This window comes from Acinetobacter sp. GW821-FHT01E09, from assembly GCF_059422385.1.
In genome coordinates, this window is the sequence record NZ_JBWKWU010000001.1 from 230687 (window position 1) to 288357 (window position 57671).

Annotated in this window: 52 protein-coding genes and 1 tRNA gene (2 of these 53 running past the window's edge); 35 read left to right on the forward strand and 18 right to left on the reverse strand. The window is 36.3% G+C overall.

The features are described 5' to 3' along the window. The 9 genes from AC07U8_RS01060 to AC07U8_RS01100 all read left to right on the forward strand — a co-directional run. Positions 1 to 891, forward strand: the 3' portion of a protein-coding gene (locus AC07U8_RS01060) for a restriction endonuclease subunit S (protein ID WP_494737139.1). The gene continues 408 nt to the left of window position 1, outside the view; only the last 891 of its 1299 coding nucleotides appear in the window; its start codon lies off the left edge, out of view; its stop codon occupies positions 889 to 891. Then, positions 888 to 4145, forward strand: coding sequence for a type I restriction endonuclease subunit R (locus AC07U8_RS01065; RefSeq protein ID WP_494737140.1), 3258 nt, complete (start codon positions 888 to 890; stop codon positions 4143 to 4145). The genes AC07U8_RS01060 and AC07U8_RS01065 overlap by 4 nt, the downstream gene beginning before the upstream one ends. 45 nt (positions 4146 to 4190) lie before the next feature. Further along, a complete protein-coding gene (locus AC07U8_RS01070) occupies positions 4191 to 6863 on the forward strand; it encodes a DUF8426 domain-containing protein (RefSeq protein ID WP_494737141.1) in 2673 nt (890 codons plus the stop codon). Next, complete coding sequence (locus AC07U8_RS01075; RefSeq protein ID WP_494737142.1) at positions 6863 to 8155, forward strand: McrC family protein; 1293 nt, start codon at positions 6863 to 6865, stop codon at positions 8153 to 8155. The genes AC07U8_RS01070 and AC07U8_RS01075 overlap by 1 nt, the downstream gene beginning before the upstream one ends. A gap of 97 nt (positions 8156 to 8252) precedes the next feature. Continuing rightward, positions 8253 to 9980 (forward strand): AAA family ATPase, encoded by a 1728-nt coding sequence (locus AC07U8_RS01080; RefSeq protein WP_494737143.1) that lies wholly within the window; start codon positions 8253 to 8255, stop codon positions 9978 to 9980. After that, positions 9977 to 11842 (forward strand): N-6 DNA methylase, encoded by a 1866-nt coding sequence (locus AC07U8_RS01085; RefSeq protein WP_494737144.1) that lies wholly within the window; start codon positions 9977 to 9979, stop codon positions 11840 to 11842. The genes AC07U8_RS01080 and AC07U8_RS01085 overlap by 4 nt, the downstream gene beginning before the upstream one ends. Before the next feature lie 577 nt (positions 11843 to 12419). After that, complete coding sequence (locus AC07U8_RS01090) at positions 12420 to 14882, forward strand: hypothetical protein (protein WP_494737145.1); 2463 nt, start codon at positions 12420 to 12422, stop codon at positions 14880 to 14882. Between the two features lie 391 nt (positions 14883 to 15273). Further along, positions 15274 to 16245: a YagK/YfjJ domain-containing protein gene (locus AC07U8_RS01095; protein ID WP_494737146.1), complete on the forward strand. Its 972-nt coding sequence runs from the start codon at positions 15274 to 15276 to the stop codon at positions 16243 to 16245. Positions 16246 to 16781: 536 nt separating this feature from the next. Continuing rightward, positions 16782 to 18266, forward strand: coding sequence for a P-loop ATPase, Sll1717 family (locus AC07U8_RS01100; protein ID WP_494737147.1), 1485 nt, complete (start codon positions 16782 to 16784; stop codon positions 18264 to 18266). Positions 18267 to 18528: 262 nt separating this feature from the next. On the opposite strand, the gene AC07U8_RS01105 is transcribed toward AC07U8_RS01100, so the two are convergent. The 5 genes from AC07U8_RS01105 to AC07U8_RS01125 all read right to left on the reverse strand — a co-directional run bounded on the left by AC07U8_RS01105 (position 18529) and on the right by AC07U8_RS01125 (position 20360). Then, positions 18529 to 19074 (reverse strand): hypothetical protein, encoded by a 546-nt coding sequence (locus tag AC07U8_RS01105; RefSeq protein ID WP_494737148.1) that lies wholly within the window; start codon positions 19072 to 19074, stop codon positions 18529 to 18531. A 175-nt stretch (positions 19075 to 19249) separates the two neighbouring features. Then, positions 19250 to 19669, reverse strand: coding sequence for a hypothetical protein (locus tag AC07U8_RS01110; RefSeq protein ID WP_494737149.1), 420 nt, complete (start codon positions 19667 to 19669; stop codon positions 19250 to 19252). Positions 19670 to 19719: 50 nt separating this feature from the next. Further along, entirely contained in the window at positions 19720 to 19869 is a 150-nt protein-coding gene (locus AC07U8_RS01115; RefSeq protein ID WP_494737150.1) for a hypothetical protein, read from the reverse strand. A 10-nt stretch (positions 19870 to 19879) separates the two neighbouring features. Then, the gene (locus AC07U8_RS01120; protein WP_262780811.1) at positions 19880 to 20158 is read right to left on the reverse strand and encodes a hypothetical protein; all 279 of its coding nucleotides are present in this window, start codon (positions 20156 to 20158) and stop codon (positions 19880 to 19882) included. Positions 20159 to 20219: 61 nt separating this feature from the next. Then, positions 20220 to 20360 carry a hypothetical protein gene (locus AC07U8_RS01125; RefSeq protein WP_171252555.1) on the reverse strand — a complete coding sequence of 47 codons (141 nt, stop codon included), beginning with the start codon at positions 20358 to 20360 and terminating at the stop codon, positions 20220 to 20222. A gap of 520 nt (positions 20361 to 20880) precedes the next feature. Here AC07U8_RS01125 and AC07U8_RS01130 point away from each other — a divergent pair. From AC07U8_RS01130 to AC07U8_RS01160, 7 genes are all read left to right on the forward strand, one after another. Beyond that, on the forward strand, positions 20881 to 21120 hold the full coding sequence (locus tag AC07U8_RS01130) for a hypothetical protein (protein WP_004818460.1): 240 nt from the start codon (positions 20881 to 20883) through the stop codon (positions 21118 to 21120). Positions 21121 to 21209: 89 nt separating this feature from the next. Continuing rightward, a complete protein-coding gene (locus AC07U8_RS01135; protein ID WP_494737151.1) occupies positions 21210 to 22241 on the forward strand; it encodes a DUF932 domain-containing protein in 1032 nt (343 codons plus the stop codon). Positions 22242 to 22374: 133 nt separating this feature from the next. Then, positions 22375 to 23436: a YqaJ viral recombinase family nuclease gene (locus tag AC07U8_RS01140; protein WP_494737152.1), complete on the forward strand. Its 1062-nt coding sequence runs from the start codon at positions 22375 to 22377 to the stop codon at positions 23434 to 23436. A 196-nt stretch (positions 23437 to 23632) separates the two neighbouring features. Beyond that, on the forward strand, positions 23633 to 24568 hold the full coding sequence (locus tag AC07U8_RS01145; RefSeq protein ID WP_494737153.1) for a recombination directionality factor: 936 nt from the start codon (positions 23633 to 23635) through the stop codon (positions 24566 to 24568). An 88-nt stretch (positions 24569 to 24656) separates the two neighbouring features. Further along, positions 24657 to 24884 (forward strand): helix-turn-helix transcriptional regulator, encoded by a 228-nt coding sequence (locus AC07U8_RS01150; RefSeq protein WP_494737154.1) that lies wholly within the window; start codon positions 24657 to 24659, stop codon positions 24882 to 24884. Between the two features lie 75 nt (positions 24885 to 24959). After that, on the forward strand, positions 24960 to 25544 hold the full coding sequence (locus tag AC07U8_RS01155) for a class I SAM-dependent methyltransferase (RefSeq protein WP_494737155.1): 585 nt from the start codon (positions 24960 to 24962) through the stop codon (positions 25542 to 25544). A 7-nt stretch (positions 25545 to 25551) separates the two neighbouring features. Continuing rightward, positions 25552 to 26577, forward strand: coding sequence for an HNH endonuclease (locus tag AC07U8_RS01160; protein ID WP_494737156.1), 1026 nt, complete (start codon positions 25552 to 25554; stop codon positions 26575 to 26577). Here the strand turns inward: AC07U8_RS01160 and AC07U8_RS01165 are convergent. Next, positions 26570 to 28480, reverse strand: a complete 1911-nt coding sequence (locus tag AC07U8_RS01165) for a hypothetical protein (RefSeq protein ID WP_494737157.1) — start codon at positions 28478 to 28480, stop codon at positions 26570 to 26572. The genes AC07U8_RS01160 and AC07U8_RS01165 overlap by 8 nt on opposite strands. A 210-nt stretch (positions 28481 to 28690) precedes the next feature. Here AC07U8_RS01165 and AC07U8_RS01170 point away from each other — a divergent pair, with 210 nt between their 5' ends. Together AC07U8_RS01170 and AC07U8_RS01175 are read left to right on the forward strand one after the other, a co-directional pair. After that, on the forward strand, positions 28691 to 29377 hold the full coding sequence (locus AC07U8_RS01170; RefSeq protein WP_494737158.1) for a DNA adenine methylase: 687 nt from the start codon (positions 28691 to 28693) through the stop codon (positions 29375 to 29377). Beyond that, the gene (locus AC07U8_RS01175) at positions 29368 to 30189 is read left to right on the forward strand and encodes an 8-oxoguanine DNA glycosylase (RefSeq protein ID WP_494737159.1); all 822 of its coding nucleotides are present in this window, start codon (positions 29368 to 29370) and stop codon (positions 30187 to 30189) included. Before AC07U8_RS01170 ends, AC07U8_RS01175 begins: the two co-directional genes overlap by 10 nt. 2 nt (positions 30190 to 30191) lie before the next feature. Here AC07U8_RS01175 and AC07U8_RS01180 read toward each other — a convergent pair whose 3' ends face one another. The 8 genes from AC07U8_RS01180 to AC07U8_RS01215 all read right to left on the reverse strand — a co-directional run bounded on the left by AC07U8_RS01180 (position 30192) and on the right by AC07U8_RS01215 (position 36816). After that, complete coding sequence (locus AC07U8_RS01180; RefSeq protein WP_494737160.1) at positions 30192 to 30866, reverse strand: nitroreductase family protein; 675 nt, start codon at positions 30864 to 30866, stop codon at positions 30192 to 30194. Further along, positions 30844 to 31449 carry a 7-cyano-7-deazaguanine synthase gene (locus AC07U8_RS01185; RefSeq protein ID WP_494737161.1) on the reverse strand — a complete coding sequence of 202 codons (606 nt, stop codon included), beginning with the start codon at positions 31447 to 31449 and terminating at the stop codon, positions 30844 to 30846. Before AC07U8_RS01185 ends, AC07U8_RS01180 begins: the two co-directional genes overlap by 23 nt. Beyond that, positions 31449 to 32654, reverse strand: coding sequence for a PfkB family carbohydrate kinase (locus tag AC07U8_RS01190; protein ID WP_494737162.1), 1206 nt, complete (start codon positions 32652 to 32654; stop codon positions 31449 to 31451). The genes AC07U8_RS01185 and AC07U8_RS01190 overlap by 1 nt, the downstream gene beginning before the upstream one ends. A gap of 14 nt (positions 32655 to 32668) precedes the next feature. Further along, the gene (locus tag AC07U8_RS01195) at positions 32669 to 32992 is read right to left on the reverse strand and encodes a hypothetical protein (protein ID WP_494737163.1); all 324 of its coding nucleotides are present in this window, start codon (positions 32990 to 32992) and stop codon (positions 32669 to 32671) included. A gap of 183 nt (positions 32993 to 33175) precedes the next feature. Further along, a complete protein-coding gene (locus tag AC07U8_RS01200; protein WP_270958272.1) occupies positions 33176 to 33748 on the reverse strand; it encodes a primase 1D-like protein in 573 nt (190 codons plus the stop codon). Next, a complete protein-coding gene (dgt, locus tag AC07U8_RS01205; protein ID WP_494737164.1) occupies positions 33745 to 35181 on the reverse strand; it encodes a dGTP triphosphohydrolase in 1437 nt (478 codons plus the stop codon). Before dgt ends, AC07U8_RS01200 begins: the two co-directional genes overlap by 4 nt. A 166-nt stretch (positions 35182 to 35347) precedes the next feature. After that, positions 35348 to 36544: a tyrosine-type recombinase/integrase gene (locus tag AC07U8_RS01210; RefSeq protein WP_494737165.1), complete on the reverse strand. Its 1197-nt coding sequence runs from the start codon at positions 36542 to 36544 to the stop codon at positions 35348 to 35350. 181 nt (positions 36545 to 36725) lie between these two features. Beyond that, positions 36726 to 36816: transfer RNA gene (locus AC07U8_RS01215), tRNA-Ser, on the reverse strand. Between the two features lie 121 nt (positions 36817 to 36937). Here AC07U8_RS01215 and AC07U8_RS01220 point away from each other — a divergent pair. The 3 genes from AC07U8_RS01220 to AC07U8_RS01230 all read left to right on the forward strand — a co-directional run bounded on the left by AC07U8_RS01220 (position 36938) and on the right by AC07U8_RS01230 (position 40762). Next, positions 36938 to 38818 carry a potassium transporter Kup gene (locus AC07U8_RS01220; protein WP_004718533.1) on the forward strand — a complete coding sequence of 627 codons (1881 nt, stop codon included), beginning with the start codon at positions 36938 to 36940 and terminating at the stop codon, positions 38816 to 38818. Between the two features lie 596 nt (positions 38819 to 39414). Beyond that, the gene (locus AC07U8_RS01225; RefSeq protein ID WP_494738570.1) at positions 39415 to 40437 is read left to right on the forward strand and encodes a DNA/RNA non-specific endonuclease; all 1023 of its coding nucleotides are present in this window, start codon (positions 39415 to 39417) and stop codon (positions 40435 to 40437) included. A gap of 79 nt (positions 40438 to 40516) precedes the next feature. Further along, entirely contained in the window at positions 40517 to 40762 is a 246-nt protein-coding gene (locus AC07U8_RS01230; protein ID WP_494737166.1) for a hypothetical protein, read from the forward strand. A gap of 108 nt (positions 40763 to 40870) precedes the next feature. On the opposite strand, the gene aqpZ is transcribed toward AC07U8_RS01230, so the two are convergent. Then, positions 40871 to 41563, reverse strand: coding sequence for an aquaporin Z (aqpZ, locus tag AC07U8_RS01235; protein WP_004718527.1), 693 nt, complete (start codon positions 41561 to 41563; stop codon positions 40871 to 40873). A gap of 276 nt (positions 41564 to 41839) precedes the next feature. Further along, the gene (locus AC07U8_RS01240) at positions 41840 to 42847 is read right to left on the reverse strand and encodes an AraC family transcriptional regulator (RefSeq protein ID WP_494737167.1); all 1008 of its coding nucleotides are present in this window, start codon (positions 42845 to 42847) and stop codon (positions 41840 to 41842) included. 152 nt (positions 42848 to 42999) lie between these two features. On the opposite strand from AC07U8_RS01240, the gene AC07U8_RS01245 reads away from it, so the two are divergent. Beyond that, positions 43000 to 43638, forward strand: coding sequence for a sterol desaturase family protein (locus AC07U8_RS01245; protein ID WP_494737168.1), 639 nt, complete (start codon positions 43000 to 43002; stop codon positions 43636 to 43638). Positions 43639 to 44018: 380 nt separating this feature from the next. On the opposite strand, the gene AC07U8_RS01250 is transcribed toward AC07U8_RS01245, so the two are convergent. After that, positions 44019 to 44288: an oxidative damage protection protein gene (locus AC07U8_RS01250; RefSeq protein ID WP_004818487.1), complete on the reverse strand. Its 270-nt coding sequence runs from the start codon at positions 44286 to 44288 to the stop codon at positions 44019 to 44021. An 11-nt stretch (positions 44289 to 44299) separates the two neighbouring features. Continuing rightward, positions 44300 to 45730, reverse strand: a complete 1431-nt coding sequence (gene argH / locus AC07U8_RS01255; protein ID WP_004718519.1) for an argininosuccinate lyase — start codon at positions 45728 to 45730, stop codon at positions 44300 to 44302. On the opposite strand from argH, the gene AC07U8_RS01260 reads away from it, so the two are divergent. The 13 genes from AC07U8_RS01260 to AC07U8_RS01320 form a co-directional block, all read left to right on the forward strand. Next, positions 45721 to 46881 (forward strand): sensor histidine kinase, encoded by a 1161-nt coding sequence (locus AC07U8_RS01260; RefSeq protein ID WP_494737169.1) that lies wholly within the window; start codon positions 45721 to 45723, stop codon positions 46879 to 46881. The two genes, argH and AC07U8_RS01260, sit on opposite strands and share 10 nt — an antisense overlap. Before the next feature lie 49 nt (positions 46882 to 46930). After that, positions 46931 to 47668, forward strand: coding sequence for a LytR/AlgR family response regulator transcription factor (locus tag AC07U8_RS01265; protein ID WP_004818489.1), 738 nt, complete (start codon positions 46931 to 46933; stop codon positions 47666 to 47668). A 96-nt stretch (positions 47669 to 47764) separates the two neighbouring features. Further along, positions 47765 to 48688, forward strand: a complete 924-nt coding sequence (gene hemC / locus AC07U8_RS01270; protein ID WP_056517319.1) for a hydroxymethylbilane synthase — start codon at positions 47765 to 47767, stop codon at positions 48686 to 48688. 13 nt (positions 48689 to 48701) lie between these two features. Further along, on the forward strand, positions 48702 to 49484 hold the full coding sequence (locus tag AC07U8_RS01275; RefSeq protein ID WP_494737170.1) for a uroporphyrinogen-III synthase: 783 nt from the start codon (positions 48702 to 48704) through the stop codon (positions 49482 to 49484). Beyond that, the gene (locus AC07U8_RS01280) at positions 49481 to 50311 is read left to right on the forward strand and encodes a hypothetical protein (protein ID WP_494737171.1); all 831 of its coding nucleotides are present in this window, start codon (positions 49481 to 49483) and stop codon (positions 50309 to 50311) included. Before AC07U8_RS01275 ends, AC07U8_RS01280 begins: the two co-directional genes overlap by 4 nt. Positions 50312 to 50315: 4 nt before the next feature. Continuing rightward, positions 50316 to 51509: a tetratricopeptide repeat protein gene (locus AC07U8_RS01285; protein ID WP_419309684.1), complete on the forward strand. Its 1194-nt coding sequence runs from the start codon at positions 50316 to 50318 to the stop codon at positions 51507 to 51509. 9 nt (positions 51510 to 51518) lie between these two features. Beyond that, entirely contained in the window at positions 51519 to 51956 is a 438-nt protein-coding gene (locus AC07U8_RS01290; protein WP_494737172.1) for an acyl-CoA thioesterase, read from the forward strand. 225 nt (positions 51957 to 52181) lie between these two features. Further along, entirely contained in the window at positions 52182 to 52508 is a 327-nt protein-coding gene (locus AC07U8_RS01295; RefSeq protein ID WP_004718506.1) for an H-NS histone family protein, read from the forward strand. 163 nt (positions 52509 to 52671) lie between these two features. Continuing rightward, a complete protein-coding gene (gene gspN, locus AC07U8_RS01300) occupies positions 52672 to 53415 on the forward strand; it encodes a type II secretion system protein N (RefSeq protein WP_270383032.1) in 744 nt (247 codons plus the stop codon). Continuing rightward, positions 53415 to 54260: a type II secretion system protein N gene (locus AC07U8_RS01305; RefSeq protein WP_494737173.1), complete on the forward strand. Its 846-nt coding sequence runs from the start codon at positions 53415 to 53417 to the stop codon at positions 54258 to 54260. Before gspN ends, AC07U8_RS01305 begins: the two co-directional genes overlap by 1 nt. Positions 54261 to 54301: 41 nt before the next feature. Continuing rightward, positions 54302 to 56545, forward strand: coding sequence for a type II secretion system secretin GspD (gspD, locus tag AC07U8_RS01310; RefSeq protein WP_494737174.1), 2244 nt, complete (start codon positions 54302 to 54304; stop codon positions 56543 to 56545). A gap of 184 nt (positions 56546 to 56729) precedes the next feature. After that, positions 56730 to 57452 (forward strand): FHA domain-containing protein, encoded by a 723-nt coding sequence (locus AC07U8_RS01315; RefSeq protein ID WP_239046628.1) that lies wholly within the window; start codon positions 56730 to 56732, stop codon positions 57450 to 57452. A gap of 95 nt (positions 57453 to 57547) precedes the next feature. Next, positions 57548 to 57671, forward strand: the 5' portion of a protein-coding gene (locus AC07U8_RS01320; RefSeq protein ID WP_494737175.1) for an HAD-IA family hydrolase. 545 nt of this gene lie beyond the right edge of the window; 124 of the gene's 669 nt are visible here — the first part of the coding sequence; its start codon is at positions 57548 to 57550; its stop codon lies beyond the right edge, outside the window.

The following is a 57671-nucleotide window of genomic DNA, read 5'->3' on the forward strand; positions in this document are numbered from 1 at the left end:
CTAAATTCTGATTATGGGTGTCAAACACTAAAATCAATTCAAACAGGTGCATTGCATCCTCATTTAAATTGTGATGCGATAAAGGATGTGAAAATTGCACTTCCTGATATACAGATACAAAAAAATATTAGTAATTTCCTCGACCATGAAACCGCTCAAATAGACACCTTAATTGCCAAACAAGAAAAGCTCATTGAACTGCTAAAAGAAAAGCGTCAAGCGGTGATTAGTCATGCTGTTACTAAAGGTTTAAATCCTGATGTTGCAATGAAAGATTCTGGTGTGGAATGGTTAGGGGAAGTGCCTGAGCATTGGGAAATTGGTAGATTAAAGAACGTATTATCTATTAAAAATGGACGTGATTATAAAAATGTTGAAATAGAAGAGGGTGGTTATCCTGTTTATGGATCAGGAGGAATATTCAAAAGGAGTTCCGAGTATTTATATGATGGAACTTCTGTCTTATTTGGTAGAAAAGGTACTGTCGATAAGCCATTGCTTGTGAATGGTAAATTTTGGACAGTAGATACAATGTTTTATAGTGAACTAGGGAACAACATTAATCCTGAATATGCCTATTTCCAATCCGTAGGATTTCCTTTTGATAAGCTATCAACAAATACTGCTTTACCGAGCATGACTCAAGAGGATTTGCTTAATTTAGGCTTTGCGATACCTCCTTTAAGTGAGCAGATCGAGATAAGTAAGTTTATTACACAGTATTTAGAAAAAAATTGTTCTTTGATGGAAAAAGCTAAGCAAGCAATTCAACTCATGCAAGAACGCCGTACAGCACTTATCTCGGCAGCCGTGACAGGTAAAATTGATGTTCGTAACTGGCAAAACCCTAATAAAAATAATATCCAAGATAATATGGAGTTAAGTGCATGAGATCAGATGCAACTTTAGAAACCATCTTTCAACAAGACATCATTGCGCAAATGCAAAGCCACGGCTGGCAAGTGGGTTCGCCACAAGGGTATCACCGTGAAAAAGCACTTTACAAACAAGATGTTTTAGACTTTGTACAAAAGACACAAGACAAAGAATGGCAAAAGTTTAAAAGCATTTTTCCGAACGATACCGAACGCCATTTTTTAGATACTGTGGTGGCTCAGCTTAAAAAAGCAGATATCAATGCCACTGATATCGAATCCCGCAGTTATGGTACTTTAGGCGTATTACGTCATGGACTTAAAACCCGTGGTACACGCTTTTCATTTTGCCAGTTTAAGCCTGAACATGGTTTAAACCCTGAACTAAATGAAATCTATAAACAGAATATTTGTCGTGTCGTACCTGAGTTGGTGTATAGCCCATACGCCAATAAGGTCGAATTAGAAGCGACTGGCAAACAAGCTAAAAAATGGCGTATTGACTTAGTATTGTTTATCAATGGCTTTCCTGTGGCAACGTTAGAACTCAAGTCAGAGTTTAAACAAGCTGTGCAAAATGCGATGGCGCAGTATAAAAAAACACGTTTGCCAAAAGATCCTGAAACCAATAAGCCAGAACCCTTATTGACCTTTAAACGTGGTGCATTGGTGCATTTTGCGGTAAGTCAATATGAAGTCTATATGGCTACCCATCTCAATGGCGACAATACCTATTTCTTGCCATTTAACAAAGGCACCAAAGAACAAGGTGCAGGCAATGATGTACCTGAGAATACAAATGAATATGCAACAGGCTATCTATGGAATGAAGTTTTAACACCTGACAGCTTGCTAAATATTATTGGTAATTTTATTCATTTACAGATTGAAGAAAAAGAAGATTGGGAAGGGCGTAAATATAAAAAAGAAAGCCTGATTTTTCCACGCTATCACCAATGGAAAGTTGTAACCAAATTGGTTGAAGATTCCTTAAAAGAAGGCACAGGACAAAAATATCTGATTCAACACAGTGCAGGTTCAGGCAAGTCCAATTCAATTGCATGGACAGCACATCAACTGTCTAGCTTATACGATGCGGATAATAACAAGATGTTTGATTCGGTGATTGTCGTCACCGACCGAACTATTCTCGATGCGCAGTTACAAGATACGATTTATCAGTTTGAACATGCTGATGGTGTCGTTGGGCGAATTAACAATAAAGAGGGTGACGGCTCTAAATCAGAAAAATTGGCAAATGCATTAGAAATTGCACAGCCGATTATTATTGTAACCATTCAAACATTTCCTTGGTTACTACGTTCTATTGAAAACAGTGCAAGCTTAAAAGAGCGTAAATATGCCGTGATTGCTGATGAAGCACATTCTTCGCAAAGTGGCTCAACTGCGCGTCAGCTTAAAGAAACGCTTATGTTAGAAGAGCGTGATGAAAATGATCAGCTGACGTCTGAAGATGTACTCGATGCGGTGATGGCTTCACGTAAGGGGAGTCAAAATTTAAGTTTCTATGCCTTTACCGCAACGCCAAAAGATAAAACACTACAGTTATTTGGTCGTTTGCCGAATCCTGAATTACCACCATCTAAAACCAATAAGCCCGAAGCCTATCATGTCTATTCAATGCGCCAAGCCATTGAAGAAGGCTTTATTTTGGATGTCCTAAAAAACTATACCAACTATAAAGTCATTTATAAGCTGAAACAGAAGATCGAAGAAAAAGATGATCAGGTTGATGCTAAAAAAGCCAAGATCAAGCTCAATCAATGGGTACGACTACATGACCATAATATCTCGCAAAAAGTACGTGTGATTATTGAGCATTTTAAAAAGAATGTGATGGGCTTATTGGGTGGTCAAGCCAAAGCTATGGTGGTGACCAGTTCAAGAAAAGAAGCTGTACGTTATAAGCAAGCCTTTGATAAATATGTAGCAGAACAGAACTATGCCAATATCCAAGCGATGGTGGCATTCTCAGGCGAAGTAGAATTTGCTGATCATGATGCTGATAGCAGTCATTTAATTGGGCAAAAATTCACTGAAAGTAATATGAATCCAAACTTGAAAGGGCGTGAAATGCGTAAAGCATTTGATAGCGATGATTTTCAAGTGATGATTGTGGCAAATAAGTTCCAGACAGGTTTTGACCAGCCAAAATTAAGCGCCATGTATGTGGATAAAAAACTCGGTGGTGTGGAGTGCGTGCAAACCTTATCCCGATTAAATCGAACTTATCCTGGTAAAGCTGAATCGGGCACATTTGTACTGGATTTCTTTAATGAACCACAAGAAATTTTAGATGCGTTTCAGCCGTATTATCAAACGGCAGAACTCGCAGATGTTTCCAATCCAGATATTGTTTATGACTTGGCTGAAAAGCTTAAAGCGACTCGTATATTTGTCATGACTGAAGTTGAGCAGTTTGTTGAAGCTTTTTATAGTAAAAACAAGACCAATGCAGCACTTGCCAATATTTGTAAACCAGCAATGCAACGTTGGCAGCAACGTTATACCCAAGCAATCAATGATTATGACGTGACGAAAAACCTTTTGGAAATTACTAAGCGAACAGGTGAACCAGTTTTGATTGCCAACGCTGAAAATGAATTTACCGAAGCAAAAAAAGCACGGGATACTCTAGAAATCTTTAAAAAAGATTTAGGTAGCTTTACTCGTTTTTATGAGTTTATGTCACAGATTGTGGAGTATGACGATAAAGAACTCGAGAAAATCAGTTTGTTTGCACGTAATTTACGCCCTTTACTACGTGAGCAAGCAGCAGACGAAGATGTGATTGATTTAAGTAATGTGGCAATGAGCCATTACCGTCTTTCTAAAATCCGTCAGCAGGACATACAACTTAAAGCCAATAGTACAGAGCATAAATTAGAACCAGCCAATGATCTCGGATCTGCAAAGGCAAAAGATAAAAAAGAAGATTTTTTGTCGCTTATTCTACAACGGGTAAATGATGTATTTATTACCGATAAGCTGACAGATCAAGACATGATTAATTATGTTTATACGGTTGCAGACAAGATGTCTGAAAATATTAAGATGATGAAGCAAATTCAAAATAATACCCGTGAACAAGCAATGTTGGGTGAGTTTGATAGCGCTTTAGATGATGCAGTTTTAGATAGTAATACAGCGCAAACTGAGCAAATGACACAGCTAATGAGTGACCCTGCCAAGATGAGGCAGTTTGCGAATATTATTTATGATGTGTTAGTGAAAAAGAATCATATTTAGTCATTTTTATAGTCAATAAATAGATAAAAGTTTAGAGGGGATGTTGTGAGTAATTATACTTGGACTAAGACATTTGAACAAATTTCTGAATGGTTATTAAACCATGAAAATAATCAAAGTTATTTGGTGAGTGTATTAAAAAAAATTGGAATAGAAGGTGGGCTACTCGACTATGATTCTAAGAGTAAATTTGATGAGATTAAAGCTGTGCAAGATAAGGAGCACAAGAAGGGTTTGATATTAAAGAATACAGTTACCTTGAGTGAAATCGACCCATTCACTTTTATTTCTTTGATATTAAAAAATTCAAAACAAGAAAACTTAAACAAATTACTCTTAAATTTAAAGGGAGAAATACCAGAATTACATATACCAACTGATTTTAAGGGAGTGCCTACTCCAAACCCACAAGGCTCTTGGTTTTTTGCATATAAATTTGATAGAAAAGCGAATGATATTTTAACTTTATGGAATTTATTTAAAGCAATTCATAAAAAAGAAGTGTTAGAAGATAAATTTAATGCTGCTTTAGAAGTCAAATATACAGCATTAGCTTCTTTGTCGCAGATGTTATTTGTATTTTTTCCACATCAGTTTTTTCCAGTAGATGGTCAAACACATGATTGGCTTTCTTCACGTGAACTCCCACATAAAAAAAATATGAAGTGGAAGGAATACAAAATTTTAATAACTATTCTTAAAAACAATTATAAAGCTGATTTTCCTAAATTATCATATACTTGTTGGTTTATTAATCAACGGTTATTTGACAAGGAAAATGTGGAGGAACTACTTTCTGCAAGACTAGATAGGATTACGGATGGAGTACAATACATTAAGGGGTTTAAGACTGAAAATGGCAAACATCTCGCTTTAGAAGTTAAACCTCAACTCAAAAATTTTAATATCATTTTAGAAGAACAGATTCCAAATGAATTTGAATTAAAATCTGAAATGCGAATTGTTGGTAGCGCAAATATAGTAAATCATGCAGAGAGATTAGCAAACAAAGAAGTTTGCCTAATTAGAACTTATAAAAACTTTAATTGGTATGATTTTTTATTAGTTTTAGATTGGTATGAGGGTTCAATCATAAATCCTATATCAATAAGTAATTTAATAAATAATATTAAAGAGGCTAAAAATATGCTTGAGGTAGACGAACCTTTAAATCAAATTCTTTCTGGCCCACCAGGTACAGGAAAAACTTATGCCACAACTGAATTGGCCGTTAAAATTGCAGCTCCTCAATGGTATTTATCATTAGATATTGAGGATGATGCTGAGTATCACGCTAAAATCAAAGAAAAATATGATGAGTTAATTCAAAAAGATCAAATAGCATTTACTACATTTCATCAAAGCTTCGCCTATGAAGACTTTATTGAGGGCTTAAAAGCATATATTCCTGAAGGTCAAGATAAGATTGCTTACCAAGTAGAAGATGGAGTCTTCAAAAAAATAGCCTTATTAGCAGAAAAGTCTCAAGGAATAGTGAAAGAAACTAATATTAAACTTAATGATGCTCCAAAAATTTGGAAAATATCTTTAGGTGAGCGTGGTGATGTCGAACGTAGACAACGATATTTTAAAAACCAGGAGATACGTATAGGTTGGAATTCAACAGGGGATTTAAGGGAAGAAAAAGATGAAAAAGAAAGCGATTATTACGAAAAATTGAAGTCTAATGCCCATTCGACTTTATTCGATTTTAGTGAGCGAATGGATATAGGCGATGTTGTTCTTTGTTTAAAAGACCAGACGAGTGTTCAAGCGATAGGAGTAATTACATCAGACTACTATTTTGATAAGGTGGCATATGAAGATGATGGAGATTTTGCCCATGTTCGTAATGTAAATTGGCTAGATACTGATATTGATTTTAATATTTTAAGCCTTAATCATAATAAAAATTTAACACTAAAGACAGTGTATGAACTGTATAGAATGAGTTGGTCTAAAATTCTTGATGAGCTAAAAAACCAAAATATTAAAATCGATGGTATTACCGATACGACTCAACAAGAAAGAGAAAATAGAAACTATGTCTTAATCATGGATGAAATTAATCGGGGTAATATTTCTAAAATATTTGGCGAACTTATTACTTTAATTGAAGATGATAAGCGGAGTGGTAGAGCAGATGCTCGTGAGCTAATTCTCCCTTATTCTAAAGAGTTATTTAGTGTTCCATCAAATTTATATTTGATTGGTACTATGAATACAGCAGATAAATCATTAACACAACTTGATTTAGCACTACGCCGTCGCTTTGAATTTAAAGAAATTTTACCGAAGGCTAGTGTATTAGAAGCTGCTAAACAGTACGATGTTGATGTAGTCAGCATGTTGCAAAAAATCAATCAAAGGATTCAGTGTTTAAAAGGCAAAGACTTTCAAATAGGTCACAGCTATTTTATGCCATTATGTAAGCAAATTGATAATGAAAATAAATATCTTGAATTGCTACAAAGAATCTTCAGAAATAAAATTCTTCCTTTACTACAAGAATATTTCTTTAGTAATTTAAAACTTATAAGCTTAATTTTAAATGACAATCCTAATAGTGAGTCAAAAGATCAAATTATTTCTCAAATTGAGAATGATCAATCACTCTTTACTTTTGAGCCACCTAATAAATTAAATCCCTTACATTGTGTTGAACTTAATTTGGATTGCTTTAGTAGTTTAGAACGTTTTAGGCAGATTTATCAGTAATGATTACGGTAACTGAATATGCAGAATTGCAGTCTTATAATCCGGCTGCAACAAATAACTTAAAAAGAGCATATATTAGCCAATCTACACTAGATTGGCTAATTGATAACTATCAGAGTTGGACTCCAGAAGATATTGATGCAGAACCTGTATTAACAGACTTTAAAAAGAATAGTTTTAAGCTAGGTGCTTACGTTGGATATATTCAGAGCCCTTTTAACAATGAACAAATTCAAATTTTACCAAAAATTGAAATTGCGCAAGATTCAATAGAGAAATCTAAAATTGTACTTAAGCGAATGCTTGAGACTGTCTATGACTTAAAAGCTAGAGAACTCACAAATGCAGATTTAGACCATCAAGAATTGCCTTTACATGAATGGATTATTACTAAATTTTTAAATGAGCTTGAAGAGCTTTTACATGTAGGGTTAAAGCGAGATTATGAATTAGTCCAAGACTCACAACCATTTGTTAAAGGTCGATTATTGATTTCACAGCAAATGCGCAAGGGACCAGGTCAAGAGGCTATTTTTGATTTAGAGTATGATGAATTCTTGTTTAATGGCATCGAAAATCGCTTAATACATACTGCCTTACAATATGTATTAAAACTTACAAATAATGATGATTCACGACTTAGAGCCTTTGACTTTTGTGGGTTATTAGAAACAATCCCTCTAGTTACTCATCCAATCGATGATCTTCAAAAATGGCGGGATGATCGTTTATTAGAGCATTATGCTGGAATTAGGCCCTGGTGTGAAATAATTCTGAGTAATATTAGCCCATCTTTTCAGTATGGGGCCAATAAAGGTGTTTCTTTATTATTTTCAATGCCGCATCTTTTTGAAAAGTATGTAGCCAAATCATTAAAAATTAAATCAGGTCTTAGATTACATGTACAACCAAGTCAAAGAACATTAATTCAACATCAACCTCAAGAAGCTAAACAACAGCAATGGTTTAAATTAGAGCCAGATTTAGCAATTCGAGAAGGCTTAGAATTTAAAGTCATTATTGATACTAAATGGAAATTCATTAATGAATCTAAAAAGACTTCACAAGATAAGTATGGAATTAGCCAAGCAGATTTATATCAAATGTTCGCATATGGTCAAAAATACTTAGAGGGCTGCGGAAAAATTGTTTTAATTTATCCGATGCATTCTAAGCTTAACGCACATTTACCCGTTTTTAATTTTTCGGAAGAACTGACGCTCTATGTACTTCCATTTAATTTACAAAGTGGAAACTTAATAGAACAAGATTTGATTGAAGAGTTGCTTTAATAATTAAATATACTTGTTAGATGTGTTACTTTTATGATGTTCATTATAATTTATAAAGCGGATATTGCTTGATTTTGTTAGGAAAAAGTAATCTTTTATGAAAATAATATTACCTGAAAATAGTTTATACTCTAATAAGCAAGAAATATACTTTGAGAAAGTAACAGCACTTATTGGAGAAAATGGTGCTGGAAAATCATCTATATTACAGTCTATCTTTTATGGCTGTCTTCAAAATAGAAGTAATTTTCACCATAAAAAAATAGTATGTTTTTCATCTGGGCAAAATGAAAAATACTCAAAATTCTTCTCTGAATATTTAGCAAATGAACGTCAAGCAAACAGGGGATTGAGTTTGGGTTGCTGTTATTATGATAAATTGTGGTCAAATATACTAATTTTTATTGCTACAATGATGAAGAATGGTTACGTCAGAACTTTCTTGAAAGAAAAGAACTATATTAATCAATCTCTAGATGAAAGAGATGATATTTCAACTATATTAAATGTTTCAATCCGAGTTGAAAAAGCTTATGTTAATCGCATTCAAGATGCTTTGAAAGAAGAAGAAAATGGTCACAACGATACATTTAGAACTTCACCTTATCACCTTACACTCGAAAGCTTTATTCATACAATTATTGATGATAAGTATGAGTTTGATGAACCATTACTTAGCCAAAAAGTAAAATTAAGTTATGAAAATTTTTTCAATCCATCTTTTGCTGATCCAGATGAGCAATTTTTTGGTCCTATTATAACTTTTTTTACTCAAGCTGCTGATAATGATTATTTTTTTGATAAAAATACAACACAACTCACTTTTGAAAATGGATTATCTATAAATGACTTAAGTGATGGTGAATATCAAATTTTATTTCTTTACGCACTGCTTGATTTGTTTGATAGTGAGGATACTTTTTTTCTTTTAGATGAAGTCGACTCTCATTTACATTACAAAAATGTTGAGCAACTGTGGATGGCATTACATGCAATAGAAGGTTATACATTAACAACAACTCATTTATTGGATTCCATAACTTCTCCTTTAAATAATTTTGGAAATTTAAAAATAGTAAATAAAGGTATGATTGAAGAAGAAAGAAAAATTAAAGCGCTTTTTGATAGGCTATCTGTATTATCTAGAATGGAATCTGTTCAATTCGAAGTTTGTTCTAAACTTGAAAATGTAGTATTAATGGATGATTATAATGATTGGACCATTTTTTTAGCTTTAGCTAAACAAAAAGGTTTAGATATATCACTTTTATCTAATATACATGTGATTAAAAAAACATCCAGCTATGGTTGTATGAATGAAGAATTTGGTAAAGCCAAGATAGATTGGGTGGATTCATTGTTATCTTTTGATCAAAGGAATGCAAAAAATATTTTTTTAATTTGTGATAGGGACAATGCTGAAATTAATTTTAATAAAAATGGAGTTTCTGTTTGTTCTAAAAATGAAATTCTTGAAAAGTATAAAAAGAAATATCGTGACATTGGCTTACATCTTTTAGCATGGAAAAGGAGGGAGATAAAAAACTATTTATTATCATTTTCAGCACTTTCTGGCCGTGGTCTAATTAAGTTAGTAAATAATAGGGGCCTTGCGAGTAAAGACTTCCTGAAGAAAGGTAAGCCAGCAGATAATGATTCAATAAGAAATTTAAATGTTAAGACTATAATCACAACGTTAATTGATACAGAAGGAGTTGGATTAGACCCATATAAACTTAATCAATACATTGATATGATTCCATCTTCAGAAATTAGTGAAGATATTGAGAAGATGTATAAATTTATAGTAGGTGAATTAAATTGAGAGCTAAAAAAATTATAAGTAGAATACAAAGTGTTCTCAGAAACGAGCGTAATCTTATTAACTCTTCACAAGAAATAGAAGCTATTTCTTTTTTTGTTTTAGTCCGTTATGCTGAAGTAGCTAATAATATTGATTATCCATATAATAATCAATGGAATGTAAGTAATTATATTGATTATAGTGAAAGTATTTTGAAGGAAATTTTTATTTTTGATGGAAATAATAAGCTTTGTGATGAAATATATAAATTATTTTTATCTTTACCTGATATTTTTAATAAAATAAATTTTAATATTATTCTGAATTATATCATTCCTATTTTGTCAGAAATTAGAAAAAATGAAGATTTTGTAATTCTAGCAGATGAATATCGTTTAATGATCGAAGCTATGGCATTTGATTCTCCTCAATTAGGGCAGTTCTATACACCTGCAATAATGGCGGAAGTATTGGTTAAAATAATAGGTCCAAACTATGGGGGTAAGATTTATGATCCTAGTTGTGGCTCTTCTGGTTTTTTATTAGAAGTAAGTAAATATATCAAGAGCAATATGTTGGATGTGAAATATGAAATAATAGGTTCTGATATATCAATCTTTGCTAGCCTAATTTCATTTACTAATTTGATTTTAAATGGAGAGGAGTTTTTTAATTTAAATATTGGTGATAGTATCAATAATGTAGGGAATAAATATAATTATATTTTGGCCAATCCACCTTTTGGAAAGATAAAATATAAAAATGAAGTTATGTGTGAAAATGGACTTCAATATATAGACTATATTTTTTTGAAACATATCATGGAAAATTTAGAGGAGGGTGGTCAGGCTGCCGTCATTCTTCCAGAACGATTTCTTCATGATAATAATAAATACTGTATGGAGTTGAAGAATAATTTATTTTATAATTTTAATGTTGAAAGTATAACTTCTATTCCACCTGGTTCAATGCTCCCTGCAACTGGAGTAAAAATTATAATTTTACATTTTAGTAATCATACTCCTCGTAAAGATTTTTGGGTTTATGTCTTAGACAGTGTTGAAAAATTTTCTCGTAAAAATCCAATTACATTGAACCATTTTGATGATTTTTTTTCAAAAAACATAGATCGTATTGATTCCGATAATTCGTGGTCAGTGCCACTTATAAATCTAGTTCAGGGATATAATGTTTTTGAGCGTAATAATGATAAAAATTTCTTCCATGAGCTTGAGTCTCCAAAAGATTATGTTAATCAGCTTTTTGAAAAACAAGAAAAATTACTAACAAGCCTAAGTTTTATTTCAGAAAAGATTGAAGAAATAAACAAAAAGATAAAAGAAAGGAAAAAGGATTGTAATTTTATACATTTTAAACTGAGCGATTTGACGAAATCGAGATCAACAAAACCGTTATCAAGAGAGCTTCTCTCAAATAATGATGGTTATAGTGTTTATGGAGGTAATGGTATCATCGGTTTTTATAAAGAATTTACTCTCCTGGGGAAGTATATAATAATTGGTAGAGTTGGAGCATATTGTGGTAATGTGAGATATGTTGAAGGTCAAATCTGGGTTACGAATAATGCTATTGTTTTAGAGTGTTGCCGTCCTGAAATTGTACATCCTTCCTATTTAGCAAAAATACTAGAAAGAAAGATGTTGAGAGGTCTTGCTACAGGTACTGCGCAACCACATTTGACTATGGCCAAAATTAATAATGTCGATATATATTTACCTCCATTGGAAGTTCAAATTGAAATTGATAATTGGCTAAATCAATTAGAAACAGAAATGGAGTTACAACAAAATGTGATTGAGAAAATTCTGGAAACTAAACTTACTCTAAGAGATTCTTTCTATCAAAATTTAGTACGTGTATGATTTAGTGGGTAAACAAGCCAGTAAAAATAGGATTAATCTCGCATTATTTTATTTATGTAAGATATAAGAAACAAAAAAGCCTAAACCATTACAGTTTAGGCGTTTAAGCTTCCAATGGATGAGGTTGGAATAATATGAAAGAGGGAATCACATTATTTAACTAAGCTTATAATATTAATATAAATTAAATAATATTTTTTATATTCTACCCCCAGTTATACCCCCAACTGCACAACGCTACTTACTTAGCTAATCAGCTTTCGCCCTTACTATAACATGGATGCTTTGCGGTAAAGTGTTGAATCTTAGAAATTAGCAGAACCTGTTATTGAACTCTTAATCATCTTTTTCATTTTTAAATCGCTAAATTGAGGGCTTTCATAAAGCCAAAATTGCACTTTGATGTGCAATTTTTTTTGTGTTTTTTAAAAATATTAGGAGTGATTAACTAAATTTAAATGAGTGATTTATGATTTAAAAAGTAATATAATTTATATAAAATAAGTGTGATTAATATGATTTTTTTTTTAATTCTAAACCTATGTATTGGTAAATATAGTAATGAGGCACGTTTATCATGATTTTACCTCTAAATATTTCAAATGAAGATTTTTTTAAATTACTAAAACATAAAATTCCTACCTCATATTCGACACGCTATACAGGTGCGTTGAGTGAGAAAATAATTTTTAAAGAAACAATTGAAGCTTTGAAGGGGATAGCTGATTTTGCTCAAGAAGTCAGTGATGATATCTGGGATATTGAAGTGTTCATTTCAAAATTCAGACATCAAAAGGATCATCAACAGCTTGCGGATTTTTGTCAGTTGTTTGATGCAATTCGTTTGCAAAAAGATTTATTTCCATATCCTGAAATTTTTAATCATCTATTTTTTAAGAGCGTGTATGGGACATATGTACAACTTGATAAAGATACTGACCATGATATAAGGAAGAAATATGGCATTTTCGGCTATCTATCATTATCTAAAGAAAAACAGGAGGAATATGCTAAAGCTGCATTTATTTATGATACTCATCATCAAATAACCCCTTGGATGACCAGAGATATTCCTTATGAACGTATAGCTCAAATGATAGCCCAAGTTGGATATCAAATTGAGCATGGAATGAATGATCATCGTGAGCAGGAAAAAAAGGTATTCGATAAGCTAATCCAACACGCTCAAATTTTTGATCATTTATTAGGAGTGCATTCATCACTCAACGTATTTACAATTGATATTAGGATTCAAGACTTTTTAAAACCTAGGTCAGACTTATTGACTCAAGTGGGAGGTGTGCATAGCCCCATTCATGATATTAAACTTATCTTGACTAGGTTTCCTGATCTTCTCAATGGGTTAACCAAAATTGAAACACATGGTGCTAAAGAGGATCTAAACTTACATTGTATTTTGATATTAAAACCCTCTAAAAATTTTTCTGAAAAAAAGTCAATAGACGTATTACAACAACAAATCCAGAACTTTTTGGGGAATTCCTATTATGTTTCGATTCGCAATTGGAATGAGGTCATTAGGAGAAATTATTCTAAAATTGCTGTGGGGCTTATCAAAAAATCACAACCTAAAAATGCTGAAGCATTTAAATATTGGGTACTTAGCTTTTTCTTTACACTTGATTTGTACATTCAGCCTAAATTACCGAATCATTTAAAAAACCATTTGGCTACGAATGAAACTTTAGATGCTTACCCAAAGACGGTTGTAGCAGACAAACTGGATTTAAATCCCAAAAATTACATTTCTATGGAAAGTTCGTTAAAAGAGTTGGAAAAAGCGAACAAAGCATTGTCAAAAGCTAATCAACCCTTTTTGTCTGAGAGTGAGCGAAAATCTGTTTGGAGTACACGTAGTCTATCAAAAACTAGTCAAGCTTATATTGAAGCGGTGAAGCATTACTATTGTGAGATTGAATCAGACCCTGAAACACTTCAATCGATGATACATATTGAGATTTTTATTGAAACATTGGTTACAACTCGATTAATGGCATTTGAACTTAGTGTCTCAGGTGATCAAGAAATGCTGACCCGGCAGGTTTTACATGGAGCGATTACGCGTCTAGGTAAACAATTTATATTGTTAGGTGAAAGTAAATTAGAGAATCCAGTTATACGAACAAAACAAGATTTTGAATTACATGAGAATGGTCTAATTCAAAACAGCAGGGAAGCACTACAACAGCTCACCAGTTTACAGGTCTCTAAAGAGTCAATTAGGAGGATTAATTCATCTATTTTAAACTTACGTCGCATATTCACTGAGATGTCTTTTGGCTATAACAACAAATCAATTAAAGAGACTAGAATCAATGCTTACAGAAAATATAAAAAACGCCTAGAAGTAGCCACCATTTTATTTCAACATTTGATGAAACAAGATTGTTTAATATTTAGATTAACTGTTGAATTGATCCTTGAGTCTAAATTTATAACTCAAGAAAAATTAGCAATTTTATGGACTGCATTTTTGCATCACGCACAACGTGCAAAACCTTTATCATGGAAGACTGGTTACTTTGGATTATGGCGTCAGAATGAAAAAGGGCATTTTTACGCTGATGTGTTTATTGTATTTGATGATCGGGCATTTACCGATCCAACTTCAATAATTAATGTGTTAAATAAAAAGTTGGCAGAGTTTATAAAAGCCAAAGCACATTTGATTTTAGAGGTGGATGAAAAGCCTAATTTCAAAAGTTGCAAGATACAAGGTAAATCAATTATGCAGACGAATGAGGAATATTCACTCGATCGCTTGCTGATTGAATCAACTAATAAGCAAAGGAAATCAGATTTTTTACAAAAAATTGTTCCAACCTTCTTAAGCCATAGCATTTTTATAGAAAATACTATGAATACAAACAGTTCTAATTATCATAACTCTGATGCTAAGTTACTGATTAAAAGTAGTATAGCTGTTGCTAGCAGAAAGAATGCGCCTACTCCGAAGTTGATGAAAAAGATAGTTCCAAAAGTGCCTGTAGATCATTCTGAAATTGATGAGGATCAATAGCTTAACTTTAGCTTGTAGTATTATCTCAAGTTTGTGCTGCTATAAGGGAATATAGGTTTTCCATATTCTCGTGTACTAGGCTGTTCTGGTATCATGGCTCTAGTGGGTTATTAATATAATGAATATATACTTATAAATATATGATCTTAAAATATACTTATCACTATATGGTTTTAAAGGGATAACTATTATCTGCATGAATACATATGAGTAGTATCTATGAGCTTAAAATCATTGATACCGAGTATGACTTACTTGGAATCACTGGTTTAATATGAGTAAACATCTCTATATGAACTAAAGCAGTATCTTTATTACATACTATTCAACTTACTGTAAAAGATAACTAACTCCCTAGTGTTATGAGTTAAAACATTCACTAGGTAATACTATGTCTAATACAGTAGTTAATATTAATGAATCTGAAGTATTGATTCTGATTGATCAGTTTATACAATCACTTTATAAAACTAAGTTCAATGAGCAACAGTTTAAAATGAATCTAAAACAGTTGGTTCCCTTGTTTAGAACTATTTACAAAGCTCATTTGAAATATATTAAAAGTATTGATAGCTTTCAGAAGTTGATTTCATCTTTAGATGAGTTTCTCAAGCTTACTGAATGTCAAGGTATTGATGATCTTACAAACTCTCAATTACAGTTTCTGTGGAATAATGCCTTGTACAATGCAATGGATATTACAGAGCAGTTAAGATTATTTAAATCACAGGAACGTTGTAATCAGAATTCATTAGAAACCTATATCAAGCAACTCACTCAACACTATGCCAAACTGTTATTTATTCGTATTGATTTGAGTATTGAACAGAAGTACCAATCTCAGATTGGTATTGAGCAATTCCATGCATATCTTCGTACCTTTATCAATCGAATGCAGAATCAAGATACTTGTTTCAAAGACCTACATGGATATGCATGGGCCTTAGAGCAAGGGGAAACTAAGGGCTATCACTGTCATGTCTTATTGATCTACGATGGGCATAAACATCAAAAAGACTTTGGTATGGCTATACAGGTAGGGCAATGTTGGAGTGAGATCACTGCGAACAGAGGCTACTACTTTACCTCTAACTCCCCTGACTACAAGGCGCAATTTCTACAGAAGGGTAAATTGGGTATTGGTATGATTCATAGGAACAAGCCTGAACAAGTTGAGAATGCTATCAATGCAGCTATGTATTTGGTCAATCCTGAAAAAGAGAATCAATACATGAGAGTAGGGGTTCCTAAGATGCGGAGCTTTGGTAAAGCGCAGTACAAGACTGATCATCGTAGAGGGTGTATTGTCTCTGCTTTACCAGTAGCGCAAGGCTTTAGGCTATGTACAGATTATTATGATTGATATGGACAGGGATGTGTAATGTATTACAGCATTACACATCGTATGTGGAGTGAATCAATCAAATAAGCTAATGCTACATCTACTATTTATTGTGTTTGGATACTTAAAATAAACTATATATTGCATTAATTCTAAAACTATGAGACTAGACTGTGTCTTACGGAACTGCATCAAAAGCATTAGTGATTCCATCATCTTCGGTTAGATTTAGTTTTGATCTGTATCCACTAAAAACATAAAAAATTAGCACAATAGAATAAACGCAATTACTCTCAAAAGATACCAACAAAACGTACACGGAAATTGTAGGTCAACAACGAAACCTGAATCCTGTCTTTGAGTTGGAAATGTCGCTATAGAATATTTCTACTTAAGTTCGAACAAATGCATTTCACATAAAAGATTTTTTTTTAAATGTGGGAAAAGTTATGGTTTGATTTTTAGTTACATTACTTTCACGCCGAATGTTTTTTGGTGTTTGTTAGGACTATAATTTAGGTTATAATTATTATAAATATACTTGATTTTAATAATTTATGGATATTAAAGATTGGCTACCTGAGTTTCAGGTTTCTGCAGAGACAGACACAGACTTACAAACTTACTTCTTCAAGTTGCCACAAATTTTACAAATTATAGATAGCAGACAATGGCTTGTACTAGGACGTAAAGGCATGGGGAAAACGGCTATTTATGAATACTTGAAAGCGACTTCCAGACAGAAATTAAATAATTTTGATACAATATGTATAAACTTTAATGATTATCCATGGCCTGCTCATCAGCTTTACAAAGAATCACTAGCAGGTGAGTTATCCGCATATCAAAAGAGTTGGAAATATCTATTTTTTGTTAAAGCATTATCAAAATTAATTAGTATAAAAGAAGAAAAAAATGAAAGTCTTAATAGAGAACTGAAATGGGCGAAAAAGTATATTAATTTAATTTATGGTAATCCTGATCCTTCACTGATAGAAGTAATGATTTCTAAGATATCTAGAATTTCTAAGATATCTGGACCCTCAGCAGATATTGATGAAGTAAGTCTCGCCAGTGGTGAAATAAATTTTGAAGAAGTAGCTGAAAGTAAAAAATTACAGACTCACTTAAGATCAAATGCTTTTAGCTTATTGAATCACTTTGAAGGTATTTTTAAGCGAAATATAGGTAGTCATAAAATTTTGATAGCATTAGATCAACTTGATGAAAATTGGCTACAAGGTGAAATTGAAGAGTATAGTAAAGTATTAATAAACCTAGTGAATGTCTGTCGTTCTATTTCAATTGACTCTGAATTACAGAATAAGCTTAAAGTTGTTCCATTCTTGAGATCTGATATTTATGAATCATTAAGATTCAATGATAAAAATAAGTTACTGCAAGATAGTGCCATTATTATTAAATGGGATACTGATAGTCTAGATGAAATGTTTTATGAACGAGTAAAAAAATATGTTCCTACAGGTTTTCAATTAGATAATGCTAAGAAATCAGGAAATGTATTTGAGTTTAACTTTGCTCGACAAGGTACACCAGCTATTAAATATATAACAAGACGCTCATTCTTTAGACCTAGAGATGTCATTGTTTATTTTAATAAAATTAGAGATAGTCATACACCAAATAGAAGTGGTCTCTATACTTCAAGTGAATTGTATGATGCTGACAGAGAAGCTTCGATTAGTGTTTACAATGAATTAATTGATGAATGGTCTAATCAATTTCCTGAAATCGAGAAGTTATTATCAATATTACAAACTATACAGGTTGAATCATTTTCTTATGATGATTTTAGTGCGAAGTACGAACTTGAGTTTGGAACCGTATCTGAAAGTCAGAAAAGAGAGCATTTAAGTTTCTTATTTAATAATTCTATTATTGGTCAAAAAAAGCAAGGCCGATGGGAATATATATGTAATATGTCAAACTTGAAAATTAATATTGAACATGAATTTAGAACACATCATGCTTTGAAATATAGATTACATTTGATTGAAAGCCGACCTGGTCAGCAAATGTAGTGAATCAGAATAGGTAATTTTGGAATTCTATTATTAAAATTTACTTAATACCTTTTATATGTAATGCATTGATTTATATCATCTAAATCATTATATTACTTCAAGCCATTCCAGCGCACTGGAACGGCTTTTTTTGTGATTAGTCAAGTTCCACAATTGCTTTTTGAGCAATTTTCACGGATTTGTTTATCACAGTTAAATAGTTCTGATTAATTATAGATAGTCTTTAAAAATTGATTTCAGATTATAAATATTACTTAATTTAACCAATCCGATAAGCATGTGTGCCATTCGCTGTACTGATACTCACTTCACGAATGTGTTCTGCTTTACAGCGTGGGTAAGCCAAAGCCACTGAACCATAACGCATATTTTTATAATCATACATACTGGTAATGCCACAGTTGCCACGATTGATCTGCATACCCGTAATCGTAGTGGGTTGGTCATTGAGTGAAATGACGTCAACTTTATCGATATAGCCCGTCATCGTACCTTGGGATTCAGCTCGATAGACTCGAATATCAAACTGTTCTTCGATCTGTGATGGTGTTTCAACTTGGGCTTGTTCAGCAGCAATTGGCTCATCTTCCTGAAAGGCTTGATTGGGATTCGTTTCGGAACTTACTGGAACATCATCAAGTGTTTTTTGATCACTCAGATCTGTTTGCATAAATTGCTTAGTTTTTGCATCAAGCTCCGCTTCAGGCGTTTGGTGTGGCTGTTGTGCCTTATCCTTGGATGGACTACAGGCATTTAGCAATGATATTGATAACAGCAAAGGCAGCATGAGTTGAGTTTTAGACATGATTATTCTCGTAATATAAAACGCTGTTTCAACCCAGCTTTATTATGAATATTTGCGCTGATTCAAGGTGAGGAACTGAGCTGAACAGAGAAATGAATTGTTGTAGTGGCACATGCCTTAACGGCATGTGCCATCCGTGGATTGTTTGCTACTCGCTTTTTCCATAATTGTGCCTTTATTTTTTATGCTCTAAGTAATGTAAAACAGCCAGCCCTTTTACAAAGATCAGGAAGTCTGCATCATTACGAGCTTTCTCATTGAACACTGTAGCGCCAGCATCTGAGATTTCTGTAGCAAACTTTTTATGCGGTGGTGCAAAGCCTCGGTTTAAGCCATAGCCATCATTTTCCGTAATAAATTGTCTCAAATTATAGTTACCTAACTTGTAGTTCTTCGGAATGATCTGCCATTCTTTAGACAGTGCATAAAAGGCATTACAGTACTGATCACCCTGACAACGAGTGACCTTGGGCGCACTGCTGGGGGTGTTATAGACTTTGAGCGCTGAGTTGATATCTGCATAACTGTGACTTGCACTCAACAGTGCAACAGATAGGGCGCTGCTGTGTAAAAGTAGTTTGATACGCTTATTCATAAAATAAAATCCTAATTATTGTTGTTGCATATACTTCTAATAGAATGAAATTAGTTAAACATCGAGATCGGCCAAACGATTGCTTTGCCTAAGTTATAAGCATAGCTTTGGTCGGCTGTGGCACTGCATCCCTTTAAATAAAAAGAAAATAACAGTGCAATCACCACATAAATTCCAATTAGATAATGTTTGATTCGCATGGTTGTTCTCCTAACGTGACTGACAAGCTTGAGCAGCGCGATACATTTGTTCACCAAAATCTGCTGGTAGATCGAGGCGACTGACATTTTGATCAGCCATTTTTTCCATCACAGCAGGGGAATAATGCGCTTCGAGTTTGTCATAGACACAGGAGCAGGCAGAGCGATCAGAACCGCCAGATTGACAACCTGCATTAAAGTCACGTTTGGCTTTGCTTTCACAGCCTGTGAGTAAAACAGCCGTAAACAATGTGAGCCCTAGAATAGGCAAATGATAAAAAACAGACATGATAATTCTCGTCATAAAAACAACATGATCGATATCTGACTTCAAAGGGTATGGTCACGATTTATGGTGGTGGAGGTTTATTCCAGCCAGCCAACTCAACCAATAGCCAAAACAGCAACATCATCAGAACAAATCCAATGACAGCAGGTCCCAGCCAGATCAATACACCAATGATTAAAATCAGACGTGCAATGATCTTCATTACCGAAGCAATGTAGAGTTTAGATTCGTTTTAGAGAGACGAGATAAAATCGGAATAAAATGCGGTGTAACAGCGTAAGAAACAGTCATGATTGACTCCTAGATGCATTAGAAGTTCTACCAAATTACTGTCAAATAATGGTGGCAGAACGAAAAGGGGTTGACAGACTGGACATCTAGAACCAGCACGCGCGGACGCGTCCCCCTCCCGTTCTACCGCAAAGAGGGACGAGAAGGTTTTACGCATGTCAAGAATACTCAGAAGAGTAAACCCTGATGCGCTAGATGAAGCGGTCTGTCAAAACCGACTGACAATGTAGGTCAGCACGCCCATAATAATGCCAAGCCTGATTGGGGTCAATTTCATTTGCCGACAAAGATGTGATAACGAGCTAAAAATAATCAAAAATAGAATGTAAATAATTTCAGATACATAACACCTGAGTGAAGAAATTGTTGATGTTTCCTGAGCAACTTGGGAAATGAACAGCAATTCTATTATTCACTATCAGGAGTTTTTTATGCCGTATCGAGATTTTGATCAGGAAGAAGAGGGGATGTTTCCCCAAAGAGAACCCATAAAGCCAATGATACAAGGCTTAGGGCTCAGCAACTCACCCACCACTTTAGCCATATTGGGCATGTCACTGGCACGTTCCTTGGGCTATTCGCCATTTATCGGCGGAATCGCTGGTGCCATGTTGGGTGGTGTGATTCTGGTGATTGCTGAACAGACACCACGACCACCATTCACCAAATAACTTGGCGATTCAGATTTATCGCAATACCTCCTCAAGGGACTCATTATTAAATCCAAACAATTCATTATTTAATATCAGGAATATACCTTATGGCACATCTCATCGAACAAATGGTTTATGTGGGTCAAACCCCTTGGCATGGCTTGGGCAACCAACTTTCTCAAAATCAACCCATTGAAGTTTGGGCACAACAAGCAGGCATGGACTGGCGAATAGAATCGTCAGATGTCAACTACATGGCTCAGAATAAGCGAGGGCAAAGTATTATTATGCCCTTTGAAGAACAACGTGTTTTATATCGTTCTGATACACATGCACCTTTATCTGTGGTCAGTCAACGTTATCAAGAAGTTCAACCTAAACAGATTCTTGAATTCTATCGTGACCTGACTGAACAATCAGGTTTTGAACTGGAAACCGCAGGCATACTCAAAGGTGGTAAGAAATTCTGGGCATTGGCAAGAACAGGGCAAAGTACTGCACTCAAAGGTAAAGATGTCAGCAATGGCTATATTCTGTTAGCTACGGCTTGTGATGGTACGCTCGCAACAACTGCCCAATTTACTTCTATTCGTGTGGTGTGTAATAACACCTTAGCGATTGCATTGAAAGGACAGGATGCAAGTCGAGGTGTGGTCAAAGTCCCGCACAGTACCAAGTTTGATGCAGACAAGATCAAACATCAATTGGGCATTTCAATTCGTGCATGGGATGAACACATGTATGAGATGAAACAGCTCAGTCAGCGAAAAGTCAGCCAACAAGAAGCGGCTGCCTATTTCGATGCTGTGTTTAATAATACAAGTCTGAGTCCAACCGAACAGGATGAACGTTTAATTCAATTCTACCGTAATGTTGCCACTCCTACTGAACCGAATAAAACTGAACCCAATGGACGAGCAATGTCGAAAGTGATGACGATGTTTAATGGTCATGGACGAGGCGCAGAGCTATCCTCAGCCAAGGAAACCGCCTACGGCTTACTCTGTTCTATTACTGAATTTTGCGACCATGAGCGTCGCGCTATGAGCCGAGATCACCGACTTGACTCAGCATGGTTTGGTGCAGGCGCAGGCTTAAAACAACGTGGTTTAGAACAGGCTTTAAGGATGATCACATAAATTATCCAATCAATTAGCCTAAGCAATACCACTTCAACAAAAGACCTAAGCTCAATCAATGCAATCCTACTAAGACCACATCTTAGGATGTGGTTTTTTATGCCCAAAATTTAACAATAATAGGAATGAAACTATGAATCACCACATCAATATCAATCCCCAATCCACTCGACCAATCTCGTCAACAACTGCTCAAACATTCATTGCCCCAAAACTCTTTAGTGCTAAACGCTTAGTGAATACTAAACACATGAGCCAAGCCGAATGGCTAGAAATCCGAAAACAAGGCATTGGCAGTAGTGATTGTGCCGCAGCCTGCGGACTCAATCCCTACATGTCGATGCTGGAACTGTGGATGATTAAAACAGGACGCATCCAACAAAACATTGAGGATGAAAGTGAAGGACATGCACCATTGTATTGGGGCAAATGTCTCGAACCTTTGGTCGCTGAATATTACAGCATGCATACCAACTACAAAGTGCGTCGAGTCAATGCGGTATTCCAACATCCTGAACCTGATAAACACTTTATGTTAGCCAACTTAGATTATTCCGTGGTTGGTGATGCAGATGTACAGATATTGGAATGCAAAACCGCTGGAGAACATGGTGCCAAACTATGGCGAGATGGTGTGCCTTTATATGTGCTCTGCCAAGTGCAACACCAATTGGCAGTCACTGGTAAGAAAGCAGCGCATATCTGTGTCCTGATCTGTGGGCATGAAACCCGAATCTTTAAAGTGACTCGTTCAGAGTCGGTGATCCAACAAATCATCCATGCTGAACGGCACTTTTGGGAATGTGTGGAAAAAGATACGCCACCTGATGCTGATGCATCTGAATCAGCAGCCAAAGCTTTGCAACTTCTTTACCCTGAACATGTGCCACTCAGTACCACCGACCTATCTGAAGATGAACAAGCTAATCAACAATTTGAGCAATTGATTCAAGCACGCCATCAAATTGAAAGCAGTCAGGAAACATTTGACTTACTCAAACATCAACTACAAGCCAAGATGCAACAGGCTGAACGAGCCACCTTTAAAACAGGCTCAGTGACATGGAAAAAGTCTAAAGACTCAATCAGCTTAGACAGCAAGGCATTACTCAAACAGCACCCTGAATATCTCAATCAATTTCCACAAAGTAAACAAGGCTCACGGCGTTTCAACATCTATACAGATGATGATTAAAGCCGATTCAAAGCCAACATCAATTTAGGGCATATCTGCAAAAAATCGCAAAAACACCCCCGTTCCCTGTAAGCACCGAAGTACTTACAGAGAACCAAAATAGGTGAATTTGCGCTGAAAAATATGCATTTGAAAAATAATTGATTTCTACATATCAACCGAACATTGGTAAAAAATAACTGAAGAGGACAACCCCATGATTAAAGGTTTAGCAATTACACCACCCATACTCGGCAGAATCAGTATTGGTAAAATTGTTGAAAAGAATGGTAAACGACTCCCTGAAAGAGATGACCAATTCACCATTACCAGCCAAATCCAAGGTAAGGATGGATGGATCAAGCATCCACTTGATGAACAACTCCGAGCCAAAGCACCGAATCAAAACCAAAAACTCAGAACCATTCCAGTACGCATGATCTTTAATGATCCTGAGCTTAACCTTCGAGCGGAATACACCTTATTTGATCGCCAAACGGGGCGACCTGTATGTATTGGTAATGGCGAGAGTTGTCAAAGACAAACCAATCAAGGCATTGAGCAACATCCATGTCCGTCCCCTGATCTATGTCCTTTAGCAAATGGAGGGAACTGTAAACCTTTTGGACGATTGCATGTCAATTTGGATGAATCAGATGAACTGGGTACTTTTATTTTTAGAACCACGGGTTTTAATAGTATTCGGACTTTGGCAGCACGATTGTCTTACTATCATGCAGCATCAAATGGTTTGCTGTCATGCCTACCGCTACAACTTACACTCAGAGGCAAGTCCACTACACAAAGCTACCGTACCCCTGTGTATTACGTGGACTTAACGCTCAAAGATGGTGTCAATCTTCAACAAGCCATTCAAATGGCAAAAGAGATTGATCAGCAAGGTAAAGCATCTGGATTTAATCAAAGTGTTTTAGATCAGATGGCACGACAGGGGTATTGCAATGCACGATTTGAGGTCAACAGTGAAGAGGGTTTGGATTTGGTGGAGGAGTTTTATACAGATGAACTTACTGAGTCTAAACAAGCACAACCTGAGTCAAAATCTAAAGTTAAAGCTAAGCCCAATCAGGGGGAAGGGTTTGTGCGAGATATTCAGCAGGGGTTGCAGAAATCAGTTCATTCAGTGATTTGAATGAGTGACAAGGCGAAAGTTAATTTTTACGAGTCGCTCAATCATTTGAGCGATTTACCGCTCGCATTACAGATTAGGAGTAAACGTCATGAATGCGATCACGGGGCAAACTTTTCAAATGAATCAGATTATTAACATTAAAGAAGTGATTTTGTTCACAAGCATTAGTCGTGCAAAAATCTATGAAATGATTAATGTTAGTTCTAAGTATTATGATCCAACATTCCCGAAACCAGTTCGTTTAAGTGAATCACGTATTGGTTGGGTGGCTTTGGAGGTTAATCAATGGATTGAAAGTAAGATACAAAGCCGATAATTGAGGGAGCGAAAGCTCCCTTATTTTTTTGCTTTTTAGTAGACTGTTTTGAATTACAGCCTTATATTGTCAAAAATGAAAACAATAGATTATTACAATACCCATGCAGATCAATTTACAGAGTCTACACTAAAAGTTGATATGGAGAGTCTATATGAGCCTTTTATAAGACTTTTGCCACCGACTGCACGAATATTAGATTTAGGCTGTGGTTCAGGTAGAGATACTTTAGCTTTTAAGAATAAAGGCTATCAAGTTACAGCAACAGATTACTCGAAAGCACTTGTTGATAAAGCAAGACGATTGACTGGCGCTGATGTACGTTTTGAAAGCTTTTATGAGTTATCTGAACTGAATCAATATGATGGTATTTGGGCATGTGCTTCACTATTACATTGTGAAAGAAAACTCTTGCATGAGGTATTGGAAAAAATATTAAAAGCCTTAAAAGTTAATGGCATCTGTTATATGTCATTTAAATATGGTGAGGGAGATCGTTATAGGGATGGGAGGCAATTTACAGATATGAATGAGGCACAAGCGCAGGGCTTATTAAAGAAATTTGATAATATTCTACTATTACAACAATGGATTACCATTGATAAGCGTCCCGATCATAATGAAGATTGGCTAAATATCGTATTTCAAAAACAAAATTGAATAAATAATGTCAGTATCTATACCAACACCACAGCAGCAACTTAAGTTTCTGAAACAGATTCAGCAAATTTTGCATTCAGGAAGTTTTTCTTCCACTTATAAATTTGCGTTATTGATAAGTTTGAGCCGTCTAGCGATTGAACAGGGGAGTGATATTGGAGAAAGCTTAATCTTAGACTATCTGGATATTGCTGAAAAATTTATAGACTTATATTGGAAGCAGACCCTTCCATTTCATTTTAATGCAAATGAGCCATTTCAGTTACATCAAAATAATGGGAATCAAGCAGGAATTATTAGCTTAATTCACAATGCTCAACAAAATTATAAATCTCTTGCCTTAGCTAGACGCGATTATGTGTATTGGTTAAATCTGAAAAAGAAAGTCGCAGATATCGTAAAGAAGATGCCTGTCACATACCTACAAAATTTGAAAGGCCAAAATATTGAGTTTTTATATAGTTTAGATGATTCACGAAAACAACTCATACTTTTGCCAAATGTCATGTATTGCTTGCGCCAATTTAGTGAAATTATTGAAGAGCTATGCCAGAAAAAATGGGTTGATTTTGTCAGGTTAAATAAAAGTAATTTATTGGTTCTGGATGGTTTACCTGATTTGGCAACTTTCTTGTTTGAACCAAGCCGTAATCAGCTTCGTCAAGTAGGAGAGTTCCTAGTCGACCTGCAAGAGTGCAAGTGTTTTTACTGTCAAAAGCCAATTAGGCAAAATAAGTGGGCTGTGGATCATTTCATACCTTGGACGATGTACCCAGCAGATACAGGCCATAATTTTGTACTTGCAGATGAAAAGTGTAATTCAGATAAAAGTGATTTTTTAGCGTCAGAAGAATTCTTCTTTCAATGGCGGGAACGCAATCAAAACTTTGATAACCTTATTACTGAGCAGTTATCAAAGCTGGGTTTTCTGACAAATATTGAAAGATCACATAGTGTTGCGAATTGGGCATATAGGCAGGCTAAAGAGAACGGGTATTCGTTGTGGAAAAATAAGTCCTCAGGATTTACATAAATTTAGAGTATCTATCTATTAGTAGTTGATGATCATGAAATTTAAAAAAAGGCTTAAGAGCTATATAAATTTCCTCTGTTAATTTGATGTCGATCCAAGAATCATCACCATAAATACATTCACTCATAGCTCTGAAAATAAGTTCAATTTCATGATTATTCATTAAAAAAATCTCTTCTACTACCCTACCTTTGAGTGCGTTAAGAAGTTCCTCAAAATTTGAAAATTCCTCATTATAAAAATCAAGTTTAGAAGATATATAAGAAAAATACCCTTTTGCATTTTCGACTAATGGAATGAGGCAAAGATAGAGCTGCGAAATTTCATTAGTAGTAAAATAGGCACGATTACTCTGATGAGAGATGTAAAAAGCTTGAAGTAACTCAATGGTTTTCAAAACCCCTAAAGTCCGATAGTAGTGATCCTTCAGTAAAGCAAACTCACGAATGTCTCTGATATAACCAAAGTCTTCTAGATCCTTTAAACCTTTAATTTTTTTTAAAGAATTAAAATAAGTAAAAATACTTTTCTTTTTATCCCAACTAATAACTTCAGGAATAAATTTCTCTGTTATCCATTCAAATGAAGTTTGACAAGACCACCATTGTTCTTTGGATACAGGGATTTTTCTAAGGGGCGGTTCCCATAACAAGGTGAGTTCATCTTTGTCGTTGAGATCTTCAATATTTTCTGCCCAAAACATACCGTGATAAACATCTTCTACAGGTTTATGTTTTTCTCCTGTATAAAGTTGTATGAAATATCGAGATGCTGAAAATATATGCCATTCAGTATCTCCATTATTTACGTCATGAACGTTCGTAAACTTAATCATTAGATCCCAAATTTCCTTGGACAATGTACATAAAGCAACGTATGTTCGACCATTCCATGAAATAAAAGGAAAGTTATAAGCTTTCCATATGTCTTCAATTTTTTGTATTGCTTCGAGATAAGCCGTAGTAAGATTGTCCGAAACTTCTGTAATTTGTTGAATAACTTCAATTGGTAGATTAAAGCGGCAGTTTTGTAAGTCTATAACCTCAGATTGATATGGTGGGGTACCAATATAAAATGGTCTATAGCGAGAATGGATAGGTTGTCCTGAGTTCCCTAAGAAATTTTCTAACATCCATTTGTTTTCTAGAATAACACTTACCCCATGAGCATCATGAGTTTTGACTGTAATAGTGGCAGAGCCGACATGGTTTTGTGTAGGTAATAAAGCCGAAATTTCAATCCACTTTTTTTTAATTCTCCAATTGCCATCCTCAAAAAAGGATTCGTCAAAATCTGAATAATTTAATGAAGAGAAATCAAGAAATTCTTTAGCCGCTTCTCGATTATTTTCATCAGGATCAATTATCGCTTTATGTAATGTCTCAATAAAGTGAGTTTTAAGCATCCATTCATTGTAAAACTGACTTTCAGGAGCCATTGGAAAGAACTTGCTAACAATGTCTGGATAGGGTTGTGACATTGTTGTTAAAGTTACGGCTGTCCATAACTCGGACTCAATTCCTAAAGCATGTAGTTCTTGGTGTATCTCATGCCATTTCTTCGAAATATTTCTAGGTATTTCTTCTTGCGCAAGGATAATTACATATTTATTTATGTTAGGGAGTAAGTCGTTTTGGTTGAATTTTTTTATAGTTTTATCTAGTTCTTGAATTGATAAATTTCCCCAGCATTTGCATTCATATACAGCTAGCTTTTTAGGAGATTTTACAAAATTGGCACTAATATCAAGCCCACCTTGATAGTGTCCATTACCTTTAACACGGTGAACATTGTTTAAATTTTTATCTTTAATAAGTAACCATTCGCAATATTGTTCAAATTGTTCACTGGTAAGTCGTGTAAATGGTAATGTAGTAGCATCGAATGGGATGTAAGTTTTCATAATTTCATTTTTATCTAAATTATAGAGTGATTTAATTTAAGTTAGGCTTTCAAACATTAGTATATTTTAAATAGAAAATATATTAATGGAATGATAGATATATAACACTTAATAATTGATTGTGCATTCCGCACTAATATTCTTATTTTGGTGGGAATTAATGATATAGATTTCATTGACATCATCGTCATAAATGACGATAATTAAGAAATGAGATATCCAGGTGGTAAAGGCAAGTGCTATCAGCACATTATTAATTTAATGCCTATGCATGACACATACATAGAAACACATTTAGGTGGAGGTTCTGTCATGCGTAATAAAAGGCCTGCTCAACGTAATATTGGGATTGACATTGATCCTAAAGTAATCAATCTGTGGAAAGAGCAATTCTCTGAATTATGTGAATTGGTTCTAGATGATGCATTGTCTTTTCTGAAAAGTTACAATTTTAACGGTAATGAACTGGTATATGTAGATCCCCCTTATTTCCCCGATACTCGCCGTAATACAAAAATATATACATACGAATATACTCAGGACGATCATATAAGATTACTCTCTTTACTAAAAGGGCTTCCTTGTAATGTCATGATTTCTGGTTATGATCACCCTTTTTATAATGAGCAACTTGATGGGTGGAGAAAAGCAACTTTTTCTGCCAAAACACATGTAGATATTCGTGAGGAAAATATTTGGCTCAACTTTAAAGAACCAAGTATTTTACATGATAGTAGATTTTATGGAAAGAATTTCAGAGAGCGCCAAACAATAAAGCGACGTCAAGAACGTCTCTATAAAAAGATCCAAAATATGGATCCTGTTGAAAGAAGTGAATTATTTCGTTGGATGAATACAGAATATCCAGATGAACTGGGAGAATTATCATGCAATTAGGTGTAATTTTTTTAGAAAAAACAAATATTAGCTTGGAATTTCCAGAACCTAATTGTGAGGTTATACCCGGAGTTAAGTGGGGAACTATAGAAACCTTTCTATCGCCAGCTTATTGGGCTTTTCAAGTTTATTCTCAACGTCTTACTGGATCTAAAATTAATTATAAACTTGGCACTACACTCAAAGAAGAAGTAGCCGCTTGTCTATTAGGAGGACATGGAATTCCTGCTCAAGTTGGTATTGCTGCATATAATCATCTGAAGAATCAAGGAGTATTTTCTGAAATAAAATCATCTGAGCAAGAAATTTATAACTTACTATCTGAACTAATAGATTTGGATGGCAAAAGAATAAAATACCGATTTGCCAAGCAGAAGGCTAAATATTTAGCAAATGCTATGGATAAACTATCTCAAGATACACCATCATTTATGTCAGGTCAGGATTTGAGGAATTGGCTATTAAATGTATCGGGTATTGGATTCAAGACAGCTTCATGGGTAGCCAGGAATTGGTTGGATGCAGATGATGTTGCTATCCTTGATATTCATATTCTAAGAGCTGGAATTTTAGGGGGGTTTTTAAGTAAAAACCTAAGTGTCGAGAGAAATTATCTTGAATTAGAGGAAGAGTTTTTGTCTTTTAGTAGAGGGTTAGGTATAAAAGCCTCAGAATTAGATGCTGTTATTTGGTTAGAAATGATGTCTTCATCTTCAATTGTACATGAACTTATGAACTCCAGTTCAATTGATACTGATCTTAAATTTAAGAAAAGAAAGGGGCCTATTACTCAACTAGAGATGAGAATCTAATTTCAGTCAATTTCAATTGCATCTAAAATTGCCATTCCTACGGTAACTAATTGTTTTTTTTCATCAATTTCTGTTGGTAAGAGAGCTCCAATTGGGCAAAAATTGATATTTAAATAACTAGCTACTAATGCTAAATTTCCTAATAGAACTCCAGCATCACGCCAAACTAAACTGGCTCCATTGGTATATTTTGATAAAGTTTTTTGTGGTTCCGCAATCAAGAGTATTAAACTGGCTGAATTACAATTTAATATTTTTTCACAGTCTCTTCTAACGTTTATAAAATATTTACTTTCCTTATTAACGGGCCAAAGGCTATGACAAAAAGGGTCATATCTCCACCAGACATCAGTATATGGCGAGTTTATAAGAATATGAATAGGGTGAATTGCACCAGCCGAAGGAACTGGTCTTAAAGTTATCGGAAAGCCCATAGTTGAATCAATACAATCTTTAACTCGATTAGTAAGCCAGAGAAGATGTGATAAATGATCAATTGAAACGAGTTTAAAAGATCTTTGTGACTTCCGTTCAAACATAACTTGTGTAAATGGAATTGGCGTAAAAATCTCAGGCTCATCTAACCTGATGGATTTATTACTAAGATCCCACTTATAAGGAATATACTTATCAACTTTCTGTTTAGGAACAGGATTACCCAAGTTTACCCAAGTCATAGCCTACTTGCTCGAATATCTCAAAATATTTATTACAGCCACGGCAATTACCACAGGTCACCTCAGATTTATGACAACTATGAGACCATGCTAACAATTCAGCAGGAATATTAGATAATTGAATAAGTTCTTTAGTCGATAGGTTGATAGCAGGAGCTTCTACAGTTATATGGCCCTCTTGCAGGAACATTAGCTGATTCATTGCATCAATAAATTCATGAGAGCCATCTGTATGGCCGTTATCAGTTTTAACTGTTCCGATTAAAATCTTGGAGATATTAAAAGGGAGCATCTTCATGCCAGCTAGAGTAATTAAGAGTTGATTTCTATAAGGCCACCAATCGGAAGCGGGTGCATGTTGACTCTCAATAGTACCAGCCATATCTCCTGAACCAATATTTCTACAATCAACAGTTAATATCTCGTGCGGAATATTCAAATATCTACATATGGATTGTGAAGCAGCTATCTCAGCTTTTGCTGCAAGCTGCCCGTAGTCTATTGTTAATGCATAATCTGGTCTTTTCCACCATGCTATTACTGTAGAATCCATGCCACCAGAGAGTAATAAGACAGATTTCATTAAGTGATTGCCGTCCAAAGAGTATGATAAATAGCAGTAACGTAATCTTTAAGAATTTTGCAATCTGATCCTTCCATCATTTTAAGGTTTTCTTCACTTTCATTTTCTGCATAGACTACAACAGGTTTGTTAATTGCTCTAGCGTATCCAATCTCATAAATTGTGCCTGAGTCCATACCGTCAGCTATGGCGAATAAAAGATCACATTTATGTATGCCTTCAAGATCTTTATCTACCACATCTTCAGCATTACCTTTGCCTACATCATGATAGGGAGAAAAAACTTCTAGGCCAAGATCTTGTAAGTTTTTTCTCGCTTCCTCAATTAACCATAGTTGTGCAAGAGTAAAAAAGGGGCCAGCAAGATAAACCTTGGGTTTACAACCTTTTTTAAATTGTTCAGAAAGAATGATAGGAGAGGGTGAATATTTTTTTAAACGTTCTGGTGTAATAAATCCTTCCGTTTCACAATAATATGCAGTTGCTTTAGAAGCTTGTAGAGCTGCTTCATAAGCACTCTTTTTTTGTTCCATCCAAGCATATCCAAATTGGGCAACAAAATTATCTCCAGAACCTATTTTTGATACCTTGTTCGTACTAAAGGCTGGCACATGCTTGATCTCATCAAGTTTATGGTCGTAAACCAGACATCCATCAGGTCCTTTTTTTAATATAACTACCTCAGCTTGTTGAGATACAGCAATTTTTCTAAGTAACTCATTAGTATCATCAATCTGTAATAATGATTTTGCTTCATACTGATTAAGTAAAATCGCTAGGTGTTTAGCTTTAGATCCATTTGCATGGAAAAGTTCTACTGAGGCTACATTTTGAGGATCGTAAACAGCATATTCACTGTCTATGATAGCCGTACCTTCCAAGAATCCAAATCTAATAACGTTTTTTTCTTTAATTTCCAGTGGCGGATTATTAGTAGTTCTATTGTAAATTAAGGGCTTAGCAAGAGCATGAGTATAATGAAATTTAGTATTTACTGGAATATTAATAATACTTAATTCGAAGCCCTCCAGTTCAGCACGGGCCTGAATAACTTCTTGTATGTTTTTAGAGCAATACGTGGATAACTTAACATCTCCCTTCATAGCTGCAATTGCAGAAGCAGCTCTTCCTCCTGAACCAAAAATATTATATCTATAAGGATGCATACAATATTCTTCATATATCCCGCCTGTAATAGTTATCATAAGTGGCTCCTTTTTTAGTGTTTAATTGCTGTTATTTTAACTCGCACTTGTCCTTGATTGACTTCTAATACTCTTCCTTGATATTTCGTGCCACTACGTAAGCATTCACGTAATTTTCCTATAACTGGGGCAGCAATACCGCCAGCAATATCGTCCTCATAGAAAGCATATACAGTGGTGATATTATTTGATTCAAAACCAATTCTTAAAATATCACCTTCTGCTAATTTTGAAACAATAGCTTCTTTGGGTGAGCTGAGTTGAACATTAATTGTTAAATCTTCACAAAATTGGAAATCTGGAATTGGCGTTCCGCCCCCACCACCTGAACCTGACATATTACGTTACCCTTTGATTTTTTGTATAAAAAATATTTAAATTTTAGTTTAATTATTTATTTCTTGTAAAGCAAGGTGTTAAATTTTCATAGTTTATAAAACGATGATTATAGACTCTATTTTTTAAAAATTTTGAGTATAACCAACTGGCCATAGTTTGGGATGATTGTTAATTGTTTTGAATTAAAGTAAGTCAAAAGTGGTTTTCTTTGGAAGGGTTTTATATATTCCAGAATTGTTTGACCATCTTAATGAGGAGAATCCGCTCATTATACGATGACCAATCCATCTATTATCAATAATTTTTAAGGATGAGTTTGATGGGTTGACCAATAATAATGATCCCATAAATTTAAGCCATTCTTTATGGGTTAAAAGTTTAGACGAATAAGCATGAAATGAGTTACCTGTGCTATAAAATGTCATATCTGAAAGTATCTTGTAATCTATAAAATTTTTTAACCGATAATAAACCTCTCTATCTAACCTTGAGGTAGAAAAATCTATCATTGGAATATGGTATATTTTCCTACTTTTGGTTTTAACTAGAGAATGGAATGCAAGTTCTTGATCTTCTTTTAAGCTTTTCAATATGAAGTTAACATAATCTATTGAAAAATCTTCACCTGATATAGTATTAATAATTCTATCATCAGATAAAGAATCGGGTAGATAAGTATATTTAGATAGTGAATATGCCGATTTACTATCTAAAAGACTGTTAATGAAAAAATAAGGGTGATCTGTATTAATCATTGAATTCTGATGCCTTCTAATAACTGATACATTTCTAAGGCAAAATCATCGGTCATTCCTGAAATATAATCGACGATTAAGTGTGCTCTATAAATGATTTCATTTGATGGGTCTGCTTCCACTGATAGAATATATTTCTTAATATGATTCTTTGGCAAGCGTCTTAATAGACGTAATTCAAAGTCGAGCCCTAACTTTTTAGGGGAGAGCATACTTTTTTCAGGGTATTTAAGTAAACAATTGAATTTATCTTCAGATAAGCACATCAAAATTTCGCAGTGATTTAAAAGGCCTTGTATAATATTTCGCCCTGCGAGTTCAATTTTTTCAGCTGACTCATGGCAGTAGATATTTTTCTTAGCATAATCGAATACTTCATCTAGAATTTTATGGATGTCTGTATTTTCCTCTATAAGCTCTATATTATCTGTCCCATCTAATAATAAGCTTAAATTTGCACAAAAGTTTGTGGCAGCTTCTTTTGCGGCAGTATTTATAATGCACGTTTTAAACTTTAAGAAATTAAGTTGCTCATGATTTAATTTGTCTACGTTAAATATTGTGCTGGCTTCAATCTCTTTATTTCTGTTAAAGAACTCAACGAAATAACTAATAATTTGTTTCTCTGTGACAATCTGTTTCTCAATAGCATCTTCTAGATCACTCATCGAATATGCAATAAAATCAGCTGTATCCATAATATTTTTAAGTGGGAAGTGTTTTCCTTCTGGCCAATTGATTTTTTTACAGGCTTCTTGATAGCTTGGATAGCAAAGCTTAAAAATTCCAATTTTTTCATTATTTTGTATTTTATCAATGGTATATGGGTACTTAACTGTTGATAAAAGTAAAGAGCACGTTAAGTTTAAACCGAATCCATCATTTCCACTTAATAATCTTATTAATCGGAAACCTTGAGGATTACCATCAAATTTATGAAGATCTAGGTTATTAATATTGCTAGATAACTCTTTAAACATGCATTCGCCTAGGTTATTTTTATAATTATCAATTTGTTTTTTAAACCATTGCCTAATTGCAGCTTCACCTAAATGTCCAAATGGAGGGTTGCCAATATCATGTAACAAGCAAGCTGTTTCAACTGTATTTACAAAAGATGTCATCTTTTCAAAGTCTAAGCCTTCTACGTTATATTCCTTCTGGATTTTATAAAGAATTTCTTGGGCAATATAGCAACCGATATGAGCAACTTCTATAGAATGTGTTAGCCTACTCCTGACAGATGCATTTGCTTCTAAAGGGAATACTTGAGCTTTTTGTTGTAGTCGGCGAAAAGCTGGTGAATTGATGACGCGTCCTTTATCACTTTCTGTTGCCTCTAAAAGAGTTTCAGAGACTTTAGATGTTTTTCTTAGACGTACTGGCTGAATAAAAGATAATAATTTATTTATATTTTCAGATATGTTTTCCATCAAATTTTACTTTAGTAACGAATATTATTTACGCACTTTAGCAGAGAATCTGCTTCTTAACAAAAAGAGACATGAGGCTTATTAGAGACGTAACAGAAAAGCATGTTATCAAATCTTTATTCGCAATAAGTTTCTAACACATTAATTAAAATATTATTTTTGAGTTCTACGGGTATTTGAATTGTAATAAAGTCATACTTTCCCCCCTCAAATTATCAACAAAATCAGACCAATCCTGTATCATCTTTGTTCGGTACTCTAAATGCTGTGCATGGTTATACGCCTGAGACACAGCATTACCAACCTTATGCGCCAACTGGATTTCAATTGCATCATGCATATAGCCTTGCTCATGTAATGTTGTTGAAGCAAGACCACGGAAACCATGCCCAGTCATTTTTCCAGCATATCCCAAAGTCCTAATTACACAAAGTAAGGCATTACTACTCATGGGCTTGGCGGTACTGTGATTATAAAAAACGTATTGCTTATTGCCAGTAAGAGGGCGTAATCCTTCAATCAGTTCAATTGCCTGTCGAGATAATGGAACAATATGCGGTTGAGCCATCTTCATTTTATTAGCAGGAATTCTCCATAAATGATTATCAAAATCAATCTCATTCCACTCCATCATTCTCAGTTCAGCAGTACGCACAAATGTTAAGGTCATTAACTGAATTGCGGTCTTGATCATTGGATTGCCATGATAACGATCCATACGCTCAAGAAAAGGTGGGAACTCAGAAATATCCAGTCGAGCCATATGCTTTACTTTACGAGGCTTGAGAGCCTCTTGAAGATGTGGAGTTGGATCATTCTCAATCAGTCCTTTACGGATTGCAAAACGGAAAATACGTCCAGCTAAAGGGATTGAACGCTTAGCCATTTCCTGAGCACCACGAGCCTCAATTTTTTTAGCACAGGCGAGTACATCTTTACCTTTAATTTGATCAATTGGCATATGACCTAAAGCAGGGAAGAGATCTTTTTCAAATACAGACAGATCTCGTAAGTAAGTTGTTTCTTTTATGACGGCTTTACGGTCTTCCATCCATTCCATAGCAAGTGTTTTAAAAAGCGTATTTTCATCTGCTTGTAATTTTTTTTGTTTCTTCGCTTCGTTGGGACTAATTCCATCTTTCAATTTCAATCGAGCTTCATCTCTGGCACGGCGAGCTTGGGCGAGCGTCGTTTCTGGGTATGTACCAATACTGAAGATATTCTCTTTTCCATTTAAACGAAATTTCATACGCCAATGCATTCCTCCAGAAGGGGTGACCTCTAGATACATGCCTTTTTCATCAGCGTATTTAGTTTTCTTTTCTAATGGCTTTATTTTTCTGATTTGAGCATCTGTAAGCATTGTAATGTTTCCACAGAATTTGGGGGTATAATTTTGGAGGTAATTTAGTATACCCCCAGTTATACCCCCAATCACATCAAGCTTGCAACAGATAAAGTAGATCGTATCAGACATAAAAAAAGCCTAAAACCTTTGGATTTAAGCTTTTAAAGACATCATAAGATATTGTAAGAATTGAAAATGGCGGTGAAAGAGGGATTCGAACCCTCGATACGCTATAAACGTATACACACTTTCCAGGCGTGCTCCTTAAGCCACTCGGACACTTCACCAAGGCGTGGGATAATAACCAAAAAAAAGATTTCTGCCAAGCAACAATTGATTTAGAGCAAAAAAAATTTCACAGTGATATGATTGCGCAAAAATAGTGTCTAAATTTTTGAAGACGAATCTATGCAAAGTACTGCAAAAAAAGCCGCGTTACCTGCGATCACACTCGCAGCATTAGGGGTGGTATTTGGAGACATCGGAACCAGTCCCTTGTACGCCCTACGCCAATGTTTTCTGACTGCACACATTGCCATCACCGAAGCGACCGTGCTTGGGATCTTGTCACTGATTTTCTGGTGCATGATGCTCACCATCAGCTTTAAATACGTCACCATTATCATGCGAGCAGATAACAATGGTGAGGGTGGTATCATGTCATTGCTGGCGCTGAACTTACGATCTAATCGTATCGCAGATAATCGCAAAATCTATTTAATTGCCTTGGGCTTTATTGGTGCATCTCTGTTTTTCGGTGATGGTATTATTACCCCAGCAATTTCAGTACTTTCAGCGATTGAAGGGCTGAGTATTGCCACACCTATGTTTAATAAATGGCTGATGCCTTTAGCAATCGGGATTCTTACCGCACTGTTTCTGGTACAAAGACATGGTACGGGAACCATGGGTAAGTTTTTTGGTCCAATCACCTTAACTTGGTTTGCCTCTATCGGTCTAATCGGTATTCATAGTATTAGCCAAACCCCCTATGTCTTAAGCATGCTCAGTCCACATTGGGCACTGAACTTTATTTTTCATCAACCCTTTGTGGCCTTTTTAACCATGGGCGCGGTGATTTTGACGGTGACGGGTGGTGAAGCACTCTATGCAGATATGGGGCATTTTGGACGACTGCCGATTCGTTTAGGCTGGTTTATCATTGTGCTGCCTTGTTTGTTATTAAATTATGCAGGGCAAGGTGCGTTATTACTGCGTAATCCAAGCGCGATTGAAAACCCATTCTATTTGCTTGTACCTGAGTGGGGCTTATACCCCATGATTGCCCTAGCCACAGCGGCAGCGGTGATTGCCTCACAAGCGGTGATTACAGGTGTATTTTCAATGGCAAACCAAGCCATTCAGTTACGCTATCTGCCAAGATTAACCGTGCATCACACCTCTGATGTAGAACAAGGTCAGATTTATTTGCCCTTTATCAACTGGATACTCTACGTCTCGATTCTTTTATTGATTGTAATTTTCCAAAACAGTGCCAATCTTGCCAATGCTTATGGTGTAGCGGTCACCATGACCATGTTATGTGATACGATTTTGATTTCAATCTTGGCATATGGCTTTTGGCGTTGGCCAAAGTGGAAAGTGGCATTATTCGCCATCCCATTCTTAGTGATTGATAGTATTTTTATTGGGTCAACCTCATTAAAAATCATTTCAGGCGGATGGGTTCCGATCCTCATCGGTGCAATCGTATTTACCATTCTGATGACGTGGAAAACCGGGCGAGAAATTGTCTTTAACCGTTTGGAAAAAGATGCCTTGCCGTTGGATCTGTTTATTAAAAGTGTCAGTTTGAGTGATGAAACACAGTTTGTACCCGGTCAAGCGGTATTCTTAACCGGTAATCCAAATATTGTTCCTCATGCGATGTTGCACAATATCAAGCACAATAAAGTTCTGCATGAACGCAATATTATGGTGACGGTGATTACCCGTGATGTTCCTTATGTGCCAGACCAAGAAAGAATTCGTGTTGAAGTCTTAGATAAGCGCTTCCAACGTGTTTTTGTTTACTATGGCTTTAAGGATCAACCTGATATTCCAAATGCACTAGAGTTGGCTTATAAGCAGCTTGAAGTTGAATTTGACATGATGCATATCAGTTTCTTCATCTCACGTGATCGTTTGATTCATACCGTGGGTGATGGAATGGCGCCATGGCGTGAAAAACTGTTTATTTCAATGCAACGTAATACCAGTCCGGTGAGTGATTTCTATCAAATCCCGCCAAACCGTGTGGTGGAAATGGGCAGCCAGATCGAAATCTAAATTCATATCAATCAAAAGCCAGAAGTCATTCTGGCTTTTTTTTGCCCATGGGTTTTATGGGTTGATGTATTACATTGATTCACTTTGTTTTTTAGCAATGACTTCTTTTCTAACTCAGCAAGTAAGACCTTTATCATTTGTGTTCTTGGTCCTCTAAAAGTAGATAGGCTGATATTGCACTGAGACAGTATCAAACCTTTTAGAATGCTGAGTTTGAATGCTTTTATCATTCAATTCTCCCCAGCAAATCATGAGACATCCGCATAAAACGATCCTATACGACAAACTGTGTCGCAAGGTTGTCGAACAACACTGCGCAACATGACATAATCATGATCACAAGTGCGATAAAGCATCTGTAAGATATTTGATTTTCTAGCATTTTTTGTGAAATAAACAATAAATTGTTACATGGAATGTTGTTTAGTTAAGCACAAATCGTAGAAGCTTTACTCGGTTGAAGGTCGACTCAATATCTTTCAGTTTATTGACTTGTTAAGCTATTTAAATTCAAAAACTTAATCTGTAAGGGTTTTGAGTGGATTGTTTATTTAACCTTGTTTAGGAAGCCTTTGTTGAAAAATTCAGTAGTTAAAATGGTGTTGGGTGTTGTTGCTACTGGAAGTTTTGCGATTGCGTTTGGCCAAGAGAAAATTTTTCAGTTACTGCCATTTACCCAAAGTAGTACCAATAACTCTGCGTGTTTAAATCAGTTCTATCGAGAGCAACCACCTGTTTTAATCAAAGAAAGTTTAAAGAAAAACAGTTATCCCTTATGTTTTAACGGGTTTAATGTGATGTATTCGGGTGTTTCTAAAACACCGTTATGGACAGCAGAATATTTATCGCCACAGCGCTTAAGTCAAAAGATTAAACGTGAAGATAATTTCCACGAAGAGCCACGTGTAAACGCTACACATCGTGCATTATTATCGGATTATCGTGGTTCAGGCTATGACCGTGGTCATATGTCACCCAATGCCGATATGCCCAATAAGGAATCACAGTTCGACAGCTTTTCTTTGGCCAATATGGTGCCGCAAGCTGCTAAAAATAACCAACAAGTTTGGCGTGAGTTAGAAGAAGCAACTCGTGCAATTGTCACCAAGCAAAAGAAAGATGTCTATGTGGTCACTGGCCCAGTGTTTTCTGGCAAAAAATTAAAAACCATTGGAAAGGGTGTGATTGTTCCAACCGCAATCTATAAAGCGATTTACTTGCCTAAACATGGAATCATTGGTGCGTACTATGCGCCAAATAATGATTCACTTCAGGTTAAAGTGGTCAGCGTATGTTATTTAGAAGAACAGTTGGGAATGAATTTATTTCCACAACTGACTGAAGAAAAAAAGCGCAATACCTATAAATTGCCTTTGAACGCAAAACAGGTCAAGGTCAATAAAGAAATTGAATATTCACATTGGGATGCGGAAAGCCAATGTGCAGAAGAGGTCAGTCAGGATAAAATCACCGCACTGCAAAAGCAGTTCCAACCCAAAAGTGGTTCAACAACTACATCGGATATGCAATTGCCAAAAGTCGATCCTGAAACCAAAGATGCCTTGGTGAAACAATTGGTTGAAACGCTGTTGCAATATATTTTACAAATTTTGAAATAAATCCGCGCTGATGGTGCAGTATCTTTTGAGAATCTATTTATACTGTGAATAAGATCGAAAAAAATTGAGAAAATTAAAAATGTTTAAACCGTTTGAGAATGGCACCGAATCACATTCAATTCATGATTTAACCTTAGAAAATCAAACTGATTGTATCAGTATTTATGGCAATTTACAGATCACCAAAGATCAAGCTGGCTTAAAAGCGGCTAAGCTTTTACAAAGCTATCTCAATGAAGTTGTAGCAAGTTTAGAGAAGCAAAGTGATTTACCAGAACAGCTTGCGCGTCAAAGCGAAGGCGAAATAGAGAATCCATTTCTTTAAAGACCATATTTATTTTTAAGCCATTTTTGAATTAGTTACTTTCTAATTCATTGGTTTATAAGTGAAAAAAAACCTGCCGAAGCAGGTTTTTTTACATTCAAAATCTATTTAGGATTGAGGCTCGTTACCCACAACCTTATAAATCAGTGCTCCAATGATTGCACCGACAATTGGCGCCACCCAGAATAACCATAATTGACTCAGTGCTGCTGTTTCAGCAAATAAAGCCACAGCAGTACTTCGTGCTGGATTAACTGAAGTATTGGTAACGGGGATACTAATTAAGTGAATCAAAGTAAGTGCTAAACCGATGGCAATCGGGGCAAAGCCAGCAGGTGCACGTTTATCTGTTGAACCGAGAATAACAATTAAGAAAAAGGCGGTTAATACGATTTCAATTAACAATGCAGAGACTAAAGAATATTTGCCAGGGGATAAATCACCAAAGCCATTGCTGGCGAATCCACCAGTTCCTGTGAATCCCGCCTGACCTTGTACGATTAAATACAAAACAAATGCGGCCAAAATACCACCGATGACTTGAGCAATAATATAAGGGGCTAAGTCTTTGGCATTAAAACGACCACCTACCCATAAACCCACACTTACAGCAGGGTTAAAATGCCCGCCTGAGATATGCCCTAAAGCAAAAGCGCCTGTGAGTACGGTTAAACCGAATGCCAGTGCAACACCAGCAAAACCGATGCCCAGTTCTGGAAAAGCAGCGGCAAATATTGCGCTACCACATCCTCCAAACACCAGCCAAAAGGTTCCGATAAATTCTGCGAGATATTTATTCATATTGATTCCTAAATTATTTTTTTGAACGGAATGGGGTTATATGACTATTTTTAGATAGTTGATAACCGTGGGGTGGATACAACTTTTATTTTCTGTATAAAGATAATAGTCTAAAAATATGAAAATAAAATCACAAATAAAAAATATTCATATCAATATCGGCTAATGTTCTGATTTTATTTTAAAAAATTATATTTTACAGATATTTAATGCTAAACAAATGAGTGGTGAGAATGGTGAAACATGCTGTTTTTTATCTGTAAATTTAATTCACAATTACTTAAATTCTCGATACTGAAGACGCCATTGTTGCGGTGTTAAGCCGGTCCATTGTTTAAACGCACGTTGGAAAGCACTTTGTTCTGAGTAACTGAGAAGCAGGGCAATTTCATGCAAGCCTAAATGAGGATCTTGTAGATATTGAAAGGCCAATAATTGACGGACATCTTGAACACGTTGTTGGTAGGTGGTGTTCTGGCTTTGTAGATGGCGTTGTAATTGTCGTATCGACATATTCAACTGTTTGGCAATCGCTTCGATTTGATAATTATTTTTTTGTAATCCCAATAAAATACTTTGTTGTAAGCGTTCATCTAACTGGGTGGCATTGGGTAAGCTTTCAAGCAAGGCCTGTGCTTGTTGCATCAGTAGTTTTTGTAGGGTTTGATCACTGCGTTTAAAGGAAGTCGCAAGTGCGCTGATGGGAAAAATCAGTTCGACTTTTTCTTGTTGAAAGAGCACAGGACACTTAAAGAATGCTTGATACAGCATGCTGTTTTTAGGTTGATGATGAATAAAATTAACCTGATACAGGCTTATATCATCGGATATAAATTGTCTTAAAAACTGAATCACTACAGCCATCGCAATTTCATCAGTAATTTGAGTGGTTAAATGGGTGGGTAGATTTTCCCAACGTACCGAGATGTGCTGTTCATCATAATATTCAACCTTCAGCGGGCTTCCATCATAAATCAATCGATGAAAATCATGGTAGCGGGTGAGTGCCTCTCCAAGCGTGTCACAAGATTGTGCAATATAGGCAATGATACCAATATGTTTGGGTTGTACATATTTAGAGATGTCTAGACCCAAAGCTGGGCTTTGTACTTGTGATTGAATGTCATCCAAGATTTCACGCCAAACGGTATAGTCAAAGCGTTCAACATTTTGAATCTGTTGTAGTTTGGATGAGATCTTTAGACCTTTAGCTTCACTAAAAGTATAGAGTAATTGCCCAAGCCCGCCATATATCGAGCCCGCATAGTCCTTTAATTGCATCATTTACACATCTTGTTATTGTGTGATCTACGTCAGCTGTAGTTTAAACATTATACTATTTTAATTTGTCGTAATTTGTCAATGAAAATACTTTTTGATGTCAATACCTATTTCCCAGCATGTTTTATATTCACAATAAGCAAGAGGGATTGATTATGTTAAAAGGTTTTTTAGTCGGATTGGTCGTCGCAAATGGTTTTGAATGGGTTGCGCATAACTATATTTTACATGGTCAACATCGCCCAGGGAAACCACGTTTCAGTCCAGTGCCACGCAGTATGAAATCGCATTGGGAACACCATCGTGAAGTGCGTAAACAAGATTTTCATGATGATGGCTATGTAGAAGGGATTTCAAATTGGCGGACCAAAAATGAAATCGTTTCTTTGGCGGTGGTTGCTGGTGCGGCAAGTTTGATTTTCTACCCGATTTCGAAAGGAATGGTTGCTGCATCGCTTTATAGTGCGTGTAATTATTATTATATCCATCGCCGTGCACATTTAGAGCCAGACTGGGCGATGAAGAAAATTCCTTGGCATTATGATCATCACATGAACTCAAACCAAGATGCCAACTGGTGTGTCACTAAGCCTTGGTTTGACTACCTGATGGGAACACGGGTGATTTCTTCTGCGGATCTGCAAGAGCAGAATCCTTTAGGTGTGAAATTGCCTCAGCCAATCGCAAACTGGTTATCATCCAGCATAGAAAAATATTTTCCAGCCAAATGGGTAGAGAAAAAACTGCAATTGGTTGAGGAAAATACGCAAAAGCTCAATGATTCTGTGGCTTAATTTGGCTTTTAGAACGTTGTTGCTTGCTCTGATCTGTTTAAAACTGCTGTGAAATGAACTGGTTGCGTAGTGTAAAATCTATAACTTGTCGTGATTGGTCAGCGTTTTCGGTATCTTTGGTCAATATTAAGTCATGCCATCGATGTATATTGATTGCACAGCATGTACCCACTGCCGTGTTTTAAGTTTTATAGGAGTCTCCAAGACTCCTTTTTTTTATGCGTGGGAAAAGTAAATATATATAAGATTAAATTTATAAGCTCATGTGATCGCGATCATTTTGTACGATGAAGCAATAAAAAAATCCCCTGACGGGGATTGTTTAAATGTGCATAAGATGCACATCACTTTTGGATTTTTGCCTTAGGAGGCTTCGGTCATTACTCCGGCTTTAAGCCTTCCGCCATTTCCAATGATTGATCATTATCCAAAAATTTTTCACGCTGTTCTTCTAAAAACTTTTTTGCATCTGGTTCAAACACGTTTAAACGTTTTTCATTGATTAACGTGGTTTGGTGTTTTAACCATTCTTGCCAAGCTTGTTTAGACACTGTGTCAAATAACACTTGACCCTTTGGACCTGGAAAAGGTGCAAAGTCTAAACCTTCTAACTCTTTTTGATATTTACGGCAAAATACTTGTCGAGTCATATCAAAACTCCTTATGCATAAAGTTTTTCTAAACGGATATAAGCGCGTTCAATTGCAGCAGCAACCTGTGCAGGCGCAGTACCACCAATATGATTACGCGCATTGACAGATGCTTCAAGGGTTAATGCTTTTTCAAACACATCTGCTTGAATTAAATCTGAGAATTGTTGTAATTGCTCAAGGCTTAATTCAGAAAGATCTTTCGATTCTTGCACACCTAAAGCCACAGCTTTACCTACGATTTCATGTGCATCACGGAAAGCAACGCCATTTTTTACAAGGTAATCAGCCAAGTCTGTTGCGGTAGAGAAACCACGTAGCGCCGCTTCACGCATGATTTCAATATTTGGTACAAGTGCAGGAATCATATCTGCAAAAGCCATCAATGAACCACGCACTGTATCAATTGCATCAAACAAAGGCTCTTTGTCTTCTTGGTTGTCTTTGTTATAGGCCAAAGGTTGACCCTTCATGAGGGTGAGCAGACTCATTAAGTCGCCATAGACACGGCCAGTTTTACCACGAATAAGCTCAGGAACATCTGGGTTTTTCTTTTGTGGCATGATGGATGAGCCAGTACAGAAACGGTCAGGAATATTCACAAACTTAAATTGTGCAGAAGTCCAAAGAATCATTTCTTCTGACATACGTGATAAATGCATCATGATTAAAGATGCAGCAGCATTGAATTCAATCGCAAAGTCACGATCAGATACCGCATCTAAAGAATTTTCAGCAACGGCTTCAAAGTTTAACAATTCTGCAGTATAAGCACGATCAATAGGATAGGTTGTTCCAGCAAGCGCAGCAGAACCTAAAGGCATACGATTGACACGTTTACGACAATCGATTAAACGCTCAGAATCACGCACCAACATTTCAAACCACGCCATCAAATGATGACCAAAAGTCACAGGTTGTGCAGTCTGTAAATGGGTAAAGCCTGGCATGATGGTGTCAGTATTGTTCGCTGCTAAGCCCAAGATGCCTTTTTGTAATTTTTCCAGTAAAGTCAAAATCGCATCAATTTCGTCACGTACATATAAACGGATGTCTGTGGCAACTTGGTCATTACGGCTACGACCGGTATGCAATTTTTTACCTGCAATCCCGATACGCTGAGTTAAACGAGATTCGATATTCATGTGCACATCTTCTAAATCAATGCGCCATTCAAATTGACCTGCTTCAATTTCAGCTTTAATTGTGTTTAAACCATTGATAATGTCATCACGTTCTTGTTCTGTAAGGACACCAACTTTTGCTAACATAGTCGCATGTGCGATCGAGCCAGCAATATCTTGTTTATAAAAGCGTTGGTCAAATTGAACTGATGCAGTAAATTCAGCAACAAAGGCATCAGTAGCTTCAGAGAAACGACCGCCCCACATGCCTGAAGTTTGGGCTTGTGACGGATTAGAGGAATTAGAAGATGTGGTCATATCGGCTCAGTAGGAAAAAAAGCAGTAGAACTAAACGCAGTATAACAAATTCAGCCTCACTTGCCGAAGTAAAGCGCAATCATTCATCAATAAAATCTGGGCGTGGTTTTTATCAGTCTTATTTTTTTAGCAAAATGGGACATCGCAAGTATTTATTCGAACTATTTATCTCTAGTAATGTGTTGGCTTTTTTATTGGCATTGGCTGAAGCACAATCATGGGGCAATTTAAATCTTTGGCATGTTTTAGAATATATTTTATATATTAATTGGATATTATTGGCCTTTGCCGCTTTTCAGGATGTATTTGAAAAAAGGCTCTCGCAATATACCTATTTATCTATTTCAATATTCAGTTTTATCCTTTTACAGGCGATTGTGCTGTGTACAACACTGGTTTTAAATATTATTCATTATTGGGGAACGCATTTTTCTTTACAAAATATTTCCATCCAAGACATTTCGCATAATCTTATTTTGCATGTCAGCTATGGGGTATTACTGGGCGCATTTTGTTTACGCTACTTGTATACCCGTGAACAAGCAGTATTGCAGCAAAACAGTGAATTGAATGCGCGTATTCAGGCCATGCAAGCACGTATTCATCCACATTTTTTATTTAATAGTTTAAATAGCGTGGTGAGTTTAATTGCGATTGATCCCGATAAAGCTGAACAAATGCTGATAGATTTATCCAAATTGTTTAGAGCCAGTTTTCAAGAATTAAAGCTCGTGACCTTAAAAGAAGAAATACAGTTATCTCAACAATATATTGCAATAGAGCAAATTCGTTTGGGAGATCGTTTAAATGTGGAATGGAATATTCAACAACCGCTGTTATTAGATCAGGTAAAAATTCCCTTATTAACCTTACAACCTTTAATTGAAAACAGTATTTTTCATGGGGTTGAGCAAAAGATTATCGATGCCAAGATCGGCATACTGGTTGAAATATTGCAAAATCAAGTCAACATAGTCATTACCAACCCATTTTTACAAGATAGAATAAAAGTACGAGAAGGGCATGGAATTGCTTTAGAAAATGTAAAACAGCGTCTAAAAGCACATTTTGGCGATTCTGTTTATTTTCGGAATTATGCAGGGAATGGATTATTTACAATGGTAATCCAATATCAGTATAAAAATAGATGATTGGGAAATTCATTAAAATAAAGACGATATATTTGGGTAAGGAGGAGCAATGGACATCCTGATTTGTGATGATGAACCGCTTGCAGTGGAACGCTTATCACGATTGGTGTCGCAACTTGGGCATCAGGTTATTGCAACAGCGCAACATGGTCAACAGGCATTGGAAATGGTTCAGCAGTTCGAGCCAGATGTGGTGTTGCTTGATATTCAAATGCCAGAAATGGATGGTTTAAGCTGTGCGCAGCATTTAGCACATTTTAATCCGACGCCAGCCATCGTATTTTGTACGGCATTTGATGAACATGCTTTGCAAGCCATTCAATCTCAAGCAAAAGGATATTTATTAAAACCAATTGCCAAGGATGATTTAGAAACGGTTTTGGAGAGTGTCACTAAACTGACTCAAGCTCAATTAACTCACCTAGAAAAAAAAGAACTCATGGAAGAAAAAGTGCAAAGACAGCAAATTGCTGCAAAAACCTATCGAGGTTTGGAGCTAATTCCTGTTGAAAATATTTACTATTTTTTAGCAGATCAAAAATATGTCACTGTACGCCATAAAAATGGCAGCGTGCTTATTGATGAAACGCTCAAAGATTTAGAAACAGAGTTCGCCGATCGATTTATTCGTATTCATCGTAATGCTTTAATTTCTCTAGATTATTTAGATGGGTTGGAAATGGTGTCCTCCGGTCAGTATCAGGTACGATGCCGCGAGTTAGACGAGCGTTTGGCAGTCAGTCGTCGTCACTTACCGTTACTGCGCGAACGGATGCAGAATTTATAGTTTGATGGGAAGCTTAAATCATTTTGATAATTTACTTGCATTTTTACGATTGCAGAGTAAGTTTAGAGTGTTTAAAAGTTTGGCAAAGCTGAAATGATGAAAACCTTGAAAATAGCAACTCGCCAGAGCCCGCTCGCAATGTGGCAGGCTGAGCATATTCGTGATCGTTTAGAGCAATTACACGCGCATGTAAAAGTAGAATTGGTTACCTTTGTAACCCAAGGTGACAAAATTTTAGATACACCTTTGGCCAAAATTGGTGGTAAAGGCTTATTTGTCAAAGAATTAGAGGCTGCTTTAATGGATGGTCGTGCAGATCTAGCCGTTCATTCCATGAAAGATGTGCCGATGCAATTACCAGAAGGTTTGGAGCTTGCGGTCATTTGTGAACGTGAAGACCCTTTTGATGCTTTTGTTTCTAACCATTATGCAAAGTTTGATGATTTACCACAAGGTGCAACACTTGGAACATCGAGCTTACGCCGTAAATGTCAGATTTTAAAACAGCGCCCTGATTTAAATGTGATTGATTTACGTGGCAATGTTGGAACACGCTTATCCAAGCTAGATGCAGGTCAATATGATGCCATTATCCTTGCCAGTGCAGGCTTAAAACGCTTAGAACTCTCAGATCGTATTCGTCATACACTGCCAGCAGAAATAAGCTTACCTGCGGTAGGTCAAGGCGCATTGGGTTTAGAGTGCCGCTCAGCTGATCAAGAGATTTTGGATTTAATCATGCCGTTAATGCATGTTGAAACCAATGCCTGTGTTCGTGCTGAACGTGCTTTTAATGCTTATCTAGAAGGTGGTTGCCAAGTGCCTATCGCAGGCTTTGCTACCTTGAACGATCAAACACTGTCTTTGGAAGGGCGTGTGGGAAGTGCGGACGGACAAACGTTGTTATGTAGCCAAGTCAGTGGTACGCCAGATCAAGCAGAGCAGTTAGGTGTGCAACTTGCACAAAAGCTACTTCAACAAGGTGCTGGAGAAATACTCAAAGCACTTTATCAAGCTTAGTTTTTAGGCTTCAATGCTATTTATTAATACGCGTCCCATCGATCGGGCTCAGCCATTGACCCAATGTCTGCGCCAGTCTGGTTTTGACGTGGTTGATCTGCCATTATTGGCATTAACACCACGTCCATATAACAACACATTACAACAACTTTATTTACAGCTGTTATCGACTCAAATTATTGTTGTGGTCAGTCCTACAGCTGTGCAGATTGGTATGCAATATCTTCAGCAATCGGGTTTGTCGCTTGCACAGATCCAACATATTCAGTGGATTGCTGTAGGTAAAAAAACTGCGCAACGACTTTTAGATTATGGGGTGGAAAGCCATGTTCCTGCGGTGGAAACATCAGAAGGCATGCTAAGCTTACCGCTATTTAATCAGGTAAAAGAGCTCAAGAGAATTGCGTTTTGGCGTGGTGAAGGTGGGCGTCAATTTATGATGCAACAATGCCAAGCGCGTCATATTGATGTTTTAAACTTTATTTTATATGACCGCGCATTTCCTCAACAAACTCAGGCACAATTTTTAGATTTTGTGACCAAAATTGAGCAATTTGAAAAGCCCTATTGGAGTTGTATCAGCAGTGAAGCCAGTTGGCACAATTGGCTGGCTTTGACCCGAGATCATCAAGAGATCGTGAATGCTTGTCATTATTTAGTTTTGGGTGAGCGTTTGTATCAATTATTAAGACATGGTAAAAATGCAGCTCAGACCTGTTTGAATAGCACTCAAATTTCAAATTTAGCGCCAGAAACCATTCTACAAACCATAGTGCAGTTGCAAAGGAAGTTATGAAGAAGTTTATTTATGTCTTATTGTTGATCGCTTTAGGATGGCTCATTAAGTTGAGTTATAACTTCTATCATGTTTCACAACAGCTCAATGATATTCAACAAACACTGCATAAAAGTGAACAAAAGAATGCCAGTTTGAATGATCAATTGGTGGCAGTAAAACGACAAACAGATGAACCGACTCAAGAGGTGGCAAAGAAAACCGCTTCGATTCAAACGCCTATTGCTGGTATTCATCCTAGTGTAGTGGTTAAACAGCAACTAGAGTTGGTGCAATTTGCTATGCAACAACAACAGTTTGTGTATGCACTTGAGCATCTTACTCAGTTAAATCAATCTTTAGATCATTATGCGTTGGCAGATGCAGTAAAACAAAGCCTACATCAAACCATTGCGCAAGATATACAGAGTATTCAACACTTTGTGATTGAACGAAATGCCCAGCGAGATCAACTAGAGGCTTTACTTAAACAAGTTGATCAAGCACTCATCACTGAATTGAAAAATAATCAACTAAAACCAGATCAAGATCAGTCGCAATACTTTTGGGAAAAATGGTTTCAAGTCGATATTGTTGAAACAAATACGCCTGCATTGGCAAGCCGTAAATTTATTTTAAAAGAAGTCCAATTAAGATTATTACTGGCGCAACAATTATTAGTCAAAGGGCAAACTGCTGAATACCAAGAGATGCTGAATCAAATGATTCAACAATTGGATATATTACCCGATGCTGCTAGTCAGAAGATTAAGCAAAAAATATTAAAAATGAAGCAAACACCGCAGCCGCCGATTCCTAAGCTGAATAGCTTGGCTGTTTTGGGGTAGATCGATGAAACATATTTTTCTGATCTATGCCTTTATTAGCCTGATTATTCTGGCTGTACTGAGTGTATTGAGTTATACCGCAGGGTCAGGTTATGTCTATGTGCTCTGGCACAATATTCAAGTTCAAACCAATTTATGGTTGTTAACATTTGCTGGCGTTGGCATCAGTTTTTTGATGCATGTGGCATGGTATTTCCTCAATCGTTATATCCGCCGAGAAAAAAGAAAATTAGAACAAGTACTGAGTTTTAGCACGTTGCATCCATTTGAACAGTTTGGTGTATTGTGGTTATTAGATGGTGAAGATGAACAAGAGCAGGTGATTCAAACGATTTTTGATCAATCTGGTTTATTAAAGCCGATTGTGCAATCCCGATTATTACTCAAACAACTGCATTATTCAGAAGCATTAAAGGCTTTAGAACACAGCTCTCCATCCGCTTTTGAATTGGCGGAAATCTTACGTATCGAAATTTATTTGGCACAACAAGACAGTCAGCAAGCCCTCACCCATTTAGAGTTTTTAAATGGACATGAGCTTTCGCCGTGGCTGAATCAACTTTCAGAAAGTTATAAATTGTCTGTGCAAAAATTATGGGGACAATTTGCCCTGCAATATCCATGGCAATATTTACACTCAACTCAATTTGGACAATTAGAAACTGCGACTAAACAGCAGTGGTTAATACAGCTTTTGGGTTGTTATGACCAAGCAAGTTTTGAAGATACTGAACTATTACAGCAAAAATTTTTAGAGATAGAACCGCAACTCGATCAAATGCCTTATGAGACAAAAGTGCTTTGGCTAAAAATTATTACCCGCTTACCCGAACTTGCTCAGCAACAACAGCAGCTGGTGATTCAAATACTTAATGAAAAATTTGACCAAGATGTGTTCCACTTATGGTTCCAGCAACAGTTGCTTAGACAGAATCCAGATTATGAGTATTTAGAGCAACAGATTATAAATCTTGAATCTAAATATATGAACATTCCTGTTTTTTGCTTTGCTAAATGGCATATATATATTGCAACGCAGCGGGAATATGAAGCAGATCAACTTTTATCATTATATCCAAATGATATTCTAATGAATTATTTAAGAATCAAGTCCACTTTAAATGGAAATGATGAATTAATTCAACAATTGAATTCAATTTTTGAAAAAGATAGCAATTATATTCAATTTAAAATTTGAGAACCCAGCATGAATCCACTGACACAATTCCCGATCGTTTATGAGCAAAAGGTTGCATGGGGCGATATGGACGCTTTTGGTCATGTAAATAATGTGATGTATTATCGTTATATTGAAAGTGCACGTATTGAATATTTTGATCGTTTAAATGTATTTGACCAAGACGTTTTAACTGTGGTTGCCTCAAGTCAATGCAAATATTTGAAACCTGTATTTTATCCTGATGTGCTACATATTGGTGCGCGGGTAGAAGAAATGAGAAATAGTGCTATACGCATGCATTATGTATTATTCAGTCAGCAACAACAGCAGATTGTGGCGGACGGAGAAGCAGTTATTGTTTTTGTCGATAAAGTAGCGATGAAAAAAGCATTAATTCCTCAACAGTTGCGAAAAATTATAATTGATTTAGAAGATACAGTGCATAATGATTTGAAAAATACATAAAAATGCCTCAGTTATCATCATTATATTTAAAACATAAGACAGCATATTCTTTTGCATTCGCTTTATTTTGATGTTAAAAATAAGCGCTTTGAGGTAATTATAATAATCTTTTTGTTGTTTTATGTGTTTATTGGGGAATATATGTATTGCTTATTGGAATAAATGAAAATACTATTGCTATGAAGTTATTTTAAATAAGTATTAAGAAATTTACGTGGAGAGTTAATGATGCCTGATATTAGTAATTTATCGGTTGAAGAGTTAAGAAAGTTAACAGCTGAAGCAGAAGCTTTAATTGAAAGTAAAAAAGACCAAGCAGTTGAAGATGCCTATAATAAAATTATTGAAATTGCGCAATCTGCTGGTTTAACTTTAGAACAGTTTATTGAATACGGCGCGCAAAAGCGTAAAAAGACAACGCGTAAAGCTGTTGAGCCGCGTTACCGCAATAAAAAAGATACTTCTGAAACTTGGACTGGACGCGGTAAACAACCACGTTGGTTGGTTGCAGAAATCGAAAAAGGTGCAAAATTAGAAGATTTCTTGATCTAATCTTCATCTAAGTGTCATTCAAAGACCTTAAAATCAAAGAACCAAGCAAATCTGCTTGGTTTTTTTATACGAGTGAATTGGCGTTATGCAAAAATTATGCATAATGTATAAACAAGAGGGCATCATCTTGCATGGAAGAATAAATGAATGATGGTAAAGATGAATGAATAAAAAATCAAAACAGATCACGTGGTGGATTACTGGAGTTGTCGCTTTTTTAATTTTTGTACTTTTGCAAGTCCCTGCAACATGGCTGATTTCTAAATTTTATAAGAACAATCAAACCTTACAAAATGTCAGTGGAAATATTTGGCAAGGGCAAGCAGATTGGCGCAAGGGTAATTTACGTGGTTCCGTTTCTTGGAGAACACGCCCGTGGGATCTGATTCTATTACGTGTGGGCGCAAATGTTGAAGTGCATAGTGGGCAAACTCAGCTCAATGGGGTTGTCGGCTATGGTCTTGGTAAAAAAATAATTATTAATCAGATGCAAGGTCAGATTGCACCAGAAACTTTAAAGAATATTGCAAATTGGCAGTGGCCAGCGAATGCAATTCAAATTTCAGATATGACCCTACGTTTTAAAAAAGACACTGGATTTAGTGATGTAGATGGCCAATTGCATTGGGGTGGTGGTGAGCTTGGTTATACTTTTGGACAGCGTCAAGATCAAATGAATATCCCGTCTTTAAATGCACAACTTAAAGATGAGGCGGGTAAACTGATTTTGGATATACAAGATCAACGTAGCCAGAAGATGGCCAATATCAGCATAGATCCAACCATGATGTTAGATGTGCAATTAACCCAACGCATGTTACTCAATGTGCCTTCCTATGACGGAAAGGCTGGTTTAGATACTTTTGTGATTAGTTCTAGACAACCACTCATTCAAGGTGGTTTCTAATGAATATAAAAGAACGCTTTGAAAATATTTCTTGGAAAAAAACAGAGCACCTTGCACCTGTTGTTTTATTTCTTTTAATTTTAGCATTGTGCTGGAAACTGGCTTCGATTTTTTGGTGGGTGGTTGCACCGCCACAAGTCATGCAACCAGAGCAAGTGAGTCTAGGTTCACAACAAATCCAAGTGCCCAATATTTCAAGCTTTTCATTGTTTGAGGAAGTGGGTTCTAGTGCGACTGCAGATGACAGTATTCCGATGGTCTTGCAAGGTGTAGTCGTGAGTTATCCTGCGCGTTTCTCTTCAGCGGTGATTAAAGTCAAAGAAACAGCAGATCGTTATGCGGTGGGTGATCCAATTGAGGGTACCAGTTATCAGTTATCCGAAGTATATTGGGATCATATTGTTTTAAGTCAAAATGGAAATAACAGTAAAGAGTTACGTTTTACCGGGCTGGATAGTTTGTATCAGCCTATGCCAGGGCAATCTACAGATCAAAATACCAGCCCGCCAGCAAGTAATCCTGTGCCATCGCCACAACAAAATTCAAGCCAAAATGCTTTAGGGCAGGCGATTGAGAAGATGAATGAAAATCGGGACGAATACCTAAAGAACATGGGGGTTAACGCAAGTGGCGGTCAAGGCTATGAAGTGACAGATCAGACCCCCGCAGCGCTCCGAAATAAACTGGGATTAAGATCTGGAGATCGTATTCTTTCACTCAATGGACAATCAGTAGGTCAAGGACAGAGTGATGTTCAGCTGCTAGAACAAGCAAAGCGTTATGGCAAAGTAAAAATTGAAATTAAGCGTGGTGATCAGGTGATGACCATTCAGCAAAGTTTGTAAGTGGCTAGGACTACAAATAAAATTAGGATAGATAATAAGTTATGGCTTTTTTGAATCACAATCGACCACTTTGGGCTTTAGTTGCAGCGGCACCAATGATGGTTGCGGTCAGTACAGCAGCACATGCACAGACGTGGAAAATTAACTTACGCGATGCTGATCTCACGGCTTTTATCAACGAAGTTGCAGATATTACGGGCAAAAATTTTGCGGTCGATCCCCGTGTACGTGGCAATGTCACGGTTATTTCAAATAAACCTCTAAATAAAAATGAAGTTTATGACCTATTTTTAGGGGTGCTGAATGTCAATGGTGTGGTGGCTATTCCATCGGGGAATACCATTCGCTTAGTACCAGACAGTAATGTAAAAAACTCGGGTGTACCTTATGACCCACGCAATAATGCACGTGGTGATCAGGTGGTAACACGGGTGATCTGGTTGGAAAATACCAACCCCAATGATTTGATCCCAGCATTACGTCCTTTAATGCCACAATTTGCGCATTTGGCGGCCATACAAGGCACCAATGCGTTAATTGTGTCTGATCGTGCAGCGAATATTTATCAACTTGAAACCATTATTCGCAACTTGGATGGTACTGGGCAAAATGATATTGAAGCTGTTCCTTTACAACAGAGTCAAGCTGAAGAGATCATTAAGCAATTGGATGCCATGAGTTCGACAGGCGCATCGAAAGACTTTGCTGGGGCACGGGTTCGTATTATTGCTGACGCACGGACCAATCGTATTTTGATTAAAGGGGATACAGGTACGCGTAAACGTATCCGCAATATGATTGAAATGTTGGATGTACCTTCTGCGGATCGTTTAGGTGGTCTTAAAGTCTTTAAATTAAAATATGCCAGTGCAAAGAATTTATCTGAAATTTTACAAGGCTTAGTCACAGGTCAGGCAGTCAATTCTAGTTCAAATAATTCTTCTAATAGTAGTTCTAACAACAGCAATAGCAACAGTTTTAATAATAACAATTCATCATCGAATACCGGCTCAAGCACTGGAAGCAGTATTTCAACACCAGCAATTAATTTAAACAGCAACTCAAATAACAATAATCAAAATAATATCACCAGTTTTAATGCCAATGGTGTGAGCATTATTGCAGATGGTGCTCAAAATGCGTTGGTGGTTAAAGCTGAGCCACAACTGATGCGCGAAATAGAGGCTGCCATCCAACAGCTCGATGTCCGTCGTCAACAAGTGTTGATTGAAGCGACGATTATCGAAATACAAGGCAATGATGCTGATCAGCTTGGTGTGCAATGGGCAATGGGCGATTTAAGCAGTGGCGTTGGTTTAATTAACTTTGATAATTTAGGTACGAGTTTATCTAAATTGGCTGCAGGTTATTTAACAGGTGGTGCTTCTAGTTTAGGTGCACTAGGTGCAGGAACTTCACTTATTGTTGGGGACTATAAAGAAGGTGCAGACGGTTCACGCAGACTATATGGTGCGATGATTCAGGCTTTAAAAGAACGTACAAAATCCAATCTACTCTCTACACCATCTATTCTTACCATGGACAATGAAGAAGCGTATATTGTCGTCGGTGAAAATGTTCCATTTGTTACTGGCTCAGTCAGTACTGGGACAGGTGGCACCGTCAATCCATATACCTCAATTGAACGTAAGGATGTGGGGGTGACCTTAAAGGTGATTCCGCATATTGGTGAGGGTGGTTCGATTCGTTTAGAAGTTGAACAAGAAGTTTCAGGCGTTAAGTCAAGTAAAGGGCAAGCTCAAGATTTAGTGACCAGCAAGCGTTCAATCAAAACTACTGTAACCGCAGATCATGGGCAAACCGTGGTGTTAGGTGGCTTGATTTCTGATGATACGGTTCTTGGTCGTCAATCTGTGCCATTGTTAGGTGATATCCCGGGCTTAGGCCGGTTATTTAGATCAGATGCAAAGTCGAACGTAAAGCGGAATCTACTGGTATTTATCCATCCAACTATCGTGGGTGGGGGTGCTGATATACGCCGTGTATCTCAACAACGTTATGATCAGCTGTATAGTCTGCAATTGGCGATGGATAAAGATGGTAACTTTGCTAAACTCCCAGCCAATGTAGATGATGTTTTTCAGCAACGACTGCCAATTAACTCCACACCAAGTTCGCAGCCTAAGCTGGTACAACCGCAACCGACAGCACAACCATCAAGCCAGTATCAAAAAGTGCCTACAGGTGCCAAGACAAATGCAGTACAAGGCAATGCGGTGACCACACCAGTTGCAGAGGAACCAAATGATATCCGTAAGCAGTAGCATTGTGGGCTTCGCGTAACAAGTGCTTCTAATCGCATGCTTTATTTGATATTTAAAATAGCTTGTTAAAGTATTGTGGTGTGTTCTGTTGTGGCGTGGACAACATAAAGCTTGGTTTTACGCTGATTTAGCACTGTAGAAATGTCATGCTAAGATAGACTTGAATTAGAATGGGAAGATAATCATGACTTGGAAATTACAAGCAATTACAGGTGAGTTAGAAGGGCAGGAAGTCACGATTGACCGTGATATGCTGGTTGGACGCCATCAAGATGCAGACCTGTTATTACAAGCTGCGGAAATTTCACGTCGCCATGCTGCATTCTTATTAAAAGAAGATGCACTTTGGGTTCAAGATCTAAAGTCATCCAATGGTACCTTTGTGAATGATATCCGTATCGATCAAGATAAACTGTTGATGGATGGTGATATTGTTCAATTTGCCAGTGTTAAATTTAATGTACTTGCACCGGTAAAACCTGTTGTTTTGCAAACTGAACAGGCAGCGCCTGAGGTCGAAGTTCAACCGGTTGTAGTTCCAATAGAAACGCCAGTTCAACAACCTGCTGAGGCTGTGGCGACTGCTGAAATTAAACCAGCTGCCCCAGTAGAACGTACAGTGGCAGATCAGATGAATGAACAGGGCATGCCTGAGCTTTCAGAACGAGATAGCAGTGTGCAAATCAACCGTGAAGGTATGCCGTCTGGTGTAGCAATCCCTAAACCTGCGCCAATTCCAGAAGGTGTGGATATTCATGCGGCTACACAGCCAAAAGTAGAGCAGGTTAAAGCACCTGAGATTGTTGCAGAAGAACACGTCGAAACCCAGAAAAATGCAAAGTTAGGTTTGGCAACACTGGTGATTTTGATCATTTTGGCAATTATTGCATGGCTATTGTTTAAATAATTTGCGAATGCGCTACACTCAAGGCATGCAATCGCATGCCTTTGTTTTTTTGTATTTTCGTTTTTAAAAATTAAAACTCGATTTAGGTGTAAATCATGAATGTGGCAAAGCTAGACCAACGTGAACTGATTTTATTTGATTTGGATGGGACCTTGGTTGATTCAGCATTTGATTTATATCGTGCCATGAATTTAAGTCTAGCGCGTTTGAACTTAGCCC

Bases quoted from the DNA above. Each gene is read 5' to 3' on its own strand.
- AC07U8_RS01170 (WP_494737158.1), top strand. From the start codon at position 28,691: ATGAGATATCCAGGTGGTAAAGGCAAGTGCTATCAGCACATTATTAAT.
- AC07U8_RS01145 (WP_494737153.1), top strand. From the start codon at position 23,633: ATGATTAAAGGTTTAGCAATTACACCACCCATACTCGGCAGAATCAGT.
- AC07U8_RS01150 (WP_494737154.1), top strand. From the start codon at position 24,657: ATGAATGCGATCACGGGGCAAACTTTTCAAATGAATCAGATTATTAAC.
- AC07U8_RS01305 (WP_494737173.1), top strand. From the start codon at position 53,415: ATGAATATAAAAGAACGCTTTGAAAATATTTCTTGGAAAAAAACAGAG.
- AC07U8_RS01280 (WP_494737171.1), top strand. From the start codon at position 49,481: ATGAAGAAGTTTATTTATGTCTTATTGTTGATCGCTTTAGGATGGCTC.
- AC07U8_RS01290 (WP_494737172.1), top strand. From the start codon at position 51,519: ATGAATCCACTGACACAATTCCCGATCGTTTATGAGCAAAAGGTTGCA.
- AC07U8_RS01100 (WP_494737147.1), top strand. From the start codon at position 16,782: ATGGATATTAAAGATTGGCTACCTGAGTTTCAGGTTTCTGCAGAGACA.
- AC07U8_RS01195 (WP_494737163.1), bottom strand. From the start codon at position 32,992: ATGTCAGGTTCAGGTGGTGGGGGCGGAACGCCAATTCCAGATTTCCAA.
- aqpZ (WP_004718527.1), bottom strand. From the start codon at position 41,563: ATGAATAAATATCTCGCAGAATTTATCGGAACCTTTTGGCTGGTGTTT.
- AC07U8_RS01200 (WP_270958272.1), bottom strand. From the start codon at position 33,748: ATGATTAATACAGATCACCCTTATTTTTTCATTAACAGTCTTTTAGAT.
- AC07U8_RS01125 (WP_171252555.1), bottom strand. From the start codon at position 20,360: ATGAAGATCATTGCACGTCTGATTTTAATCATTGGTGTATTGATCTGG.
- AC07U8_RS01190 (WP_494737162.1), bottom strand. From the start codon at position 32,654: ATGATAACTATTACAGGCGGGATATATGAAGAATATTGTATGCATCCT.
- AC07U8_RS01295 (WP_004718506.1), top strand. From the start codon at position 52,182: ATGATGCCTGATATTAGTAATTTATCGGTTGAAGAGTTAAGAAAGTTA.
- AC07U8_RS01240 (WP_494737167.1), bottom strand. From the start codon at position 42,847: ATGATGCAATTAAAGGACTATGCGGGCTCGATATATGGCGGGCTTGGG.
- gspD (WP_494737174.1), top strand. From the start codon at position 54,302: ATGGCTTTTTTGAATCACAATCGACCACTTTGGGCTTTAGTTGCAGCG.
- AC07U8_RS01220 (WP_004718533.1), top strand. From the start codon at position 36,938: ATGCAAAGTACTGCAAAAAAAGCCGCGTTACCTGCGATCACACTCGCA.
- AC07U8_RS01155 (WP_494737155.1), top strand. From the start codon at position 24,960: ATGAAAACAATAGATTATTACAATACCCATGCAGATCAATTTACAGAG.
- AC07U8_RS01225 (WP_494738570.1), top strand. From the start codon at position 39,415: ATGGTGTTGGGTGTTGTTGCTACTGGAAGTTTTGCGATTGCGTTTGGC.
- AC07U8_RS01180 (WP_494737160.1), bottom strand. From the start codon at position 30,866: ATGACTTGGGTAAACTTGGGTAATCCTGTTCCTAAACAGAAAGTTGAT.
- argH (WP_004718519.1), bottom strand. From the start codon at position 45,730: ATGACCACATCTTCTAATTCCTCTAATCCGTCACAAGCCCAAACTTCA.
- AC07U8_RS01110 (WP_494737149.1), bottom strand. From the start codon at position 19,669: ATGAATAAGCGTATCAAACTACTTTTACACAGCAGCGCCCTATCTGTT.
- AC07U8_RS01245 (WP_494737168.1), top strand. From the start codon at position 43,000: ATGTTAAAAGGTTTTTTAGTCGGATTGGTCGTCGCAAATGGTTTTGAA.
- AC07U8_RS01140 (WP_494737152.1), top strand. From the start codon at position 22,375: ATGAATCACCACATCAATATCAATCCCCAATCCACTCGACCAATCTCG.
- AC07U8_RS01135 (WP_494737151.1), top strand. From the start codon at position 21,210: ATGGCACATCTCATCGAACAAATGGTTTATGTGGGTCAAACCCCTTGG.
- AC07U8_RS01315 (WP_239046628.1), top strand. From the start codon at position 56,730: ATGACTTGGAAATTACAAGCAATTACAGGTGAGTTAGAAGGGCAGGAA.
- AC07U8_RS01090 (WP_494737145.1), top strand. From the start codon at position 12,420: ATGATTTTACCTCTAAATATTTCAAATGAAGATTTTTTTAAATTACTA.
- AC07U8_RS01260 (WP_494737169.1), top strand. From the start codon at position 45,721: ATGTGGTCATATCGGCTCAGTAGGAAAAAAAGCAGTAGAACTAAACGC.
- AC07U8_RS01120 (WP_262780811.1), bottom strand. From the start codon at position 20,158: ATGTCTGTTTTTTATCATTTGCCTATTCTAGGGCTCACATTGTTTACG.
- AC07U8_RS01095 (WP_494737146.1), top strand. From the start codon at position 15,274: ATGTCTAATACAGTAGTTAATATTAATGAATCTGAAGTATTGATTCTG.
- AC07U8_RS01105 (WP_494737148.1), bottom strand. From the start codon at position 19,074: ATGTCTAAAACTCAACTCATGCTGCCTTTGCTGTTATCAATATCATTG.
- gspN (WP_270383032.1), top strand. From the start codon at position 52,672: ATGAATAAAAAATCAAAACAGATCACGTGGTGGATTACTGGAGTTGTC.
- AC07U8_RS01175 (WP_494737159.1), top strand. From the start codon at position 29,368: ATGCAATTAGGTGTAATTTTTTTAGAAAAAACAAATATTAGCTTGGAA.
- AC07U8_RS01275 (WP_494737170.1), top strand. From the start codon at position 48,702: ATGCTATTTATTAATACGCGTCCCATCGATCGGGCTCAGCCATTGACC.
- AC07U8_RS01250 (WP_004818487.1), bottom strand. From the start codon at position 44,288: ATGACTCGACAAGTATTTTGCCGTAAATATCAAAAAGAGTTAGAAGGT.
- AC07U8_RS01075 (WP_494737142.1), top strand. From the start codon at position 6,863: ATGATTACGGTAACTGAATATGCAGAATTGCAGTCTTATAATCCGGCT.
- AC07U8_RS01160 (WP_494737156.1), top strand. From the start codon at position 25,552: ATGTCAGTATCTATACCAACACCACAGCAGCAACTTAAGTTTCTGAAA.
- AC07U8_RS01065 (WP_494737140.1), top strand. From the start codon at position 888: ATGAGATCAGATGCAACTTTAGAAACCATCTTTCAACAAGACATCATT.
- dgt (WP_494737164.1), bottom strand. From the start codon at position 35,181: ATGGAAAACATATCTGAAAATATAAATAAATTATTATCTTTTATTCAG.
- hemC (WP_056517319.1), top strand. From the start codon at position 47,765: ATGAAAACCTTGAAAATAGCAACTCGCCAGAGCCCGCTCGCAATGTGG.
- AC07U8_RS01080 (WP_494737143.1), top strand. From the start codon at position 8,253: ATGAAAATAATATTACCTGAAAATAGTTTATACTCTAATAAGCAAGAA.
- AC07U8_RS01130 (WP_004818460.1), top strand. From the start codon at position 20,881: ATGCCGTATCGAGATTTTGATCAGGAAGAAGAGGGGATGTTTCCCCAA.
- AC07U8_RS01230 (WP_494737166.1), top strand. From the start codon at position 40,517: ATGTTTAAACCGTTTGAGAATGGCACCGAATCACATTCAATTCATGAT.
- AC07U8_RS01285 (WP_419309684.1), top strand. From the start codon at position 50,316: ATGAAACATATTTTTCTGATCTATGCCTTTATTAGCCTGATTATTCTG.
- AC07U8_RS01265 (WP_004818489.1), top strand. From the start codon at position 46,931: ATGGACATCCTGATTTGTGATGATGAACCGCTTGCAGTGGAACGCTTA.
- AC07U8_RS01210 (WP_494737165.1), bottom strand. From the start codon at position 36,544: ATGCTTACAGATGCTCAAATCAGAAAAATAAAGCCATTAGAAAAGAAA.
- AC07U8_RS01115 (WP_494737150.1), bottom strand. From the start codon at position 19,869: ATGCGAATCAAACATTATCTAATTGGAATTTATGTGGTGATTGCACTG.
- AC07U8_RS01185 (WP_494737161.1), bottom strand. From the start codon at position 31,449: ATGAAATCTGTCTTATTACTCTCTGGTGGCATGGATTCTACAGTAATA.
- AC07U8_RS01165 (WP_494737157.1), bottom strand. From the start codon at position 28,480: ATGAAAACTTACATCCCATTCGATGCTACTACATTACCATTTACACGA.